36 protein-coding genes (2 of these 36 cut by a window edge) are annotated in these 57671 nt (G+C 32.6%); 25 read left to right on the top strand and 11 right to left on the bottom strand.

Annotation, left to right across the window (positions count from 1 at the left end):
- Window positions 1-564, bottom strand: partial view of a glycosyl hydrolase family 38 gene (locus tag IPK06_02505; GenBank protein ID MBK7978886.1) — the 5' portion only. The gene continues 2820 nt to the left of window position 1, outside the view; 564 of the gene's 3384 nt are visible here — the first part of the coding sequence; its start codon is at window positions 562-564; its stop codon lies beyond the left edge, outside the window.
- A 205-nt stretch (window positions 565-769) separates the two neighbouring features.
- Between IPK06_02505 and IPK06_02510 the strand changes: the two genes are divergently transcribed.
- From IPK06_02510 to IPK06_02615, 22 genes are all read left to right on the top strand, one after another.
- Entirely contained in the window at window positions 770-1204 is a 435-nt protein-coding gene (locus IPK06_02510) for a fucose isomerase (GenBank protein MBK7978887.1), read from the top strand.
- A gap of 84 nt (window positions 1205-1288) precedes the next feature.
- Window positions 1289-1975, top strand: a complete 687-nt coding sequence (locus tag IPK06_02515; GenBank protein ID MBK7978888.1) for a hypothetical protein — start codon at window positions 1289-1291, stop codon at window positions 1973-1975.
- An 18-nt stretch (window positions 1976-1993) separates the two neighbouring features.
- On the top strand, window positions 1994-3409 hold the full coding sequence (locus tag IPK06_02520; protein ID MBK7978889.1) for an aldehyde dehydrogenase: 1416 nt from the start codon (window positions 1994-1996) through the stop codon (window positions 3407-3409).
- Window positions 3410-3432: 23 nt separating this feature from the next.
- Window positions 3433-3711: an ethanolamine utilization microcompartment protein EutM gene (gene eutM, locus IPK06_02525; GenBank protein MBK7978890.1), complete on the top strand. Its 279-nt coding sequence runs from the start codon at window positions 3433-3435 to the stop codon at window positions 3709-3711.
- A gap of 22 nt (window positions 3712-3733) precedes the next feature.
- Window positions 3734-4540, top strand: coding sequence for a class II aldolase/adducin family protein (locus IPK06_02530; GenBank protein ID MBK7978891.1), 807 nt, complete (start codon window positions 3734-3736; stop codon window positions 4538-4540).
- 8 nt (window positions 4541-4548) lie between these two features.
- Window positions 4549-5742, top strand: coding sequence for an acetate/propionate family kinase (locus tag IPK06_02535; protein ID MBK7978892.1), 1194 nt, complete (start codon window positions 4549-4551; stop codon window positions 5740-5742).
- A gap of 33 nt (window positions 5743-5775) precedes the next feature.
- A complete protein-coding gene (locus IPK06_02540; GenBank protein MBK7978893.1) occupies window positions 5776-6504 on the top strand; it encodes a (Fe-S)-binding protein in 729 nt (242 codons plus the stop codon).
- 3 nt (window positions 6505-6507) lie between these two features.
- Window positions 6508-7911, top strand: a complete 1404-nt coding sequence (locus tag IPK06_02545; GenBank protein ID MBK7978894.1) for an iron-sulfur cluster-binding protein — start codon at window positions 6508-6510, stop codon at window positions 7909-7911.
- A complete protein-coding gene (locus IPK06_02550) occupies window positions 7901-8581 on the top strand; it encodes an LUD domain-containing protein (protein ID MBK7978895.1) in 681 nt (226 codons plus the stop codon). Before IPK06_02545 ends, IPK06_02550 begins: the two co-directional genes overlap by 11 nt.
- A 31-nt stretch (window positions 8582-8612) precedes the next feature.
- The gene (locus IPK06_02555) at window positions 8613-10094 is read left to right on the top strand and encodes a rhamnulokinase (protein MBK7978896.1); all 1482 of its coding nucleotides are present in this window, start codon (window positions 8613-8615) and stop codon (window positions 10092-10094) included.
- A gap of 119 nt (window positions 10095-10213) precedes the next feature.
- Entirely contained in the window at window positions 10214-11218 is a 1005-nt protein-coding gene (locus IPK06_02560) for a LacI family DNA-binding transcriptional regulator (protein MBK7978897.1), read from the top strand.
- Between the two features lie 16 nt (window positions 11219-11234).
- Window positions 11235-12554, top strand: a complete 1320-nt coding sequence (fucP, locus tag IPK06_02565) for an L-fucose:H+ symporter permease (GenBank protein ID MBK7978898.1) — start codon at window positions 11235-11237, stop codon at window positions 12552-12554.
- 65 nt (window positions 12555-12619) lie between these two features.
- Complete coding sequence (locus IPK06_02570; protein ID MBK7978899.1) at window positions 12620-15541, top strand: carboxypeptidase-like regulatory domain-containing protein; 2922 nt, start codon at window positions 12620-12622, stop codon at window positions 15539-15541.
- 211 nt (window positions 15542-15752) lie between these two features.
- A complete protein-coding gene (locus IPK06_02575; protein ID MBK7978900.1) occupies window positions 15753-18683 on the top strand; it encodes a TonB-dependent receptor in 2931 nt (976 codons plus the stop codon).
- 71 nt (window positions 18684-18754) lie between these two features.
- Window positions 18755-20584, top strand: a complete 1830-nt coding sequence (locus IPK06_02580; GenBank protein MBK7978901.1) for a T9SS type A sorting domain-containing protein — start codon at window positions 18755-18757, stop codon at window positions 20582-20584.
- Between the two features lie 93 nt (window positions 20585-20677).
- On the top strand, window positions 20678-22282 hold the full coding sequence (locus IPK06_02585; GenBank protein MBK7978902.1) for a hypothetical protein: 1605 nt from the start codon (window positions 20678-20680) through the stop codon (window positions 22280-22282).
- 46 nt (window positions 22283-22328) lie between these two features.
- Window positions 22329-23807 (top strand): C69 family dipeptidase, encoded by a 1479-nt coding sequence (locus tag IPK06_02590; protein MBK7978903.1) that lies wholly within the window; start codon window positions 22329-22331, stop codon window positions 23805-23807.
- 28 nt (window positions 23808-23835) lie between these two features.
- Window positions 23836-25278, top strand: a complete 1443-nt coding sequence (locus IPK06_02595) for a glycoside hydrolase family 125 protein (protein MBK7978904.1) — start codon at window positions 23836-23838, stop codon at window positions 25276-25278.
- 48 nt (window positions 25279-25326) lie between these two features.
- Window positions 25327-28356: a GH92 family glycosyl hydrolase gene (locus IPK06_02600; protein ID MBK7978905.1), complete on the top strand. Its 3030-nt coding sequence runs from the start codon at window positions 25327-25329 to the stop codon at window positions 28354-28356.
- A 29-nt stretch (window positions 28357-28385) separates the two neighbouring features.
- Entirely contained in the window at window positions 28386-29507 is a 1122-nt protein-coding gene (locus tag IPK06_02605) for a carbohydrate-binding family 9-like protein (protein MBK7978906.1), read from the top strand.
- The gene (locus tag IPK06_02610) at window positions 29504-31975 is read left to right on the top strand and encodes a prolyl oligopeptidase family serine peptidase (protein MBK7978907.1); all 2472 of its coding nucleotides are present in this window, start codon (window positions 29504-29506) and stop codon (window positions 31973-31975) included. Before IPK06_02605 ends, IPK06_02610 begins: the two co-directional genes overlap by 4 nt.
- Window positions 31976-32002: 27 nt before the next feature.
- Window positions 32003-34504: a hypothetical protein gene (locus IPK06_02615; GenBank protein MBK7978908.1), complete on the top strand. Its 2502-nt coding sequence runs from the start codon at window positions 32003-32005 to the stop codon at window positions 34502-34504.
- Here the strand turns inward: IPK06_02615 and IPK06_02620 are convergent.
- The 5 genes from IPK06_02620 to IPK06_02640 all read right to left on the bottom strand — a co-directional run bounded on the left by IPK06_02620 (window position 34497) and on the right by IPK06_02640 (window position 44298).
- A complete protein-coding gene (locus tag IPK06_02620) occupies window positions 34497-36899 on the bottom strand; it encodes a glycoside hydrolase family 95 protein (GenBank protein MBK7978909.1) in 2403 nt (800 codons plus the stop codon). The two genes, IPK06_02615 and IPK06_02620, sit on opposite strands and share 8 nt — an antisense overlap.
- 29 nt (window positions 36900-36928) lie before the next feature.
- A complete protein-coding gene (locus IPK06_02625) occupies window positions 36929-38473 on the bottom strand; it encodes an arylsulfatase (GenBank protein ID MBK7978910.1) in 1545 nt (514 codons plus the stop codon).
- Window positions 38474-38532: 59 nt separating this feature from the next.
- Entirely contained in the window at window positions 38533-40176 is a 1644-nt protein-coding gene (locus IPK06_02630) for a DUF4091 domain-containing protein (protein ID MBK7978911.1), read from the bottom strand.
- 12 nt (window positions 40177-40188) lie between these two features.
- Window positions 40189-40842 carry a T9SS type A sorting domain-containing protein gene (locus IPK06_02635; GenBank protein MBK7978912.1) on the bottom strand — a complete coding sequence of 218 codons (654 nt, stop codon included), beginning with the start codon at window positions 40840-40842 and terminating at the stop codon, window positions 40189-40191.
- Between the two features lie 966 nt (window positions 40843-41808).
- The gene (locus IPK06_02640; protein MBK7978913.1) at window positions 41809-44298 is read right to left on the bottom strand and encodes a chitobiase/beta-hexosaminidase C-terminal domain-containing protein; all 2490 of its coding nucleotides are present in this window, start codon (window positions 44296-44298) and stop codon (window positions 41809-41811) included.
- Window positions 44299-44511: 213 nt separating this feature from the next.
- Here IPK06_02640 and IPK06_02645 point away from each other — a divergent pair, with 213 nt between their 5' ends.
- Window positions 44512-46386, top strand: coding sequence for a hypothetical protein (locus tag IPK06_02645; GenBank protein ID MBK7978914.1), 1875 nt, complete (start codon window positions 44512-44514; stop codon window positions 46384-46386).
- Between the two features lie 4 nt (window positions 46387-46390).
- Here IPK06_02645 and IPK06_02650 read toward each other — a convergent pair whose 3' ends face one another.
- Genes IPK06_02650 through IPK06_02670 form a run of 5 tightly spaced genes read right to left on the bottom strand, consistent with a single transcriptional unit; the run spans window position 46391 to window position 55340 of the window.
- Entirely contained in the window at window positions 46391-48664 is a 2274-nt protein-coding gene (locus tag IPK06_02650; protein MBK7978915.1) for a DUF4838 domain-containing protein, read from the bottom strand.
- A 22-nt stretch (window positions 48665-48686) separates the two neighbouring features.
- On the bottom strand, window positions 48687-50012 hold the full coding sequence (locus IPK06_02655; protein MBK7978916.1) for an alpha-L-fucosidase: 1326 nt from the start codon (window positions 50010-50012) through the stop codon (window positions 48687-48689).
- A 15-nt stretch (window positions 50013-50027) separates the two neighbouring features.
- Window positions 50028-51506 (bottom strand): alpha-L-fucosidase, encoded by a 1479-nt coding sequence (locus IPK06_02660; GenBank protein MBK7978917.1) that lies wholly within the window; start codon window positions 51504-51506, stop codon window positions 50028-50030.
- Window positions 51507-51538: 32 nt separating this feature from the next.
- Window positions 51539-53020 (bottom strand): alpha-L-fucosidase, encoded by a 1482-nt coding sequence (locus IPK06_02665; GenBank protein ID MBK7978918.1) that lies wholly within the window; start codon window positions 53018-53020, stop codon window positions 51539-51541.
- Window positions 53021-53045: 25 nt separating this feature from the next.
- A complete protein-coding gene (locus IPK06_02670; GenBank protein ID MBK7978919.1) occupies window positions 53046-55340 on the bottom strand; it encodes a family 20 glycosylhydrolase in 2295 nt (764 codons plus the stop codon).
- A gap of 323 nt (window positions 55341-55663) precedes the next feature.
- On the opposite strand from IPK06_02670, the gene IPK06_02675 reads away from it, so the two are divergent.
- Both IPK06_02675 and IPK06_02680 read left to right on the top strand, forming a co-directional pair.
- Window positions 55664-56851, top strand: coding sequence for a transglutaminase domain-containing protein (locus IPK06_02675; GenBank protein MBK7978920.1), 1188 nt, complete (start codon window positions 55664-55666; stop codon window positions 56849-56851).
- 8 nt (window positions 56852-56859) lie between these two features.
- Window positions 56860-57671, top strand: partial view of a PDZ domain-containing protein gene (locus tag IPK06_02680; protein MBK7978921.1) — the beginning only. It continues 1561 nt past the right edge of the window; only the first 812 of its 2373 coding nucleotides appear in the window; its start codon is at window positions 56860-56862; the stop codon falls past the right edge of the window.

The raw sequence follows: 57671 nt of genomic DNA on the forward strand, positions 1-57671 counted from the left end.
TACTTTGCCTTGAAATGTCATGTACCAGTCGGTACTTTCTGCGTCTTCTCCGGTAATTTTTATATTTGCGGGTTCACCTAATTTTAAGTCATTTTTTTGCACATTAAGGATCGCAATTCCCATAAGATCATTATATCTGTCCGTCATTGTAGCTTTGAATGTTATCTTTGAATCATTGTGACCGTTAACATCCCATGAACCGGTTTTTGACCCAAGTTCATTTTTAAACATTAAATACGGAGTATTATTTATCCATAATTTAAAAGGATGTGTTACCGAATTTTGTGAAATTCCGAAGTACCAAATAAATGATACATATTCATTTTTAACACCCGCGGGAACAGGTTCAGTTTGCCATTCAATGACCGCTTCCTCTTTTTTTGCACGAACGAGAAGCGCTTGAGAAATATCAGGGTGAGGAGAGTGATACGCAAAATTTCCTCTTTGCAATACTTTGTCAAAACCTTGAATAAATTTAGATTGATCTTCTTGAGCAAACAGAAAGACTCCAGAATAAAACGTTAGTAAAATTGCTAGAATTTCATAACAAAATTTTTTATTCATTTTGAGCCTCTTAAATATTAGAAGGATAGTGGAATTAAAAATAATTGAATTTGTTAACTATTTTTATACAAATCATATATAATAATTTAAAATATTTTTGTTTTAACAGATAAAATAATTTTGACAAAAGTGATTAAATTCGTAAGTTAATATATACTACTTACACGAGTAAGTAAAGCTGAATTTTATTTAATGAGGTCATAGTATGTTAAAAAATATTCCTCCGATTATTAGTCCGGATCTGATTAAAATTTTAAGCGAAATGGGACATGGCGATGAAATTGTTATTGCTGACGGAAATTTTCCGGCTGCATCAAAAGCAAAAAGACTTATTAGGATGGATGGTCATAACGCTTGCGAAATTTTAACCGCTATTTTGAAATTTTTCCCTTTAGATAAATATGTTTCGAATCCTGTCAGTTTAATGCAAGTTGTAAAAGGCGACACTGTAGTTCCGACAATTTGGAATGAATTCGAGATCATTATAAAAGAAAGCGGAGAATATTTTAATGGTTTTGAATACTTGGAAAAGCCTGAATTTTATGAAAGATCTGAAAAAGCTTACGCTGTTATTGCATCCAGCGAAAAAGCACTTTATGCAAATATTATTCTCAAAAAAGGCGTAATTGTTATTCAATAATAATTTTATTTAATTAAATTTAACTTGCTCATCTCAATAATTATGGATTGAAATTCACAATTTGCAAATTTTACTTTTATGAACGTGACGAGAGAAGAATTTATTAAAATTATTGTTGATAAAGTTTTGGCAAAGCTTGCCGAAAACAAAGAATTTTTGCAGAAAGATATCTCAGATGAAAACGGAATTTGGAAATTTGATCAGACTTTGTTTACATTTTCCGATGCTCAAAATATTAAAAGTAAGCATTGTAATAAAGTAATTTTTTCGCCCAAAACTATTATTACACCTTTGGCTCATGATTTTCTAATAGGGGAAAACATTCATATAGAAAAATTAACTGTATCATCGAATTTAATGCATGAAGCAATATCGGCAGAAACTTCCAAAAAAATTGCGATTCTCTGTAATGAAAACGATATAGTTTATAAGAATAAAACCAAAGAGATATTGCTTAAATTGGGTATTGAATGTGAATGGAAAAATCCTAAAAATAATTATTTCTATGAATTTGAAAATTGTTTATTGGATTTGGCTAAGAAAACTGAATCTGGAAAATATCATTCGGCAATAATTATAAATAATGAAGCTTTTAAACTTCGTAAAATTTTACAGAATAATAATTCTCTTAACGGTCAAATTTGCTGGGAAATTAATAGCAGTAAAGTTTGCAATATTAAGTCGAAATATTTATTTATAAATAGTGCCTTGTTAGGTTTTAACATGTTGGAAAGTAAAATTGATAGCTGGATTAAATTAAACCAAAATTAAAATTTCCGGAGAAATTAATTGTCGAATATTGACAGAATACATATAAAAAAATTAGTTGCAGAAGTCATAAACGAATTAGAAATAAGCGGTAATTATAATTTAAAAAACTCGTCTGATGGAATTTATGAACATGTCGATGACGCCGTATATCAATCCAAAATAGCGCAAAAAAAATGGGTTAAAGTATCAACGGATGTAAAGAAAAAGATAATTTCCGAATTAAGAAAAACTATGCATGCATTTGCCGAAGATTTTTCTAAGAGAGCCCATGAAGAAACCGGAATGGGCAGAGTTCAAGATAAAATTGCAAAACATCATAATGCAGCCGATTCAACTCCCGGAATGGAAGATTTAGAAACAAGATCATGGACAGGTTCCAAAGGTACCGTTATTGAAGAAAGAGCGCCATACGGAGTAATTGCCGGAATCACTCCTTCAACACATCCAATTCCGGTATTATTAAATAGTATAATAATTACAATCGCAGGCGGAAACAGTGTTATTTTTAGTGTTCATCCAGCAGCAAAAAAAGTATCGGCTTACGCAATACCGATTTTTCACAAAGTAATTGTTGAAAATGGCGGACCTGAAAATTTAATTACTATGATCAAAGAACCGACTTTGGAAAATGTTAACAGATTATTCAATCACAACGATATTGATCTGATAGTTGCTACAGGCGGACCAGCAGTAGTTGAGGCCGCTTTCAAAGCGGGGAAAAAAGTTGTTGCGGCTGGACCGGGAAATCCACCAGTACTGGTTGATAGATCCGCAAATTTGAATAATGCCGCAAAGAGTTTGATAACCGGAGCTTCTTTCGATAACAATATTTTATGTATTGCGGAAAAGGAAACATTTGTTGTAAAAGACGTTTTTGATGATTTTGTTCAAGCTATGAAAAATAACGGCGCGGTTTGTTTAAATTCTGCTCAAATTGAAATGTTGACCAAAAAAGCAATTGTTCAAAATGATAAAGGACATTATCTGGGAACGCGTGAATTTATTGGTAAAAATGCAAGTGTCTTGGCTTCCGCGTGCGGCATAAATTTATCTGAGAATGTAAGATTATTGTTTGGCGAAGTAAATGAAAATCATCCGTTTGTTGTTGCGGAACAAATGATGCCGTTTATGCCGATTGTTAAAGTCAATTCTTTTGAAGACGGAATGATAAAGTGCAAAATAGCCGAACACGGTTTTGGACATACAGCGGTTATTCATTCAAATGATATTCAGAATATTACAAAATTTACTCAAGAAATGGACACAAGTATTGTTATTGTTAACGGTCCTTCTTTAGCGGGAAATGGACCAAATGCAGGTGAAGGCTATTTCTCGCACACAATTGCCAGTCCTACCGGTGAAGGAGTTTGTACTCCCAAAGATTTTACAAGAGTTAGAAGAATAGCAATTTCAAATGCATTAAAAATTGTATAACAAAATAAATAAGGAGAAAAAAAATGAAATTAGAAGCATTAGGCATGATTGAAACAAAAGGATTAGTTGGCGCAATAGAAGCAGCGGACGCCATGGTTAAAGCCGCAAATGTTAGTTTATTGGGAAAAGAAACAATTGGCGGCGGTTACGTAACCGTAATGGTTAGAGGAGATGTAGGCGCAGTAAAAGCTGCTACAGATGCTGGCGCTTCAGCCGCTCAAAGAGTTGGAGAACTTGTTTCAGTCCATGTAATACCAAGACCACATTCTGATGTAGAAACAATTTTGCCAAACACTAAATAGGTAAACTTAAGGAGAAACTGATATGAGTTATAATTTAATTACCCTGAAAAATCAAATTGTTGAAGTGGGTAAGAGGATGTATGACAGAGGTTATGTTGCGTCAAATGATGGAAATATCAGTGCAAAAGTTGATAATGAAAGGGTGGTTATAACTCCAACAGGAGTTAGTAAAGGTTATTTAACTCCCGACATGATGGTAGTTGTAGATATGAATGGAAAAGTAATAAATGGAAACGGAAAAGCTTCGTCTGAAGTTTTTATGCATTTACAAGTTTATAGAGACAGACCTGATGTTGGAAGCGTATGTCATTCACATCCTCCTTATGCTACAGGTTATGCCGTTGCGGGAATTCCACTTGATAAATGCGTACTTCCTGAAGTGATTATTGCTCTAGGAAATATTCCAATTGTTGCTTATGGTACACCCGGAACTGATGAATTTTATAAACCGGTTGTTCCGTTGCTTAAAGACTATGACGCGTTTTTATTGGCAAATCATGGTGCGTTGACAGTAGGCAAAGATGTTTTAAGCGCCTATCATAAAATGGAAACCTTAGAACATTTTGCGCATATCGCTTTTGTAGCTCAACAGGTTGGAAGCATTAATACTTTAAATAAAGATCAAGTTAAAAAGTTGACTGATCAAAGAGAAAAATATGGAGTTAGAACAACTGCCGGATGCGTAACTTGCGAAACCGAAGGTACTTGTGATATTCACGACGGAAAAAGCAATTCATCTAAATTTGAATTTAATAGTTTGTCTTTAAGTGAAAAAGATCAACTTATAAATGAAATTACTGACGCGATTCTGAAAAGATTAAATAAGTAGGAAAATCTATGAAAATTGTTGTTTGCAATGTGGGTTCTACGAGTTTAAAATTCCAACTTCTTCAAATGGAAAATGAACAGCAGCTTGCAAAAGGTTATATTGAAAGAGTAGGTGAAGAAAATGCAATTGTAAATTTTTGGATTGGCGAACAGAAAGTATTCCAGAAAAATTTGAATATACCTTCACTTAAAGACGCTGTCAAATTATCAATTGAATTTTTATCTGATGAAAAAAATAATTTAATAAAAGATTTCAGTGAAATTGACGGAATTGGATTTAAAACAATTCAAGCCGGCGATAAAAACGGCTCGGTAATTTTGGATGATGAAGTTTTAGCCGCAATGAAAAATTATTCGTCATTGGCTCCCGCGCATAATCCTCCGTATTTAGAAGCCATTTATATGTTTAAAGAATTGCTGCCGAATACAAATTTAGTTGGTGTATTTGAACCCGGATTTCATGTCGATATTCCCGATTACGCAAAAGTATACGGAGTTCCCTACGAATGGATTGAAAAATACGGCGTTGTAAAATATGGTTATCATGGAGCTTCGCATAGATTTGTAACATTTGAGACGGTTAAAGTTTTAAATCTTGATCCCAAAAATCATAAAGTAATTTCGGTTCATTTAGGCGGATCCTCATCGCTTTGTGCGTTTAAAAATGGAATATCTATAGATACTTCAATGGGATTTACTCCGCAGACCGGTTTGATCCAAGGAACAAGAATTGGAGATATAGATCCGTTCGTATTTCCTTATATAATGGAAAAGAAAAAAATTACATTAGATGAAGCTTTAAAAGAATGTTCAAAAAACGGCGGACTTAAAGGGCTTTCCGGAATTTCGGCTGATATGAGAGAAATTAAAGACGCGGTAGAAAAAAATGATCCTAAAGCAATTCTTGCCAGAAATAAATTTATTTACGATATTAAAAGATATATTGGCGAGTATATTATTTTAATGGAAGGAATTGACGCCATTACTTTTACAGGCGGAATTGGTCAAAAAGATTGGCAGCTTCGAGAGGAAGTTTTAAATTCATTGCAATTTTTAGGATTTAAGCTAAATCAAGAATCAAACAAAGAAAATAAAACAACTATAAGTGCCGATGATTCAAAATTTTATTCATTAGTTTTGGAAACAAATGAAGAATTAGTAGTTGCGAGAGAAACACAAAAAGTAGTTTTACAAAAATCATAAATAAATAATTTTAAATAAATTTTAGTCTTCTGAATGCAAGTAGCTTTATTTATTCCTTGTTTAAATGAGCACATTTACCCGAGCGCGGCAATTTCAATGGTAAAAGTTTTAAACTATTTTAAAGTTAATACAATTTACGTTGATGATCAAACTTGCTGCGGACAACCGGCTTTCAATTCAGGATACCAAAGTGAAATTATTCCGCTCGCTGAGAGATTCATTAAATTATTTGCTGATTATGATTATGTTATTGCTCCTTCAGGTTCATGCGTAGCCATGGTAAAAAATCATTACAAAGAAATTCCAATTGATAACTCGCTTAACGAAAAATACAATAGCCTCAGAAATAAAATTTATGAATTCACGGAATTTTTAATAAAAGTTTTGAACATCACTTCAATTGATGCTCAGTTTAAACATAAAGTTACTTTTCACGATTCATGCCACGCGTTAAGGGAACTCAAGATTTCAAGTGAACCGAGAAAGATATTAAATATGATTAAAGATTTGGAATTAGTTGAAATGTTGGATTCCGACGTATGCTGCGGATTTGGCGGAACTTTTTCGTATAAATATGAAGATGTTTCCGTTGCAATGGTTGAAAGAAAATGCAGTAATATCCTTAATACAAAAGCAGAATATTGTGTAGGTCTTGATTCAAGCTGTTTAATGAATATTGACGGTTATGTTAAAAAAAATAAACTAAACGTTAAAGTTATTCACATAGCAGATCTATTGTGTCAAAGTTTAGGAATTTTATAAATATTGTCTACAGATAAAATAAATATTAAAGATCATATAATTGAAGCGCTTAGCGATGCCGATTTAAGAAAGGCGGTATATAAAGCAACCGCGTCCACTTCTGTTAGCAGATTAAACACGACTGAGGCAATTCCTTATTGGGAAGAATGCCGAGTTAAAACACATTGTATTAAAAAAGATGTTATTGAAAATCTTGATAAATATTTAGAGCTCTTTGAAAAAAACGCGAAGAATAACGGAATTAACATTCATTGGGCAATAGACGGAAATGATGCTAAAAATATTCTCAGCGAAATAGCGAAAAAAAATAATGTTAAAACTATTGTAAAATCAAAATCATTAACGACAGAAGAAATTCACCTAAATGAATTTTTAATCGGTAATAATATTGATACCGTTGAAACAGATCTTGGTGAATATATTGTTCAGCTTAATGATCAAGTACCCTCACATTTGGTTGCACCTGCTTTGCATCTAAGCAGAACGGACATTGGAAAATTATTTAAGGACAAACTTAACGTTCCTTTTACCGATGTACCGGAAGAACTTTTACTTATTGCCAGAAAAAAATTAAGAGAGAAATTCCTCAGCGCGGAAATGAGTATTACAGGAGTGAACTTCGCGTTTGCCGAAAACGGATCATTTTGTGTGGTTGAAAATGAAGCTAACGCTCATTTGAGTTTAAGTTTGCCGCAAGTTCATGTCGCCGTAATGGGAATTGAAAAATTGCTGCCCAGCATTGATGAACTTCCGTATTTCTTAAAACTTCTTGCGCCAAGCGCTACCGGACAAAAATCATCATCTTATGTAAATTTTATAGGCGGACCAAGTTTGCAAAAGTATAACGAAGGTCCTAAAGAAGTTCACGTAATTTTATTAGATAACGGAAGATCAAAAATTCTTGCTGATCCTAAATTAAGAGAGACATTATATTGCATAAGATGCGGAGCTTGTTTAAATGTATGTCCGGTTTATCAGCAAATTGGCGGTCATGCTTATGATTGGACTTACATGGGTCCAATAGGAATTACACTTATTCCCCAGTATTTAGGTGAAATTGAAGGAAAAGACGCGCCGTTTTTATCGAGTCTTTGCGGCGCTTGCGCCGATGTTTGTCCAGTTAAAATTAAACTCCCTCAACATATTTTGGAATTAAGAAAAAATGTCGTTCAAAAAAATAAATCTAAAATTTTTGAAAAATTTGCGATGAAGACTTGGATCGCGGTTTCAACTCATCCAAAACTTTACAGATTATTTAGTTGGAAAATTAAAAAATTGCAGAGCTTTATACCCGTTGAATATCTCAAATTACCGGGATATCATAAAAAGAGAAGTTTCCCCGGAATTGATAAAAAGGGATTTAGAGAACAATATTATCAAATGAAAAAAAATAATAATGAGCAGTAGAGAAAAAATATTATCGCAAGTTAAATCCGCGTTGCGGACAAAATCTCATGAAGAAGAAAGCAAAATCACTATTGATGAACTGCTGAAATCAAAAATTAATTTAACTGTTAAAACTAATAAAAATGATTTAATCTCTCAATTTCAAACTGAAATAAAAAAAGTAAATGGAGATTCTATTGTTGTTAAAAGTAATTTGGAAGCATCAAATAAAATAAATGAAATATTAATTGAAGCTAAAGAAAATCAAATCGCAATAACCGATCAAAATATTTGCACTGAAGTAAGATTAAATATACAAAAAGGTAATTCCAATCTTCAATTTATAATCGCTAATAACTTGGATTCTAAAGAACGTAAAGAAAAAATCAGTCAATTGAAAACGGCAATTGTGCAAGCCGATTATGCGGTTTCTGAAATTGCACAATTAGTATTTTTATACGACAATTCAAAAACCAGCTATCCGCATTTTCTTTGCGATTTTGTAATTGCGTTGGTTAAAGTTAGTAATTTAATGCCTAATCAATTTACACTATTTGAAAAAATTGACAAAGTAAAAGCATTAAATATGGTACTTGTCACCGGACCAAGCCGCACCGCGGATATTGAAAAAGTTTTGGTACTTGGAGCGCATGGTCCAAGAAAATTGATTGTAATTCTAATTGATGAATAAAAAAAATTTACAATAAAGATTTGAGTAATTGATGAAAGAAAAAAAATTCTTAGCCATTGATTTTGGTGCCGAAAGCGGCAGGGCAATAGTTGGAATTTTAAAGAATAATAAAATAAGTTTAGTAGAGGTACATCGATTCCCGAATAAACCGGTAAATGTTCTTGGCTCACTTAACTGGAACATTTTAGATTTATTCGACGAGTTGAAAAATGGAATTTTAAAAGCTGTTCAAAATGGGCATGATGATATTAAAAGCATTGCGGTCGATACTTGGGGAGTCGATTTTGGTTTATTGTCAAAAGATGATCATTTAATTGGATTTCCTTTTGCTTATCGAGATGCAAGAACCAACGGCATGTTGGAAAAGGCATTTAAACTTATGCCTAAAAATGAAATATATGATTATACCGGGATTCAGTTCATGCAAATAAATTCGGCGTTTCAATTGTTAAGCATGAAATTAAAAAAAGACACACAATTAAAAGCTGCGGATAAACTTTTATTTATGCCGGATCTTTTTAACTTTTTACTTACAGGTAAGAAAAAATCTGAATATACAATTTCTTCAACCTCGCAATTACTGAATGCGAAAAATAGGAATTGGGAAGAAAGAATTTTTAATGAACTAAAAATTCCTAAAAAAATTATGTGTGATATTGTTTATCCTGGGACAAAAATTGGAAATCTACATGAATCAATTTGTGAATTTGCGGGAATAAATAATATTGATGTTGTTGCCGTAGGAAGTCACGATACTGCAAGCGCGGTAGCGGCAGTACCAAATTTAGGCGAAAATTCCGCGTTCATTAGTTCGGGCACTTGGTCATTGATAGGTATTGAATCTGATAAGCCGATTATTAATGATAAATCTTTTAAATATAACTTTACAAATGAAGGCGGAGTTTTCGGAAAAATCCGTTTTCTGCGCAATGTAATGGGAATGTGGATTATTCAAAGATTGAAGAAAGAATGGGAAATTGAAGGTCAATTATATTCGTATTCAGAATTAAATGAAATGGCAAAAAATGCAAAGCCGTTTATTTGTTTTATTGATGTTGACAATTCCGATTTTCTTAATCCGTTAAATATGACGGAAACGATTTTAACTTATTGTAAAAAAACAAATCAAAATAAACCGCAGAATAAAGCTGAATTTATAAGAGCAGTGCTTGAAAGTTTGGCAATAAAATATAGAATAATTCTTGAAAACATTTCGGAAATTTCTCAAAAGAAAATTAATCTATTGAATATTGTAGGCGGCGGTTCACAAAATGAACTGCTAAATCAATTTACATCAGACTGCACCGGCTTAAGAGTTATTGCCGGACCTGTTGAAGCAACTGCCTTTGGAAATATTTTAGTTCAGGCAATAGCAAGCAATGATATTAAAGATATTGAAAGCGGACGAAAAATTATTTCCAGATCAGTCGAGCTGAAAAAATACAAACCGATGAATCGAAAGAATTGGGACAATGCATATTTAAATGTGAAGAAAATTATTAATAATTATTAGTAATTATTTTTACATTTAAAAATTTTAATCTACTATTGCAAAAATGAATAAAATGATATATCTTACACGTGTAAGTAAAACTATTTTATCAAATGTCTATATAATTTAATCAAACATAAATGACAGTTAAACAATCAGATATTGCTGATAAACTAGGAATCTCAAGAGTTACGGTAACAAAGGCGCTGCAGGACAGCCCCGACATTTCTTCCGAAATGAAATCAAAGGTACGAAAAATTGCGGAAGAAATGGATTACATCCCGAATTTAACGGCAAGACATTTAACAGAAAAGAAAACAAGAACTATTGGCGTAATTATTCCCGATATAACCAATATGTATTTTGCGTCCATTGTGCGCGGCATGATGGAAATAGCCGAAAAAGAATCTTACCATATTATTCTAACTGCTTCAAGAGAAGACAGCTTAACCGAAAGAAACAATATTATAAAATTACTTTCAATGAATGTTGATGGAATGCTTGTTTGCCAAACTTTGGAAACTGTTGAACCCGATGTTTTTGAGAAAATTCAAAAAAGAAGAAAACCTTTGGTTTTTTTCGGAAGGCCTGTTGGTTTTGACGGATACAACTCAATTGGTTTTAATGATTTTCTGGCAGCTCAAAAAATCACCGAATACGTTATTGAAAAAGGTTATAAAAAGATCGCTCATATTTCCGGTGATATTAAAAGTGACGGAGGCTATAGATTAGAGGGCTTCATCCAAACAATGAAAAAATATAATTTATCGATAAACGAAAAATGGATTGTTTTCGGTAAATTTTTTCCCGAATATGGATATAACGGTTTTAAGCAAATTTATGAATCGGGCGATTTGCCGGAAGTGATTTTTTGTGGAAACGGAATGATAGCACAAGGTTTATATGAGGCAATAAGAGAAAAAAATCTCAGAATTCCCGAAGATATTGGCGTTGTGGCTGTTGATCATAAAAAATTTGCCGAAATGCTGTATCCCAAATTGACATATGTTGATTACCCTACACGAATATTAGGAAATGAAGCAATGAAACTTCTTATAAAAAAAATGGCTTCAACAAATAAAAAATGCAAAGTGGAAAATATTATACTTGACTCATATTTAATTGAAAATCAATCAATTCGTTAAGCGGAAATTAACATTTATGGAAAAAATTCTAGAAGTAAATAAAACGGATGACAAACCGAAAGTTGTGCCTAAAAAATACCTCGTTCCGTTTATTCTTGTCACTTCTTTATTTGCTTTGTGGGGGTTTGCGAACGATATTACAAATCCAATGGTCGCAGCTTTTCAAACCGTTATGGAAATTTCCGCAGCAAGAGCGGCGCTAATTCAATTCGCGTTTTACGGCGGATATGCAACTATGGCAATTCCCGCGGCATTATTCATTCAAAAATACAGCTATAAAAGTTCAATTCTTCTGGGATTATTTTTATACGCCGTTGGAGCGCTGTTATTTTATCCCGCTGCAAAATATGAAATTTTTGAATTTTTTCTCGTTTCTCTTTATATTTTAACTTTTGGACTCGCATTTTTAGAAACGACGGCAAACCCTTATATTCTTTCTATGGGTGATGAAAAAACGGCTACACGCAGGTTGAATTTTGCTCAGTCGTTTAATCCTGTAGGTTCATTATTGGGTATGTTTGTCGCGTCAAATTTTATACTTACATCGCTTCAGTCTGATAAAAGAGACGCAAATGGAGATTTAATATTCTATTCACTCACCAGCAGTGAAAAAGCCGCTATTAGGACAAATGATTTGGCGATTATCCGCGATCCGTATGTATTTTTAGGATTAGTTGTTATTGTTGTTATGGTAATTATATTTATGTATAAAATGCCCATCACTAAGACAAACGACGGCATTCATCCTATGGTTTCTTTTAGAAGACTCATAAAAAATCCAAAATATAGAGAAGGAGTAATTGCTCAGATTTTTTATGTGGCAGCACAAATAATGTGTTGGACATTTATAATTCAATACGCGGAAAATCTTGGCATTACAAAAGCTCAAGCTCAAAATTATAATATTGTTGCGATGTCTATTTTTCTTCTAAGCCGATTTGTAAGTACTTATCTGATGAAATATCTTAATTCAAGACTATTGTTATTTTTCTTTGCAATTGGTGGAATTCTTACGGCACTTGGGACAATTTTTATTGTTGGAATGGTTGGGTTATATTGCTTAATTGCTACTTCAGCATTTATGTCATTAATGTTCCCTACAATTTACGGCATTGCTTTGGAAGGATTAAAAGAAGATACAACTTTAGGTGCAGCCGGTTTGGTAATGGCAATTGTAGGCGGTGCGCTTATGCCGCCACTGCAAGGTTCAATAATAGATTTGGGAATGGTCGGCAGTTTACCCGCAGTCAATTTTTCATTTATATTGCCGCTTATTAGTTTTGTTGTTATTTCAATTTATGGCTATAGAACTTTAAAAATTCATAAGTTAATTTAATTTTAATATATTAAGTTCCAACGTAAATAAACTATTAATAAAAGACTCAATAAATTGAGGTTAAAATGTTAAAAGTTAGAAATAAGGTAATAAATACAATCATTTTTTTGCTTACAGCTTTTAGTATAATAAATGCGCAAAATTCAAGTTTGCGCGGGGTAGTGGTAGATAGTCAAACTAAAGATCCTTTACCTGGAGCGAACGTAATTTTAGTTGGTACCAGCATTGGCTCCGCTACAGATATAGAAGGAAAATTTTTAATTAGAAATATTTCGAGCGGACAGTATAAACTTAAAGCTACTTATGTAGGATATGACGCAAAAGAAATGAGCGTTAATTTGGTTGCCGGCAAAACAATAGAAATAGAATTTGAATTAAAAGCCGTAAGCGTTGAAGGTGAAACAGTAGTAGTAACCGCACAAGCAAGCGGACAAAAAGAAGCGATTAACCAGCAATTGTCATCAATACAAATAAAGAACGTTGTTTCAATGGCAAGAATACAAGAATTGCCCGACGCGAACGCAGCGGAATCAGTAGCAAGATTACCCGGAGTATCATTGATAAGAGAAGGCGGAGAAGGCTCTAAGGTTGTAATCAGAGGATTGTCGCCCCAATATAATCAGGTAACAATAGACGGAGTTGAATTGCCGGGCAACGTTGTTTCAAATGATCCGGGAGAGCAAACAACACTAATAGGAGACAGAGCGACAAATTTGAGCATGATATCATCCAGTATGCTTGGGGGAATTGAAGTAATAAAAGCGATAACTCCAGATATGGATGCTGCTGTATTAGGTGGCGTTGTAAATTTTGGATTAAGAAAAGCAATCAAAGATGAAAGTGGAAATCCTACATTCGGATTAACAACACAAGGAAGTTATAACGGATTAAAAGAGACATATAATGATTATATGCTGGTTGGCTCCTATGAACAAAGATTTTTCGATCAGAGCTTCGGAGTATTTTTACAGGGATCTACAGAAAGAAGAAACAGAAGCTCAAACAGCTTAGGTGCCGGATATGTATTGGAAGATAAGACACATGGAGACGCGGGCATACCTAACATTAATTCAGTAAATTTAACCGATGCATTCAGTGAGAAGGAACGACAAGGTGCGACTTTGGTTTTGGATTTTGCACATGAAAACGGCGAAATAGGAATGATGAACTTTTTCAGCAGAAGTGTAACACAGACTGATTATAGAAATCAATCTTTAAACTTAACAGGCGACGATATTTTCTATTCGGCATCAGATGTAAATAATGACTTGAATGTAATTACAAACTTGCTAAGTATTAAACAAGAAATACCCATATTCCACGTTGATTTGAAGTTTGCACATACCTATTCTGAAAGTCAAAACCCAGGTGACCTTAACTTCCTCTTTTGGCAAGATGTTGGTGGATTAGCCGGTCTTGGCAATTTGACCAAGTTACATCCAAAAGAATTATCGAAACTGCCGAATTATAATTCTTCATTGTCGAGACTAAATACAATTTCAACAACTGAAAACTTTTCACGTGACAGAGTACTTTCTGCATCGATGGATTTTCAAACCGAGTTTGTGCTTTCTGATTACTTAACCGCAAAAGTTAAATTCGGCGGAACTTATTTACATAGAAATAGATCTTTTGATATTAATACCGGTCATGCCGGAAATATTTTCCTTGGCGGAGGTAACACAGTTGCAAACATTTTAAAGTATTACCCTGATATGGAGATGAACGGAAGCAGTGTTACGGTAACAAACTTTATCGATAAATCTTATTCATTTGATAATTTCTTGGGCGGTGAATATCCAATTCATTATCCGATTGATATAGATTTTATGAAACAAATTTTGAAAATTGTTAAAACAAATAGTCCGGACGGAGAATCATATAAGGAAAATGAAAGTGTTTCAAAAATTCATGATTATCACGGTACTGAAGAAAAAAGTGCGGCATACATAATGGCAACATTTAATATTGGTGAAAATCTTACTGTTCTCCCGGGTGTACGTTACCAAGACCTTACAACTCATTATTTTGCATATAGAGGAAAACAAGTTCCCGGTGGATATCAATACTCTGATACTACTATAAATAGACCAAATGGCTATTTACTTCCGGCATTGCATTTAAGATATAAACCTATAGCTTGGCTTCAATTGCACTTTGCTTATACAAATACTTTAAATTACGCAGATTTTAATACTATTGTACCTAAGTACAATATTGGAACTGGAAGTATTTCTTACAATAATTTTAGGTTGAAACCGGCGACATCAGAAAATTATGATTTAGTTTTATCTGTTTATAATAATGAAATTGGCTTATTTACAATTGATGGATTTAAGAAAAAAATCAAAAATCTAATTTTTGCTTCCAATATGTACTTAACTGATTTAAGCGCATATCCTGATCTTCCCCAAGAAGGGAATAGATTGTTCGCATTCAGTACATTTGTTAACAATCCCATACCAATTGATTTATGGGGAATTGAAACCGACTGGCAAACACATTTTTGGTATTTACCGGAACCGTTTTCCAATATCGTTTTCAATATTAACTATACACATATTTTCTCTGAAGCGAGTTATCCGAGAAGTGTGTTAAATAATGAATACAATGAAAATGGGGAGTTGGTTTCAACCGTTATTGATACATTTTATACAACGAGATTATTAAACCAGCCCAATGATATTTTAAACTTTTCTCTCGGATATGATTATGGCGGTTTCTCGGGAAGAATTTCGTTGCTATACCAAAACAATATATTTAAACGTCCGGCATTTTGGATGCAGGAAAGAATTATTTCCGATGCATATTATAGATGGGATTTATCTTTAAAACAAGAACTACCGTGGTATGGAATACAAGTTTATCTAAATCTTAATAACTTTACCAGTCGGGATGATATTGATATAAACCTTAAGAATAAATATCCCGTATCTGAAGATAGTTATGGTATGACTGGAGATTTGGGATTTAGAATAACACTTTAATTTTTTATTAGAAAAAATGGAAAAAAATTAACGTTGAATTTCAATTTATTTTTATAAAATTTTCATTAAATGATTAAAATAAAATTATTATTGAAAATTGTATTGGAGAAATTAAGGAAATTATTTATTTTGACATTACAAAAACTTACACGAGTAAGTAAAATCCTTTATACTATTAACATTTTAGATTAACCTATTATACGAGGTAAATATGTTTGGTAAAAATCAAGCATTTTATTTAATGGTTATATTTTTATTAATAATCACTGTATCAAATAATTTTTCCCAAAATTCAAGTTTGCGCGGGGTAGTGGTAGATAGTCAAACTAAAGATCCTTTACCCGGAGCGAACGTAATTTTAGTAGGTACCAGCATTGGATCCGCTACAGATATAGAAGGAAAATTTTTAATTAGAAATATTTCGAGCGGACAGTATAAACTTAAAGCTACTTATGTAGGATATGACGCAAAAGAAATGAGCGTTAATTTGGTTGCCGGCAAAACAATAGAAATAGAATTTGAATTAAAAGCCGTAAGCGTTGAAGGTGAAACAGTAGTAGTAACCGCCCAAGCAAGCGGACAAAAAGAAGCGATTAACCAGCAATTGTCATCAATACAAATAAAGAACGTTGTTTCGATGGCAAGAATACAGGAATTGCCCGACGCGAACGCAGCGGAATCAGTAGCAAGATTACCCGGAGTATCATTGATAAGAGAAGGCGGAGAAGGCTCCAAGGTTGTAATTAGAGGTTTATCTCCTCAATATAACCAGGTAACAATAGACGGAGTTGAATTGCCCGGAAATGTTGTTTCAAACGATCCAACTGAACAATCATCAATAGTTGGAGACAGAGCGACAAATTTGAGTATGATATCATCCAGTATGCTTGGGGGAATTGAAGTAATAAAAGCGATAACTCCAGATATGGATGCTGCTGTACTAGGTGGCGTTGTAAATTTTGGATTAAGAAAAGCAATCAAAGATGAAAGTGGAAATCCTACATTCGGATTAACAACACAAGGAAGTTATAACGGATTAAAAGAGACATATAATGATTATATGCTGGTTGGCTCCTATGAACAAAGATTTTTCGATCAGAGCTTCGGAGTATTTTTACAGGGATCCGCAGAGAAAAGAAATAGAAGCTCAAACAGCTTAGGTGCCGGATATATATTGGAAGATAAGACACATGGAGACGCGGGCATACCTAACATTAACTCTGTAAATTTAACAGATGTTTTTAGTGAGAAAGAACGTCAAGGTGCTACTTTGGTTTTAGATTTTGCACATGAAAACGGCGAAATAGGAATGATGAACTTTTTCAGCAGAAGTGATACAAAATCATTATTTAGAAGACAAGATTTATCTCTAATTTCGGATGATTTAAATTATTCAGCAACTGACTCAAGAAATGAATTAAATATAATTACAAACTTACTCAGCATAAAACAAGAAATACCCATATTCCACGTTGATTTAAAATTATCACATACTTATTCAGAGAGTAAAAATCCGCAGGACATGACTTTTTCGTTTTGGCAAGATAATGCGGGCTTATCTGGTCTTGGTAATTTAACAAAACTACATCCGCAAAAATTAGCTTCATTATCGGTTCCAAATTCAGCGAATACTGCTTTTAGCGGAATAAGTACTTCTGAAAATTTTACAACCGACAGAGCATTAGCCGCAGCTGTCGATTTTCAAACGGAATTTATAATCTCAGATTATTTAACTGCAAAAGTTAAATTCGGCGGAAGTTTACAACATAGAAATAGAACTTATGATTTTAATACTGCTAACGGTTCATTCTTATATTCAGGTAGTCAAGCAGGTTTAGATGCGATATTTGATAAATATCCCGATTTAATTTTAACAAGCGGACGAATTGGACTAGAAAACTTTATTGATGAATCGTATGATTACGGTAATTTTTTGGGTGGCGATTATGAAATAGCTTATCCTTTAGGTTTTGATCTAATGTATGATATTTTAGATATCGCAGCGAAGGTTCCTGGTTCAAAGGGTTATGAAGGTTACAAAGTAGATCTGCATGGTTCAAGATTATATGATTACCATGGAACTGAAAATAAAAGCGCCGCATATGTTATGGCAACTTTTAGTATAGGCGAAAATATTACTATTTTACCAGGTGTTCGTTACCAAAATCTTACTACAGATTATTTTGCATATAGAGGAAAAGTAGTTTCAGGCGGAATACAATATACTGATACTACTGTTACAAAACCCCATGGATATTTATTGCCGGCATTGCACATTAGGTATAAACCATTGCCATGGCTCCAATTACATTTTGCTTACACAAATACTCTTAACTATCCGGATTTTAATGCTATTATTCCAAGGTATAATATTGGTACTAGTGCTATTTCGTATAATAACTATAATCTAAAACCGGCAACATCTGAAAATTTTGATTTAGTATTATCGGTTTACAATAATGAAATTGGATTATTAACTTTTAATGGATTTAAGAAGAAAGTTGAAAATTTAATTTTTGCGTCAAATACTTATAAGACTGATCTTAGTGATTATCCTGATTTACCGCAAGAAGGCAATAGACTTTTTGCATTCAGCACATTTATAAATAATCCAATTCCAATTGATGTTTATGGAATTGAAACCGACTGGCAGACTCATTTCTGGTATTTACCAGAACCATTCTCAAATATAGTTTTCAATATCAACTATACTCATATTTTCTCTGAAGCAAGTTATCCTAAGAGTGAATTAATAAATGAATATAACGAGAATGGCGAACTTGTTTCTACAATTGTAGATACATTTTATACGACAAGAATGTTGAACCAGCCGAATGATATTATGAATATTTCAATTGGCTATGATTACAGAGGATTTTCAGGCAGAATTTCGATGTTGTATCAGGACAATATTTTCAAAAGTCCGGCTTTCTGGATGCAGGAAAGAGTAAATTCCGATAAATATACCAGATGGGATTTATCCTTAAAACAAGAATTGCCTTGGTACGGAATTCAATTATTTGTGAATTTAAACAATATTACAAGCGAAGAAGATGTTGATCTTAACTTAAAGAATAAATATCCAGTTTCCCGTGAAAGATATGGCATGACTGGTGATATAGGTTTGAGAATTAATTTATAAAATTAATTCAGGTTTAGAATAATTAAACTGATTATCTAACTAATCTATCTACAACCAAATAGGAGGCATAAATGAAAAAAATGCTTTTGTTTTCCTTTCTTCTAATTGCTGCAGTGATGTTAGCTGTTCCTGCGCAAGTTGCTGCACAAGATATCGTGGACGTAGCTGTACTTCCTCCCGGAAATATTAACACCGTTATTAATGGTGATACTTTAGCCGGTGGAGTAAGAGCTCATCCAGATCGTATCTACAGATTAAAAAGAGGTTCTATCTATCAAGTAACTGAACCTCTAAGAATTAATGGTAACCTTACAATTATTGCTACTGACGTTGACGGTGATCCTAACGCAGCAGCAAACAGACCTCCAGTTCTTGCTCCTGCAATTCTTGCAGATAACTCTTCAGTTGGCGGTTTCTTTGATTTTATTGGTGAAGGTGCCAAAATTGATTTAAGTGATCTTTATCTTCTAGCTATCAGAGCTGACCAAAACTGGTTAGGCTGGGGCGAAGGTATGGTTATCCGCGCTGATCATATTTCTTTGAAAATGCGTCGTGTAATCATGGAAGGTTGGTCAAACGTTGCTATTAATCCAAGTGGACAATGGCATAAAATTGACGTTCAAGACTGTTACTTCAGAAATAACCAACATACCGGTTCTTGGTTTGGCGGTCAAGTTATGAGAGGTCCTGGCGGTGTTGCTTCAGATACAATTATTTTCAAAAACAATACTTTCTTTGCTAACAGCTCTTATATTTTTGACGTAAGAGGTTTTGACAAATTATCTGTATTCGAACATAACACTTGCGTATTCGGAATTGTTAACCCATTCCTAATTCGTCAAGCTTCAAACCTTCATATGAAAAATAATGTGTTCTATTCAATGCATTCATTCGGTGGAAACCCGACACACGTTATTGACGGTTGGTTCTTAAATTATCCTGATACAGCTTCAAGTACAATTTGGAGAGTTAGAGGACGTGATTCAGTTAGTTATTGGTCACAATTATGGGGTTCAACAATTAGCGGTCCTGAAGCATTCGTAAATGATGCTGTTGGAGCAACTGCTGATTTATTCAACCCAGCAAACAGAGTTACAGACGCACAAAACAACGCTTATTATTTCCCACAAGCATTAAACGATTTTATTGATGCTTATAATGATACTACAACTATTGCTGATTCTATCGGAATCCCGGTAATGGGTGGAACATCGAAAAAAGATTTAGTAAGAAGAGTGATCAAAAAATCAGGTTGGATCAGCGAATATGCTCAATGGACACTTGATGAATTATTACCTTCAGTTGGTACTTCAGTAACTCATCAAAATAACGAATCAAATGATCCTGGTTTTGCATCTGATGTTGCAGATCATATCAGCGAAGTAAATAATTATATTCATGAGATCAGCACCGGAACAATCGATGAAGTTACCTGGCATTATTTACCAGCAAGTGGTAATTTATATCCACCAACATGGCCGGTTCCTGAAAACTTAGCATATACAAATGCAGCTATGCAAAGTGCAGGAACAGATGGTTTTGCTCTTGGTGATTTGAACTGGTTCCCATCTCAAAAAGCTGAATGGTTAACTGGAGTTGAAAAAGTTGGTAAAGAAATTCCAAATAATTTTGAATTAGTTCAAAATTATCCTAACCCATTCAACCCAACAACAAACATTGATTTCAAAATTGCAGCTACAAGCTCAGTTAAATTAGTTGTTTATAATATTCTTGGACAAAGAATTAAAACATTAGTTAACGATAAATTGCAAGCTGGTAATTATCAAATAGTTTGGAATGGTACAGATGAATTAGGTAACAAAGTTGCTAGTGGAAATTATTTATTAAGCTTAGAAACAGATAATTTTAGAGCAACAAAGAAAATGGCTCTCTTGAAATAATTTTTGTTTAATTGAGTTTATTTGACAGCCGGTTGTTAATTTGCCGGCTGTTTTTGTTTTATCTTGTGCGACAAATATCTATTAAGGAAAATAATGAAAAAGTATTTTTATCAGAGAGAAAAAATTAAATTAGTATTGATTCTCTTTTTTGTTTTTTATTACAATACCTTATTTGCACAAAAAAAAGAAATCGTTGCTTATTATCATGGCAATTATTCGGATAGACATATCGGACATGAAAAATCTCTACAATCATTTGATATGTTCAAATATGTTACCGTTTTAAATTATGCTTTTGCTGTTCCTTGGCCCGATAGCAATGGGGTTATTTTACCAAAATTAACAAATGAATTTTTTGCCTACCAAAAATCTTATCCCGGTGAAAACAGCGTAGATGGAATTGCCGATGTTGATTCTCAAGCATTAAAAGGTCAATTCAATCAGCTTAAAAAAATTAAAAAACTTAACCCGCACTTAAAAATTGTAATATCATTAGGCGGATGGGGAGGTTCAACTTATTTCTCGGATCTAGCGCTTACTCCAGAATCCCGAGAGATTTTTGTAAATGCATGTATCGATTTATTCATTAAAGGAAATTTACCGCAAAAAAATAATTCCGGCGGAACAAATTCGGCTTTTGGTGTTTTTGACGGGATAGATTTGGATTGGGAATTTCCCATAACCGGCGGACCTGAAGGAACTCACAGTAATCCAAACGATAGAGAAAACCAGACTGCATTATTTAAGTTGTTCAGAGAAAAATTGGATGAAATAAATCCGAATTTTCTCTTAACAGCCGCGGTAACCGGAAGATCAAATGAATTTTGGCTTTATAATTTTAACGAAGATCAAAATTATCTTAACTGGTTTAACTTAATGTCGTACGATCTTCATGGAATAGCTGATTCTTATTCTAGTCACCATACAAATTTGCTTAGTTCTGAAAATGATGTTGATCCTAAAAAAGAATCGTTAGACAGAATGGTTAGATATTTATTGGATTCTGTTAAAGTTATGCCTGAAAAAATTGTACCCGGCGCGGCTTATTACGGAAAAGGCTGGGAAGATATCGATTCTAACAATAACGGATTATATCAAAAAGGAAATTTTTTAAATAAATGGGGTTATATCGGCTTTAAAGATTATCGGGATTTTAAAGAAGTAAATGATCAAGGATTTATTAGCTATTGGGACGATAATACCTTGGCTCCGTATTTGTACAATCCCAAAGAAAAGATCTTTTGGTCATATGATGATCTTAGATCAATTTCATTGAAATCAAGATATGTTGACGCGTTTAATCTTCGCGGTTTAATGTTCTGGCAAATATTTGGAGATGATTCACTTGGTAATTTAACTAAAACTATTTTTTATAAAAATATGCCAGATGTTAAATTTAATGAAACCAACTCCAAAAAATCTGAGATAAGTATAAATTTCGATTCGCCGAAAAATTTGGATGAATTTAAAATTGGAAATAATATTATCTTAAAAGTAAAATACAAAGAGGTAATTGGAAAAATTAAGAAAGCGGAATTTTTTGTTGACGAAAGCTCAATTGGTTACAATACTTTTGAACCCTTTAATTGGGCTTGGTTCAATGCTTCTGAAGGAGAACATACAATCCAATGTATTGCTTACGATCAAAATGGGCATACCATAAATTCGGAAAAAATTAAAATATTAGTTAAGCGGTAAAGTGACCAACTAATAAGAATTGAATTATAAAATGAAATGTGAAAAAATGAAATATAAAATATTTTGTTTGATTTTGCTTAACGCATTTAGTCTGAATATATTATTTGCGCAGCAGAATATTGACCTCAATTGTTTGACAATTATTGTAGGTAAAAATGCTTCTTCTGACGGATCAGTTATCGTTGCTCACAATGAAGATGATTGGGGAAAGCAAATTGTTAATCTTTATAAGTCGCCTCAAAGAATTCATAATGAAGATGAAATAATTACTTTAGATAATGGCGGAAAAATTAATCAAATAAAAAATACCAACGGATTCATTTGGATTGAACTTCCCGGTATGAGTGTTTCAGATACGTACCTAAATGATAAAGGTGTTCTCATTACATCCGACGGTTGTCCATCACGCGAAGATAAACCGGATTCGACCGATGGCGGAATTTTATATTGGATTAGAAGAATTATTGCAGAACGGGCGGAAAGCGCAAAACAAGGCGTTAAATTAGCGGGAAAATTAATTGAACATTATGGATATGCTTCTCCGGGCAGATCATACACAATTGCCGATAAAAATGAAGCTTGGGTATTAGCAGTTGTGCACGGCAAATATTGGGTCGCACAACGAGTGCCGGATAATCAAATCTCGGTTATTCCTAATTATTACACAATTAGAGAAATTAATTTGGCAGATACTAATAATTTTTTGGGCTCAAGCGACATAATTTCATACGCGGAAAAGAGAGGATGGTATAATTCTGAGAACAATGAAAAATTTGATTTTGCCGAAGTTTATACTTCAAAAAATTCAATAAATCATCCAGGTAATATTAATAGAATATGGCGCGGAATTAATTTACTCTCGGAAAATGAATTTAACATAAAAGATAAATTTCCATTTTCGTTTAAACCTTTTAAGAAAGTTGAAGTCACTGATCTAATGAACATTCTTAGAGATCATTATGAAAATAGTGAATTGGATGAATCAAAGTTTTATAAATTCGGTAATCCTCATTATAAAAATTACGCTACAATTTGCAGTGAAGCTACGCAGTATAGTTTTGTCGCTCAGCTTAGAAATAATCTGCCCGTTGAAATTGGCTCAATACTGTGGTTCACATATTATAGACCTTGTTTAAATTTATTTACTCCAATTTATTTGGGAATAAATGATTTCCCAAATGACTTTAATTATACAGATGAACAGCAGGCAATTAAATTTCATTTGCATCCGAAAGAAGAAATATTTGATTCTAATTCGGCGCTTAAATATTGGGATTTTGTAAAGCTTACAAATTATGTTGACAAAGATTTCCTGACTTTTTATCCTAGCGTAAAATCCCAAAAAGATATTTTACAGAATGATTTAATCATTGAAACAAAAAGATTTGAAAATAGAGTAATGGAAATTTATTTAAAGGATCGCGAATCGGCTTTGGATATGGTCAGCGGCTTTTCAAAAGATAAATTAATTCAAATTCATAACACTTCTAAAGAATTTTTAAATTCAATCAAAATAAGAAAATGATATTATAAAACATTTTTAGGAAAATAAAATGGATGGCAAAATAACAAGAAGAAATTTCATTAAAAATACTGCTGCTATTTCAAGCATATCTATGCTGGGATTTTCATCAGTCGATAAATTATTTGCGTCGGATAATTTTATTTCGCAGCGTCCGGCTAAAGATAATAGAAAATTTACAAGCGAAGCCGTAGATAATGCAATAAAGGAAATTAAAAATAAAATTGCGGATGATGAATTAGCCTGGATGTTTGAAAATTGTTTCCCTAATACGTTGGACACGACTGTTCAGTATGAAGAAATTAACGGGAAACCGGATACTTTTGTTATAACCGGCGACATTCACGCAATGTGGTTAAGGGATTCTTCCGCTCAGGTTTGGCCTTATCTTAATTTAATTAATGAAGACCCAAAATTAAAAAAACTTATTGCTGGTGTTATTAACCGCCAGTCAAAATGCATATTGATTGACCCTTACGCAAACGCGTTTAATTACAGCAATGAAGGGAGTTACTGGCAATCGGATTTAACCGACATGAAACTGGAACTTCATGAACGTAAATGGGAAATAGATTCTTTATGCTATCCAATTCGTCTGGCTTATGGATATTGGAGAGAAACAAAGGATACTTCCGTATTTGATGAAAACTGGTTAAAGGCAATGAATTTAGTAGTTAAGACCTTTATTGAACAGCAAAGAAAAGATAATTTGGGTCCTTATAAATTTCAAAGAGTTTCCGCCGTATCAACAGATACTGTTCCATTGAGCGGTTACGGAAATCCAGCTAAACCAAACGGAATGATAAATTCAAGTTTTAGACCATCAGACGATTCATGTATTTTTAATTATTTAGTTCCTTCAAATCTTTTTGCTCTTCAATCCTTAAAACAATTGAAGGAAATTTTAATTAAAGTTGTAAATGACGCGCAGTTAACGGAAGAGTGCAGTAAACTTATCAATGAGTTAGAGGAAAGTATCCATAAATACGCAATAAGTGAACATTTAAAATACGGCAAAGTTTATGCTTTTGAAGTAGATGGATTCGGCAATATGTTATTTATGGATGACGCTAATGTGCCTAGTTTGCTTGCGCTTCCTTATATCGGCGGTGTTGATCAAAATGATGAAGTTTATCAAAATACCCGTAATTTTATTTTTAGCGAAGATAATCCTTATTTCTTCAAAGGTAAATATGGCGAAGGAATCGGCGGACCTCACGTTGGATTAAATATGATTTGGCCATTGGCAATTACAATGAGAGCGTTGACTTCTAATGACGATGAAGAAATTAAAACTTGCCTTTCAACATTAAAGAAAACCCATGCAGGAACCGGATTTATGCATGAAACATTTCACAAAGACGATCCATCGAATTTTACGCGTAAATGGTTTGCCTGGGCTAATACTTTATTCGGAGAATTAATTTTTAATCTGTATAAAACTAAACCTCATCTATTGAAAAATACTTATTGATAAAATTTTTAAATCTAGTGTTACATAAAAATTAAATTGGAAATCTAAATGCGTAAAGTAATTTTTCTCGTGATTATATTTTTACTTAGTTCTTCAATCTCATTCACACAGGTTGATTACACAAAATTTGTAAATCCTTTTATTGGTACAGCCGAACATGGTCATACTTATCCCGGTGCGGCGTTGCCGTTTGGAATGATGCAGTTAAGTCCGGATACCGGAACCGAAGGCTGGGATTGGTGTTCCGGCTATCACTCAAGCGATAATTCCATAATGGGATTTAGTCATACTCATTTAAGCGGAACAGGTGTTGGTGATTATGGCGATATTTTATTTATGCCTTATACCGGAGCAACTAAATTTCTCCCAGGTTCAAAAGAAAATCCAGATGAAGGGTACAGATCAAAATTTAGTCACGAAAATGAAAAAGCTTCACCGGGTTATTATTCAGTATTTCTTGAAGATAATAAAATAAATGTTGAATTAACGGCAACAAAAAGATGCGGCTTTCATAAGTATGATTTTAAAAACAGCGGTACCGGAAGTTTAATAATCGATTTAACTCATGGTATAGAAGATACACCAATAGACGCGTTCATTAGAATTGTTGATGAAAATAAAATTGAAGGCTATAGAACATCAAGCGGATGGGCAAAAAAACATTCGGTTTATTTTTACGCGGAATTTTCTCAAAACATTTCAAATTATTTAATCCAATTGAATAATAGCGAAATAAAAGATAATTCGGTAAAAGGACAATTTGTAAAAGCCGCGTTGAATTTTAATCTCAATTCAACAAATGAATTGATGGTTAGAATTGGAATATCGGCTGTTAGTATTGATGGGGCTAAGAAAAACTTGTTTGAAGAAATACCCGATTGGAATTTTGAGAAAGTTAAAAACACCGCCAATAAAATTTGGAACAATTGGCTAAGCAAAATAGAAGTTGACGGCGGAACAAATGATCAAAAGGTAACTTATTACACTTCAATGTATCACGCGTTTTTATCGCCAAATATTTTTAATGACGTTGACAAAAAATATATTGGCATGGACGGCAAAATCAAAATTGCGAAAGATTTTGATATGTATACTATTTTTTCTTTGTGGGATACGTTCAGAGCATTGCATCCGTTATTAACTATACTTGACGAAAAATTGACCGCTGATTTTATTAAATCATTAATCGCTAAATATGAAGAAAGCGGACTGCTTCCGGTATGGGAATTAGCTTCAAATGAAACAAACACAATGATTGGTTATCATTCAATTCCGGTAATAGTAGATGCATATTTGAAAGGCATTAATAATTTTGATATAGAAAAAGCATATAAAGCTATGACCAACAGCGCGATGAGAGATGAACGAGGTTTAACGTATTATAAAAATATGGGATTTATTCCAATGGATAAAGCGCATGACGCCGTTTCAAGCACATTGGAATATGCATATGATGATTGGTGTATTGCTCAGGTCGCTGAAAAACTCGGTAAGAAAGATGATTACAAATATTTTATGTCTAGAGCAAAAAATTATGAAAATATGTTTGATCCAAAAACAAAATTTATGAGAGGAAGATATAACAGCGGAGAATGGAGCAAAAATTTTGATCCCGTTGCGCCATCATATTTAGGTTCGGGTGAATTTACGGAAGGAAACTCTTGGCAATATACATGGTTTGTTCCGCAAGATATTACTGGTTTAAAAAAATTAATCGGAGGAGATAAATTATTTAAGCAAAAACTTGATTCACTGTTTACTTTGGAAGTTGATCATGAAAAGTACCAGATGCCTTCGGATGTAACCGGATTGTTGGGTCAATACGCTCAAGGAAATGAACCGAGTCATCACATTGCGTATTTGTATAATTTCTGCGGCTATCCTTGGGAAAGTCAAAGTATTTTAAGAAAGATTATGAATGACTTTTTTCACTCCGATAGAAATGGTTTATGCGGAAACGAGGATTGCGGACAAATGTCGGCTTGGTATGTTTTAAGCGCTATTGGTTTTTATCCCGTTCTTCCCGGAAGTAATCAATATGTTATTGGAAGTCCTTTATTTGAAAAGGTTACAATACATCAAGAGAATGGTAAAGACTTTACAATTACTGCTAAAAATAATTCTAATGAAAATAAATATATTAAATCGTCAAAGTTAAACGGAAAAAAATACAATAAGTTATTTTTCACTCATAATGATTTAAGATCGGGGTCCTCATTACTACTAAATATGAGTTCCAAACCAAATAAAGAATTCGGTAATGAAATTTCCTCAAGACCAAGTTCGGCAATTAGTAAAGAATTCAAATCAATAAAATATGATAAATACTTTGCGCCGATCATTTATCCTTCAAGATCGTTGTTTGCAAATAAGATAAATATTGAATTGGAAAATTTCAATGAGAATTCTGTAATCAGGTATACAACAGATGGTTCGGACCCAAATGAAAAGTCTGAAAAATATACTAAACCATTTATAATGAATTCATCATTTACGCTTAAAGCACAAGTGTTTGGTAAAGAATTCAAACCATCCGAAAAAATTCAAAAAACTTTTAATAAGTCTATTGTTAGGGATGAGTTAGATCCATTTTATTCTTTAAATGGAAAGATATATCCGGAAATTACTGAAAACACTAACTTTAACAAAAATTATTCGGGCGGCGGAATAAATGCATTAATCGATGGTAATTTTGGAACTAATGATTATAGAAGTCCATTTTGGCAAGGCTTTGAGGGAACAAATTGCGATGTGATTATTGATCTCGGCAAACAGACTGATATAAATAAAATATCGGCAAATTTTTTAGGTAACCAAGGCTCGTGGATTTTTTTGCCGAAAAAAGTGAGCGTTTCATTTTCTAATGATGGAAAGAATTTTAATAATGAAACAACAATTGCTGAAATAAATGTTAAAGAAAATTCCGAAGTTGAAATTAAAACCCTAGAAAAATCATTTGAAAACATAAACGTTAGATATATTCATTTTATAGCGGAAAGTATCGGCAAGTGTCCTTCATTCCATAAAGGCGCCGGAGCAAATGCGCATTTATTTATTGATGAAATAACTATTGAATAACATTAAATATTTTTAAAGTGGTAATGAATATGAAAATCAAAATTGCTTTACTCATTTTTTTATTTATAAATATATCGGCACAAACAAAAAAATCCGTCCCGCAAAGCAAAATTCCTTTTAATCCCGAAAAATATATTTGTTATAGAACAAACCAGCCAATAATTATCGATGGTAAATTTGATGAGGAAGATTGGAATAAAGCAGAATGGACAAAGGATTTTGTTGATATCGAAGGTGATTTAAAGCCGAAACCGTATTATAACACACGGGTTAAAATGTTATGGGACGATGAAAATTTTTATTTTGCGGCATTAATTGAAGACCCACAAATTTGGGCTACGTTAAGACAAAGAGATACAGTAATATTTTATGATAATGATTTCGAAATATTTATTGATCCCGATGGTGATACACACAAATATTATGAATTTGAAATTAATGCGTTTAATACGCAGTGGGATCTGTTAATCGCGAAACCTTATAGAAACGATGAAAATGTAGCGTTGAATGGATGGAATATTGCGGGCTTAAAAACAGCTGTCAATATAAACGGAACAATAAACAATTCCAATGATAAAGATAAATATTGGACAGTAGAAATCGCGTATCCTTGGAAAGCATTGTGTGAAATGACTTCTATGAAATTTCCGCCTAAAAATAAAGACCAATGGCGAGTTAATTTCTCAAGAGTTGAATGGGATACCGAAATTATTGATGGAAAATACAAAAAGAAAACAAATCCGAAAACCGGAAAAACACTTCCCGAAAACAATTGGGTTTGGTCGCCTCAAGGAATAATAAATATGCACGCGCCGGAAACTTGGGGGTTTGTTCAATTTTCGGAAAACAAAGTCGGTACGGAAATAGCGAAATTTAAAAATAATGACGAAGAAGAAGCCAAATGGGCATTGCGTAAAGTATATTATGCGGAACACGACTATTATTTGAACCACGGCAAATTTACAAATGATTTCAAATTGCTTAATCTTGACGAAGTAATTCTTCCCGAAAAATTTATTTGGCCTCCTGAAATTGAAGTGACTTCAACACAGTTTGAGGCAATTATCAGAATTAAAAATGATAATAGATATTTTATAATTTATCAAGATGGACTGGTCAAAAAGTTACCGGTCGAAAGAGATATAAAATGAAAAAAATAATTTTAGCATTAATTACTATTCTATCAACATTAAGTTTTGCGCAAGAACAAATTATTGTAAACAAAGGATTACTCTTAAAAATTAATCCTCCCGGCAGAAGGTCGCTTTCGCAGGTTGATCCGATAGAATCAAAAATAGTTAATGATAAATGGACAGAGCCAAAGGAAAATGAAAAATTTGAATTTGATACGATAAAAACAAATTGGATTGCCGTAAATGCTGATGATAAAGGATGGTTTTCAAATGAGAATGAGTGGAGCGGTTCCTATCTATATTATAAATACGAATCAAATGTAGATAAGATTATGCTGCTTCAAGGCTTTTCATATTATAATGTTTTTGTTAACGGCGAACCAAGAATAGGTAATGTTTATGGGACAAAAGAAAATTATGAAAGCTGGGAGCCGAATTTTAATAATTCATTTCTACCGGTTAAAATTAAAAAAGGAAAGAACGAATTTTTATTTCAAATGAATTACGGAAGAATGAAAGCGGTTTTAAGGGAAATAAAATCCGAAGCCTTTTTCAATTTAAATGATATTACATTGCCGGATGTTTTTAAAAATGAACCTTATAATGATTTTGGCGGAATAATTGTAATTAATGCTCAAAATAAAACTTTAAAGAATGCCGTAATTAAAGTGACAAATTCTGAAGGAAGAGAAGTTGTAACCGAAGTTCCTGATATCATTCCGGTTTCGCTAAGAAAAGTAAAATTTAATTTTTCAGGAATGGCTAAGAATAATGATTATGAAATTCTTAAACTACAACTTATTGTTAACGGAAAAGTTACGGATGAGCAGGATATAAAATTAAAATGTGCCGCAAAATTCGATGCGTATAAACAAACATTCTTAAGCTCGATCGATGGAAGCGTACAGTATTACGCCGTTAAGCCGTCGACAAATACGGATGGCGGTCAATCATTATTTTTATCGGTACACGGCGCAAGTGTAGAAGCGATAAATCAAGCCGGTTCGTATTCAAATAAGGAATGGGGAAATATTGTTTGTCCTACAAACCGCAGACCTTACGGCTTTAACTGGGAAGATATTGGAAGAATTGACGCAATGGAAGTCTTAAATATTGCGAAACAAAAATTTCATCCCGATGAAAATAGGATTTATTTAACCGGACATTCAATGGGCGGACACGGAACTTGGTATCTCGGGGTGAATTATCCCGATCAATTTGCAGCAATAGGTCCAAGCGCTGGCTGGATTTCCTTATGGAGTTATAGATTTGACGGAATTTCAAAAAACTTTAATTCTAAACAAAAACTTTATACAAAAGCCGCAAAACAAAGCGATACATATTCTCTTGCGCATAACTTTTCAAATTTAGGCATTTATATTTTACATGGTGACGCGGATAGCGTAGTCAGTCCGTTTCAAGCTAGAAGTATGATAAGAACACTGAATGAATTTCATAAAGATTTTGATTATCATTTTGAACCCGGCATGGAACATTGGTGGGATATTGATACAGTTAAGGAAGGTTCTGATTGCGTTGATTGGGCGCCGATGTTTGATTTTTTTGCAAGACATGCTCGTTCGCTCGATAGAGTAAAAAAAATAAACTTTACTACGGCTTCTCCCGGAATATCCTCAAAAAATTATTGGGTTACGGTTGAGCAGCAAAACGAACTTTTTGAGCTTAGTAATGTAGATATTGAGTTTGTACCTTTTGTAAATATTTTTAGAATAAAAACAAAAAACGTCAAAACACTTTCAATAGATTGCAAGGAACTTGGTTTGATCAAAGGAACTGATATTGTTTTTGAAATTAACGATGAAAAATTAAATGGAAAAATTGAAAATAATAAAATTTACTTAACTAACAATGGTAAGAGTTGGGAAATAAAAAATTCAATTGATAAAAATGAAAAATCTCCCGTAAGATATGGGACATTCAAAGATTTATATAGAGACAGTTTAGTCTTTGTGTACGGAACAAAGGGTACCGATGAACAAAATGAACAAATACTTGCTAAAGTAAGATATGATTCGGAAATGTTTTGGTATGTTGGAAACGGCGCTGTTGAGATAATTGCCGATGTTAATTTTAATCCCGATAAATATCAAAAAAACAATATTTTATTATACGGCAACAGTGATCAAAATTCGGCGTTCAAAAAATTATTAAAAGATTCTCCAGTCAAAATTAACAATAGCGGCATTGAAGTTGATAAGAAAAAATTAAACGAAAAGGATTTAGCCTGCTATTTTATTTATCCTAAAAAGGGAAGTGAGAAAAATCTTATTGGCGTTATTGGCGCTACGGGTGATAACGGAATGAAATTATCATATCTGAGACCATTCCTAAAACCAGGTTCATCTTTCCCGGATGTAACAGTTTTTAACAAAGATATTTTAGTGAAAAAAGACGGCGGTTTAAGTTTAGTAGGGCTTTTCGGTTTGGATTGGTCAGTTAAAAATGGTGAATTTATTTTTGAATAATTTTATCATACTTTGTATTAAAAACTAATGATAAGCAAAATATATAAGCTGCTTATAATATTATGCTTTTCTAATGCAAATATTATTTCGCAAAATAATTTTATCACAAATGACTTCAATTGTGATTCTATTCGCGATACTTCCGGAATTAAATCAGAAGAAATTTTCTTCAATCCAAAAAATTTATATCAAAAAAAAGATTGGATAGGAAAGTGGATATGGCTTAATAAAAAGATCTATCCAGATTATCAGAAAACTTATTCTGCATGGATTAATTCGGAGTTAAGCAGTAAAAAAAAATATAGAGCTCTATTTAGGAAAAAAATCAATCTAACTACATTACCCCAAATAGCTGTTTTAAATATTAGCGGTGATGTTTCGTATAGAGCTTACCTAAATAATGAATTAGTATCAGAAGGACCTCCCAATATTGGAAGCGATTATGAAGATAAAAAACCGCCTGAACATTGGTTTTTTACTTCGCATAATATTCAAAATAAATTAAAAAAAGATGAAAATATTCTTGCCGTAGAGGTTTTTTCTTTTGATAAAGTTTTATCTGAAACAACATCCGGTTCAGGAAAATTTATTTGTGATTTAGATACAAATTTTAACAAAGTAATTTTATCAACAGATTCATCGTGGAAATGCATACTTGATACAAGCTATATAAATTTAAAAAATATTTTTTCCTTCAATTCCAATTATGAATTTGAAAATTGGAGAAAGTTAAATTATGACGATAGAAATTGGTATTATGCTTCAACAATAGAGGAAGAAACGAAAAAATATTTAGAACAAAGTAAAATTCCAATACCTTCAAGACAAGAAATCATACCTTTAAAAATTGTTGATGTTACTCATCAAGTATCTTATGAAAATATAAATGACTTAATAGATAAAAAAATATATAAGGCAGAATTAAATTTTGATCTTGGTAAAAACATTTCAGGTTATTATAGTTTTACCGTGAAAGCAAATAAAAATGATACAATAAAATTCTTCCCAATTGAAAAAAATAAAACCAACAGACCATTTATTTATATATGTAAAGAAGGTATAAATAATTATTCTATTCCATATTTAAATGCTTTTAGATATTTGAAAGTTGAAATTAAATCAAATAATGGATTAGAAATTAAATCAATTAATATTGATTATTCTTCATATCCAATAACGAATGCGGGTAACTTTGAATGCTCTGATACAAATTATAGTCAGCTTTGGGATATTGCGCGTAACACAACGCAAATGTGTATGCAAAGCTTGTATTTGGATTCGCCGTTACACCAAGAACCAATTGCGTGTACGGGCGATTATCTAATAGAAACTTTATCAAATTATTACGCATTTGGAGATAAATGGCTGGCTCGTCAGGATTTAATTAAAACTGCCAAAATGCTTAAAAAAAATAATTATGATATGTTTCATACCAGTTATTCTCTGCTTTGGGTTCAATGGTTAGCAGATTATTTCAAATACACTGCGGATACAGCATTAGTTCAAAAGTTAATTGTTGATGTAAATAATTTGAATAAATTATTTGAAACATATCTTGATGAAAATTATTTATTGACTCAAGCCCCAGACTATATGTTTATGGATTGGATAAAAATCGGCAAACATAATGCTCATCATCCACCGGCAGTTATTGGTACCGGATACCTTACTGCGTTTTATTTTAAATCTTTAATTGAAGCTTCAAAATTAAATCAGTTACTTGGAAACGATATAATAAAAAATAAAAATTTGTTATTAGCCGAAAAAATTAAAACGGCTTTTAATTTATTATTATGGGATAAACAAAAAGAACTTTATAAAGACGGAATTCCGTTTCAAAGTAAAGTTAAAAAACATTTTTGGCTTCCTGAAGATGAAGATATAACTACTTATAGTCCTCATGTGAATACTCTTGCAGTTTTGTATGGCATTGCTCCAGTTTCCAAGCAAGAATCAATTATGAAATATGTAATAAATCAAAATGAAATAGAACTTCAGCCTTATTTTACATACTATGTACTTTCAGCAATCGCTCAAATAGATAAATTTAATGCTTATGGATTAAATCTGCTTAATAAATGGACTAACGGAATTGATTTTGAAACATACACTTTAAAAGAAAATTGGCAGAATGAAACCGAATTCGGGTATGTTGGTGATTATAGTCACGCATGGGGCGGTTCACCTTTATTTTTCTTATCTAGTTTAGTGCTTGGAATTGTTCCAAATGAACCCGGGTACAAGACAATACGCTTTACACCTTTCGTAAGCGATAAGATAACTTGGGCGAAAGGGAAAATTCCAATTGATGGAGAAAACAAAGTTGAAGTTAGTTGGAATAAAAATAATAATATATTTAAATACGAAATAAATATTCCTAAAAATTATACTTGTATTTTGGTTCACCCAAAAGAGTTTAAAGATTATTTGTTTATGATAAACAACCTTGAAAAAGGAAATGCTGATGGCGTTTTTAATCTAAGTTCAGGTAAGTTTATAATTGAATATAAAAAACCTAATTTTAATTAAATAATGGAAAATATTCTTTACCTTTTTCAGTTTCAAAATCCAAAATCTTGTCTTTATATTTAACCTTACAAGGATTGCCGATTTTTGAAATAATTTTTGTATAAGTTAGATTTCCATTTTCCCACTTCATATCAACTTCAAATCCGCCTTTTGCACACAAACCTGAAATTTCTCCATTGAGCCATTCTTTAGGAAGAGCGGAGAGAAGATTAATTTCATCGTCACTGCTAATTAGAAGCATTTCTGTTATGCCAGCAGTTGTGCCAAAATTTGCGTCCATTTGAAAAGGCGGATGCTGACCGAATAAATTTGGACTTGTGCTTTTAGACAGTACAACGTCCAAACTTTTTTTCGCGTTTTCGCTGTCATGCAATCTTGCGTAAAGATTAATTAACCAAGCGGCACTCCAGCCGGTATGACCGCCGCCATTCTCTATTCTATAATTTAGAGACTTTCTGGCAGCTTCCGCAAGTTCAGGTGTTTTAGTTAATGATATTTGTGAACCGGGATGTAACGCAAATAAATGCGACATATGGCGGTGGCCTGGTTCTACTTCTTTAAATTCTTCGTTCCATTCCATCAATCTGCCGTCACTTCCAATTTTGGGACCTTGCAATTTTGATTGAGCATAAGCAACTTTTTCTACTAACGCATTTTTTACGCTTAATTCTTTTGAGGCAAAAATAAAATCATTAAATAAATTCCAAATCAATTCCTGATCGTGAGCCGGTCCCATTGAAATTTGACAATTACTTCCATCGGGTGCGATGAACGAATTTTCCGGCGACCCAGCAGGTCCCGAAAGCAATTTACCTGTACTAGGATCTTCAGTAAGCCAATCCAGGTAAAATTCCGCTGAAGATTCTAAAGTTGGATATAATTTTTTAAGAAAATCTTTATCATAAGTAAAATAATAATGCTGCGCTATATGAGAAGATATCCAAGCTCCAGCGCTCATATGCAAACCCCAGCTTGAATTTTCTCCTGGGGAAGTATAACCCCAAACATTTGTAATAGGATGCACAACCCAGCCATTTGAATTGTAATGTACTTTTGCGGTCAATTTGCCGGGCTCAACTAATGATTGAATTAAATTAATTAACGGCATGTGTAATTCACTTAAATTAGTTATTTCAGCGGGCCAATAATTCATTTCAACATTAATATTTGTATGATAATCTCCGTTCCAAGGTGTTTGAATTTTATTGCTCCAAATGCCTTGTAAATTAGCGGGAAGTGTTCCCGGTCTTGAAGAAGAAATAAGCAGATACCTTCCGTATTGGAAAATTAATTCAACTAATTTCAAATCATTTTTACTTTCTTTAAAATCTCTAACTCTAATATCCGTCGGGACTGTATCTTTCATTCCTTCAGAAAGTTTAAAATTAACTCTATTGTAATAAGTTTGATAATCGCTTACATGTCTTTCATACAAATCATTAAAATCTTTTTTAAAAGCATTTATTAAATTATTTTCAGTAATGTTTATGTAATCTCTACCTCTATATTCCGGATATTTTAACATATAATCAGTTGAAGCGGTTAAATATAAAATTACCTCATCGGAATTTTTAATAACAATTGAGGAGTCAGAATAATTTATTTGTCCGTTTTTTATTTTAGCTTTTAAACGAGTCATATATTTTAAACCGCCGCCGCCTTTTCCGTTATCAAGTTCACCGAACATTATTAATTCATTATTTTCGCTCTTGGTATTAAATCTTTCCGGCCTGGTTAATTTACATTCAAAAGAAAGTTGTCCCGGTTTATCTGCCGTAAATTTTGCAATCATTACTTGATCAGGAAAGGATGTGAAAATTTCTCTTTTAAAATTAATTTCATTTTGAATATAAGAAACATTTACAACGGCGTTATTTAAATTCAATTCACGATAATAATTTTTATAGTTGGAATTATTATTAAAATTTATCCATAGATCACCCAAAGTTTGAAATGAACCAAATGGCACAGACGTTCCGTTGCCGTGTCCCGAGCCGCTGCCTTTGCATATTTGTGTTTTTTCAGTCAGTTCTGAAGCTTCTTTATATTTACCTGAAAAAAGTAATTCTCTTATTTTTGAAAGAGCGGGAAATGCATTTGGATTATTATTATCATCGGGGCTGCCCGACCACATGCTTTCTTCATTTAATTGAATTCTTTCAAAATTTACGTCACCGTAGATCATTGCGCCAAGCGAGCCGTTGCCAAGAGGTAAAGCGTTAAGCCATTCTGGATCATCGATCCAAGGATTATCGTTGTCAAGAACACTTGCTTTTGCTGGTTGTTCATACCACAATTTTAATTGGGTTGGTTTATTATTTTCGGATTTCAAAGATGATGTGAAAAGATGTACGAAGATAATTAAACAAAAATAAAATATTATTTTGCTTTTCATTTATTCTCTATTATAATTAGTAATTATTTCTATTTATCGCCTAAAGTTTTCATTTTAAATAGCGGTATAGCAGGAGATGTATGTTCTTTATCTAAAATGATTTTTATTTGATTTATTATATCCGGGTTTTGATCGGCAATATTATTTTCTTCTTTAATATCTTTGTCTAAATCATAGAGTTCAATATTCAAATTCCCATTTTTTATATCTTTTCTAATTGCTTTAAATTTCCCCATTCTCACGGCTTGCTGTCCGCCGTATTCAGGAATTTCAAAATAAATATATTCCGGCTGGTCTTGAGTATTTCCAAGTAAAGTTGGAAGAAAACTATTGCCGTCAATATTTTTTGGAATTGCAACATTATTAATATCACAAAATGTTGGGAGCATATCCCAAAATGCGGATATATGATCGGACTGTGAATTTGCCTTAATTTTACTCGGCCATGAAGCTATGAACGGAACACGAATTCCTCCTTCAAACAAAAAACCTTTTCCTCTTCCTTTTTCACATCTTAATATACCGCCGCTGTTAAAAAAGTTTGGATCAGTTCCGCCGGAAAATGAAGCGCCGTTATCGCTAGTAAAAATAATTATTGTATTGTCGTAAATATTCAGTTTTTTTAATTCACTTACAATTTCACCGACTTGTTCGTCAAGATAAGATATCATTGCTGCATAAGTCGCATGAGGATACCGGCTTGGAAAATAGCCGTCGCTTCCGTCATAAGGTTTTTCATCGCCGAATTTATTCACGTAATAATCAATCCATTTTTGAGGAGCTTGTAAGGCAACGTGTGGAATTGTTGTTGCATAGAATAGAAAGAAAGGGTTTTCTTGATTCTCATTTAAATAATTTAAAACCTCTTTCTGCATAAGTTCAGGTGCGTAGTCTGTTAAACTATAATCAGAATAATTATTTATATCATAAGGATCAGCGCCATCTTTTAATTTTTGATGAGACGGAACTAATTTATTTTGAAGAATTTCTTTTTTATTATTTCTCCATAAATGTTTTGGATAATAAGTATGTGCTTGTCTCTGGCAGTTATAGCCGTAGAAAAAATCAAAACCTCTATTATTGGGATTTCCATTTGAAAGCGGGGCGCCTAAACCCCATTTCCCGATCAATCCGGTTTTGTATCCGTTATTTTGCAGTATCTGACTAAGAAGAGGAATAGAATCCGGAATTGGTCTTTGTCCCTCTAAATTTGGATCTTCTAAAACTTTTTGAAAATTCCAAACATCACCTCTTTCAGACCATTCATCATTTCCTCTAATATAAGTATGACCTGTATGCTGACCTGTTAGCATTGCACAACGAGATGGAGCGCAAACTGCCGAACCAGAATAATATTGAGTAAATTTAATTCCTGATTTTGCAAGCGCATCAATGTTGGGCGTCTCGATTTTTTTTTGTCCATACGTGCCTAATTCACCGTATCCAAGATCATCGGCAACAATTAAAACTATATTAGGTCTATTGTGATCTTTAATCACGCTTTTGGAGGAACAAAATGTTAGCGCAAGAGTTGTTATAAATCCCGCGCTAATATTAACTAATCGCGAATAAATCAATTTGTTTACCAATTAATGTTTGGGCAAATTAATTAATTAAAATTATATGAAGAAAATTATTCCAATGAAGTTAGAAGTTCTTTTCTAACATCCCGATAAATTTTTAAATCTTTGTTATATGAAGTATAATTTTGAAAAAGTCGATTAACTAATTTATCATACAAAATTTTATTTTTAATTTTTAACATTTGTAAAAGCTCGTAATCTTCACAGCCGATTCTATGAGCTTCAAAACGGACTGAAGAAAGTGGACCGTCTTCTCCCGGATAAATTATATGAGTATCTCCCGCCGGTAAATAATTTGTTGGTCCGGCAATAGGGGATGGATGTTTTACGACACTTTGTTCATAAGGGTTTGCGCAATATTGATTTAATCCCCAATGCAAATATCCGCTGGTATTATAAAATGCCGCAGCCCAGCCGAAATAAACTTGTCTAATCCTTTCCATATCAAGAGTTCTGTTTAACCAAGGTCCGCCGGGAATTAAGCAAGTATAAACCAAAACTTTTTCGCCGTACTTTTCACGTTCTCTGAAGAACGATTCATTTTCCTGAAAATCATTTATAAGCGGACACCAAATATCAATAGCTCCCGCAATACTGTCTCGGTCATTTGTAGCTTCCATTATTTTTGCTTCGGGAAAAATACTTTTTACTTGAGCGACAACATCTTTATAGCATTTTGCGTTGGCGCCGGTTGGTTCATCAGAAATATGCTGCAGCCAATTATTTGTGAGATCGTTTTCTTGAGCAAAATTTTTAATTAGATAAACTAATGTTTCAATATCATGACTTCCATTTTCGTTGTAATATCTTTTCTTAGTCAGCAATACTTTTAATTCCGGATCTTCCCAATTATCTTCATCTCCTCTATACATCAAGTGTGGAGCCTCAAAATATTTAAACCCATATTTGCGAAAGACATTTATAAATTTTAATAATTTATTTTCGTCAAGTGTAAGTTCATCATCCTTAATTTGAAAGACTTCATTGGGAATTGTAATTGAATTCTGTCTTCCGTGCGCCATTAATTGCGCATATTTATTAAGCATTTCAAACCACTTATCAGACCACCGTTCAACGTTATGGAAACTTTCCATTTGCTGTAGATTAAACCAATTTGTGTAAAAGAAATTACTATTGTTTATGTTCGGTATTTTGGCGGGATAAACCTTAAAATTGAATGTACATGTTTTAGAAAAATTTTCCCCTTCAATTTTAATTTCAACCGAGTAATTATTTATCTCTTCAATTAAGTTTTCGGGGATTTCCAATCTTAACGCGGTAAATTTATTCTTTGCGAAAAATCTATTTTCTTTTAGAGGTTTAATCGCTTCATAAATTCTAAATGGAGCTCTTCTTATTACATATGGATTTTTTTGATCTGTATAAATTTCAGTTCGGCTGTCTAAACCAGTATTTTGTTCAACGGGAACATCAATTAATTCATAAAAATTACTCTTAAAACCATTTCCATTAAGTGAAGCTGAAATTTTGTATTCATTTCCTAATGGTAATTCAGCCACTAAATGAACATCCGCAATTGTACCGGAAGGGAATTCAGTCGCCCAATTTGCCGAATAATTTGACAAATCATTTGAATCAGGAAAAATAGGCTGCAGCGGATCAACAAGCCAAACTTGCGCAAAATTTAAGTCGCTGAAAAATAAAAATAATCCTAAAAGAAATAATTTTTTCATAATTGATTTATATTATTTAATTAGCGTCATTTTTTTAAATGTTACGTTAGAGTTAACTTGCAGTTTATATAAATAAATTCCGGATGATAAATTATTAGCATTGAATTCTACTGAATAAGAGCCGTTATGTTTAACACCTTCCACCAAAGTTTGAACTTCTCTTCCGAGCACATCAAATACTTTTAGGTTTACAAATGAGTTATTCTCCGGAATTGTAAACTTAATAGTTGTTGACGGATTGAAAGGATTTGGATAATTCTGGTATAAAGTTAATTTTGCCGTAAGCAGTTTATTGTCATTAATGCCTACCAATTCTTCATAAACATAATTTTGCTGCGCTAAATGATAAAGGTATAAATGACCCAGAGTAACATACCATAAATTACTCTTGTTGCTGATATACTCCAAATGTTCCCATGGATAAGCCTTGTCCCATTCCATAACATTTGGATGGCACATTAAATGATAAACTCCGCTGTTTGAAGTAACTTCATCAAACTTACCATTTAAATCATTTATATCATTTGTTCCGATTCCCCAGCCGAGTTGAGAAGCGGGCGGATCAAAAGCTCTTGTTACTGTAAAGGGAACATAAGTGCCGGATTTGTCATTCCATTCGGCAAAACCGTCAAAAAAATCATTATGATAAAGTCTGTTCACCAGCATTTTATTTTGCCCGACAAGCGAATCTATTATCTCGTCAAAATATCCGTTCGGCGCAATAAAACTATAAACATACTCTTTATCTCCGTTTCTATAAAGTTCTGGTAATTCCAAATTATTTATTATATCGTTTTTACAGCCAGTTATTTCAGAATCATAATCATCGTAAGCTGCCCAACCGGGATGCGTTCTTGTATGAACCCCCGCTTCAATAAATCCGGTATTTAATTTATCCTGTACAAAATTATATGTTTCTTTACTCATTCCTGATGTATTCATTGCCAAGGTTAAATACAAATTATACTGTAAAAAATTTGCGATTGTCGCGTTAAATTTATTTTGACTCCAGCTTGCCATATCATCTGCGCTGGCGGTAACGGCTGCGTCTCGGTTATCATAAAATTTTGTAATTTCTTTGAATTCAAGATTAATTGTTTCGCCTAAATTATTTTCAGCTTTTAAATAAACCGTATCGGAAACATTTGTAAATCCAATTGACATATAAATCAAACTGTTAACTGTATCTATTCTGTAAGTTTCATGATGATTGTAAAAATTCACATTTAGTTTATTTATATTGATCCATTCATTGCTTTCTAAATATTTTTTCTTAACAACTATATCAGAAAAATTTTGCTCTATTGAAAATTTATACGTTATTGGAAATGAAAAACCATAGTCAATGTGAGCTTGAGTATTAACTGAAATAATATATTCATTTTTGGGATTTTTGTGGATTGTAACAATATGATCTGGCAGTGCGTTTACAATTGTTGTTAATGTTGTTAAAAAAAATAAAATTAAAAATCGTTTGAAATTCATTTAACCCCCGGGAACAATATTTAGAAAAAATAAAAAAATTATTTATTCGACAATTTTTATATGCCAAATAACTACTTTACTTACACGTGTAAGTAAAATACAAAATATTTCTATAAATATAAATTGGTTTAGTATCTGCAATAATTATTATTTAAGAAATTCTACTTCATCAATAAATAACCATGACTTTTCGCCAGAACCTTTATGCCAAACGGGGCATACTTTTATATTAACGGCTTCAATTCTAACGATTGTAAAGTCTACGTTTTTCATATCAAAAGATATACTTTTAATTGACGCGTCGCGGTAATCTGCAGGCTGATCAATTTTAATTGATTTAAGTAAAGTATAATTTTTCCCATCATTAGAATATTTCAAATTTACTTCTGATGGAAAGAAAATCCACTTATCTAAATCTTCCAGAAAGTTAATTTTAATTTCTTTAATATTTTTTGAATCAAGTCCGCTAAAAATAATTTCGAAATTATTCCCGTCAAATCCTTGCCATTTGCCGTCACTGTATATTTCCGAACCTTTAACTCCATCTATTAACGCAAATGCGCCGCCGGCTTGAAATCTTTCGCTAAAGGGGAAAATATATTCAGGCTGATTCATTTCCGTAATTTTAAAATCTTCCGATATTGTTCTGCTTTCATTATTATCAATTATTACTTTTGTTTTTAACACAGAATTAGAATTAATTATAATTGGCGAAGAATAAAGTGCGGAACTCATACTTGGTTCAGTACCATCCAATGTGTAAAAAATTGATTGCGGTTGATCAGAGAAAATTTCTACTTTTTGCCCTTTGTTAATTAGTCCGCCCGTTGGTTTAATTTTTGGCGCTTTAACATAATTGTTTGTGTTGATTTTACGTAAAGCGGTTTTGTTTAATTTTATAATTTCTCTGTCATAACTGAGCAATCCGTTCACCTCGGTTTCAACATCGGTTGTTTGTGTGTAAACAACCGCGCTTAGAGCAGAATCTTTGACAAATTCCCAAATATTCGAATAATATTTTTCATAGTCGGATAATAATTTTTCTGGATCGGTAAATGATACATAACCCCAATTTTCATTAGTCCAAACGTGTTTGTCAATTCTCAATCCCAAACCGCCAAATTCGCCTATGACAATCGCTCTTTCTTTCTGAGCTTCCGGCATTCTCGGTGCGGGATAACTGTGAATATCATAAATATCGCCGACATTCCTGTCGCTCCATCCGCTTGTATTGTTTACCAATCGCGAAGGATCCAACATTTTTATTTTTTTCGTAATTCTTTCAGTATCAAATTGACCCCAGCCTTCATTGAAAGGAACCCAAATTATTATGCTTGGATTATTGAAGCGTGTTGAAATCAATCTGCTTAATTCAAATTCATATTGCTCTGCAGATTCTTTTGAACGAACAATATCTTTTTCATCTGGGGCAATTTTCGCGTCACCTGAAGGCATATCCTGCCAAACAAGAATACCAAGTTTATCACACCAGTAATAAAATCTTCTCGGCTCAACCTTTACATGTTTACGCATCATATTAAAGCCAAGTTCTTTGGTAATTTCTATATCTGATTTTAAAGCTTCATCGGTTGGCGCTGTATAAATTCCATCAGGCCAAAATCCTTGGTCAAGCGGTCCGTTTTGAAAAACAAATTTATTGTTCAAAAATATTTTTAGTCTGCCAAATGAATCTTTATCTAAAGAAATTTTTCTCATTCCAAAGTAACCGGTTATCTTATCTGTTGCTTTATCCTCATTAAACAGTGTAATTTCCAATCCGTATAAAAATGGATTTTCCGGGGTCCATAAAATTGGATTTGCAATTTGAAGTTTTAACGTATCATTATAGTTTCCCGAATAAGTCTTAACTTCTTTATTATTTTCTTTAATTACAATTTTTATTTTGGATGCTGAGTTATTATCTGATGAATTTACTTTTAATTTAATCAAATGTTTATCAATATCCGGAATGACAAAATATTCTTGAATATAATTTTCATTAACCGGTTCCAACCAAACCGTTTGCCAAATGCCAGTTGTTGACGTATAAAAAATTCCACCCGGATCTTGAACCTGCTTACCGCAAGGCTGAGTTCCTTTATCTGTCGGATCCCACACAGAGATTATTAATGATTGATCTTCTCCGTCTTTTAAAAATTCAGTAATATCAAAACTAAATGGATCATATCCGCCTTTATGTTCTCCGGCAAAATTATCATTTATCCAAACTTTTGTCTGCCAATCTACTGCTTCGAAATGAAGAATGATTTTCTTTCCGCTCCAATCTTCAGGTATTGTGAAATTTCTATTATACCAAAGCAAAGTTGAATCATTTACCGATTTTTTTACGCCCGATAATGATGATTCGATAGGAAAGGGGACAAGAATTTTCTCACTAAAATATTTTGGTTTACTATTTAGATCTGTCAATTCGTAATTCCACAAACCGTTTAGATTTTTCCAAGCATCTCTTACCAAATTAGGCCGCGGATATTCATGATGCGGATTGTTTGGATCAACATCTTTTGCCCACCTTGTTTTAATATTTCCATCAACCGGTTTCCAGTTGTCTTGTGCTGAGGTACTAATTGCAGTAAATAATAATACTGCGGCTAAAGTTCTAATTAAATTGTACATATCTTAGATTCTTGTTTTAGTTTTTTAATAAGTTCTTTCTTAATTAATTCGCCAATGATTTGTAAGAATATTTTGAATTCATAATTAAAGGATATTCATATCAAAATTATGCTAAACAATAAATTAAAAATAGCATATTTTATATTAGAATTTATTTCAAAATTATTACTTGCAAAAAATATTTTCACAATTTAAAATAGTTTGGAAAAAATTATGCGCTTTTTCTTTTCTTCAATTATATCATTACTTACATTTATTATTCCCTTCATCAATAAAGCCAATATGGTAAATGAGAAAAATTATTTATTTAAGAGCGAGAGAATTATTTCTAAGAATGATATAACTTACTTTATTGATCCTAATATTGGCGATGATGAGAATATTGGTACGGATAAAAGTTCGCCATGGAAAACTTTTAAGAATGTTAATCAATACTTTCTTACAGAAGGTAATCGAATTGAAATATTATCAAGCGGAAAATTTTACGAAACACTATTTATAATTGGAGTCGGATCAAAAGAAAAACCGATTGAGATTGAATTTACTCCCGGCAAATATGAGCTTTTTCCTCAAGAATCATTTAAGGAAAAATTCAATTTAAGTAATACCAATGACGCTCCCGATTCGTTAAAATCAATTGCCGTTTATTTTTTGGATTCGAAAAATATTAATGTTAAAGCTTATGGCGCTGATGTTATTTTAAGGGGCAAGGCAATTGATGTTTGCGTAAATAACTGTGAAAACATCGACATAAAAGGGTTTAGTTTTGACTATAAAAGACCGACAGTTTCCGAATTCATAGTTGAAAATATTTCAAAAAATTACGCTGATGTAAAAATTCATAAAGATTCAGATTTTAAGATTATGAATAAAAAATTAATTTGGATTGGTGAAGGTTGGAGCTGTCAGCCAAATTCGTTGTGGCAAATATTTAATCCTTCAAGCAATGAAATTTTCCGCGTCAGCATTCCTACCGAAGATTTGCGTTTTAAAAATCATGGCAATAATAAAGTAAGAATTTATTTCAGTAAAAATCCCGGATTTGAAAAAGGATTGATTTATCAAAATAGAGATACTTTTAGAGATTATGCCGCGTTTTTTATAAATGAAAGTAAAAATATAAAATGGAGCGGAACGAAAATTTATTTTATGCATGGTTTGGGATTTGTCCATCAGTTTTGTGAAAATATATATTTTGATTCGCTTTGTGTTGCGCCTAGAATAGAATCCGAAAGAACCTCATCCGCTTGGGCTGATATACTACATTTCTCAAGTTGTAAAGGTGAAATTGAAGTAGATAATTCTTATCTATCTTCCGCAAATGATGACGCGGTAAATGTACATGGAACACATTTAATAATTGTCGGTTTTACAGGAGATAAAAAAATTAAAGTAAAATATATGCATCCGCAGACATATGGCTTTAATGCTTTTAAAGCAGGTGACAGCATTGAATTTATAAATCATAAAAGTTTGCTGCCTTACGGAAAAAATAAAATAATTGATTCACAAATGTTAAATGAAAAAGAAATGATAATTACATTAAGCGAAAAACTTAATTATGAAATTGATATAAATGACGCAGTTGAAAATATTACTTGGACACCAGATTTCAAATTTATCAATTCTTCGGTTACAAAAATTCCGACAAGAGGAATTCTTGTAACAACTAGAGGAAAAGTAATAATCGAAAATAATGATTTTAATAAAACATATATGAACGCGATTTTAATTGCCGATGACGCGAGCAGCTGGTATGAGTCAGGTTATGTTACTAATGTAAATATTAGCAACAATAGATTTATTGATTGCGGAGAGCCGGTTATAAACATTCATCCGGAAAACATAGAAACATTTGAGGATAAACCGATTCATACAAATATAAACGTGCGGAATAATATTTTTAAACTAAAATACAATTCTGCATTTTCAGCAAAAAGCGGCGGCAGAATATTTTTTGAGAATAATAATATTCAAACCAACAAGAAAATAAATGCCAGTAAATTAATTGAATTGATCAACTGCTCAAATACAAAGATTACCGATAATTATTTAAATGGCGTAAAAATTATAATAAATGAAAACTAATTAATTAGTCTACTATAATTTCATCCACAAAAATAAATGCTTTGCCTTTGCCGTTATTATATCCAATATGCCAGCGAGGACAATTTATTAAGCTGTGTGTTTTTACTTTAATGTACCGTGCTTTTATATTATTTACATTTAATGTAAACGGTTCAGTAAATATGCCGTCTTTATGTTCGTCAATTTTATTTTTTACTTCACCGATTTTAACATAATTAACATCATCACCTGAAACAAAATATTCAATCGATTTTGGAAGCCAAATCCATGATTTTATTTCCTGCAGAAAATTTGTTCTTACTAAATTGATGTCGGTCATTTCTTCCAGATCAACAACAGCTTCAAATTCAGTTGCTTCAAAACCAAGCCAATTGAAAAAATAATTTGCTTCGCCTATTGTTCCATCGGTTAATGTTTGCGGTCCTTTAACCAAATAATTCGGGTGAATTTGACTAATAACTTTTACATTCTTTTTATAAGCTTTATGTATTGTAAATCCTTCATTAAAATACTTTTGCATTGATGAATAATATTCGTCGGGTGACAATCCTCTTTCGTGCAATGATTTAATTCCCGCTTCTTTGGCTCCGTTAACAAAATTATAAAGTTTTTCCTTCATACCATCTTTTACGGAAACCTTGTTATCATCAATATTGAAAATTGAGTATTTTGCAGAAACATTTAATTTGGAAAGTTCTAAAATTGCGTATTCAAGGGGCAATCTAACTTCCTTAACTCTTTTAAGATACTTCACGTCATCTTTTACAACTTTTTCGGCTTCATCAAAAATCTCAGAATATTTATCAAGTAATTCCGGCTTAAGATAACTGTCTTTTCCAGTTGATGGATAGCCGTAAATTATAAGTTTATCTCCTGATTTAACCAATGAACTATCAATTAAATCAAAGTACTCTTTAACTTTCGGTGCGGCTTTACCAAAGTAGCCGTTAAAATATTCGTTCTTAACCGCATTAATATCTTCATCCGGATTCCACATTAATTTTGCCAAAACATATGCTTTCAATTCATGAAAGTCGCTCCACGAATCTCCGCTGCCTTGTTCAAATAAATACTTCACTCCATGATCTACAAACATTTTTAAATTGGGTTGAAGAACATGAAAATTTGGGAATGGATCCGTATAACTTGAAAACTGAACAACATAATCCCAAATTTTAATATTGTTGGTTAAATTACTCCATTCACTTATATCTCTGTTAAATAGATCATCTTTATTTTCAGAAATTGGTTTACTTCTGTCGCATTCAATCGTACAAAGCACAACCATTACATTCGGTTCGGGTTTTATTCCTACCGGCGCTTTTCTTGTGTATTGATATGCCAAAGTAGAAATTGTTTTGTTAGGAAATTCTCTTGCGACTTTGTTAACAAAATCAATTATGGTTCCGGCTGGACTTTGGAATATCGAATCACTTCTTGAACATGATTCGCACATACAAACACCAAAGTTATCGTTTTGCGAAACATCCCAAACTTCCGCTTCGGGTTTTTCAGCCATTTTTCTTTTTAACTCATCAATTACAATTTTAAGTACATCCGGATTTGTTAAGCACAATTGCTGATGAGGAATTCTAATTCCGTTTATCTCCGAAAAATATTCCGGATGAGTTTTAAAATATTTATCAGATGGAACTAAGCTTTCGAATGTATGAACAAAAGAACCGTAATATTTTTCACGTTCGGAATAATGGTGCAGTTTATGCCAATCGCAAAAATACTGTGAAGATCTTGCAGAAGGCAAGTGAAGTTCACGATAAATTACTTGAGGAACTTCAGTTATTGAAAATTCGGGAATCGTAATTTTATTTTTACGCGGAACTTCAATTGCATCCGGTGAATACATTTTACATCCGAGAATATTATCTAAAAATGTATATACTCCGTACAAAGTTCCTTTTTTATTTCCCCCGGCAATCACAATTTTTTTATCAATAGTTTTAATTGTGAAACCATCAAGACCAAGCGAATCCAATCCTTTAATATTCAGGTTTTTAATTCTATTGTTTCTGCCAATTAAAATTTCATCATCTGATTCTGAAGTATTGTCTTTTACAATTTTTAACTCGGTGCCGGATATTTCCTTAATATATTTTTGAAGTTCTTCGGCTGAATATTTTTCAACGTCATTTGCGTTTTCAGGAATTACAATTTTATAATTTGTTGAATTATTATCAACGATTGTAATTTCAGATTTACACGCCGAAAAAATCGCAATAATAACAATTGAACATAATACAATTATAATTTTCTTTGTCATTTTAAGCCTTTAATAATTTTATCTAATTACTTTCAATTGCTCCAACTACTTTTCGGTAAAGGTCTATTTCACCGTCCAGCAGAACTCCTATTACAGTATAATATTTATCTAAAACGTTTTCCGGAAGATCAATAAAAGTAATTCCGGGGTAATCATTCCAATAAACTTTACTAACGGTTTTACTGTTTAGGGCAGTACCATTACCAACTACCCAAATTGAATTTATTTTATTTTTTACGCCTTTTAAAGCAATTTGTCCGTTTGAATTTCCTTTAACAAAAAGATATAGAATTTTTTTATCTTTAGATAAAGCGGTTGGACCGTAAAAATGATCGTATGGAATTCCTTGACGAGTTCCATAAATAGCGTCTTTATGTTTTGATGTCCAATTTGCAAATTCTTTTAGAATATGAACTTGTTCATCGGCAATTGTTCCGTCTGCTTTAGGACCAATATCTAAAAGCAGATTTCCGCCTTGGCTGATGCAATCTACAAATACGTCTAATAATTGTTGAGGAGTTTTATAATCTTTATCATTTTGCTGATAACCCCATGAATCATTCATTGTATAGCATAATTCCCAATATTTGGCTTCAGGTCGTATAACCGGCGGACCTTGTTCGGGTGTATCATAATCGCCGTGGCCTTGCAATCGCGAATTAATAATAACGTTTGGGTTTTTATCTAGAAGCATTTTACGCACTTTTTCAGCTTGCCATTCATCGGCATTATGTTCCCAGTCACCATCAAACCACCACAAATCAGGATTATATTTATCGGCTAATTCTATTAACTGTCCTTGATAGTAATCTAAAAATTTATTCCATCGCTTTGGGTCGTCATTAATTTTATATCTCTTAATTTCTCTGGTAAAATCAGTATAATCGTTATAAGACCAATCGGGAAGGGAATAATATAAACCAACTTTCAAATTATTTTTTCTTAATGCTTTAACAAAAGGAGTAAGCACATCTCTTTTTGCCGCAGAATTTACAGCATTTAAATTTCCGTATTTTGTATCCCATAATGAAAAGCCATCGTGATGACGCGAGGTAATAACAGCGTATTTAGCTCCGCTGTCTTTTATTAACTTAACCCATAAATCAGGATCATATTTTTCCGCTGTAAAACCGTTGACTTGCTTTAAATAATCTTCGTGTGAAATTCTACCGTTAAAAAAGGACCAAGATTCGGATATTCCATTAACGGCATAAATTCCCCAATGAATAAAAATACCAAGCTTGGCATCTTTAAACCATTCCATTTTTGCTTGATGAAGTGAATCAAGATTTTGAGCGTTATGATTTACAATTATTAAACTGAAAAAAATAATTAGAAATTTTTTCATTTAAATACCTATTATTTATTTTTCTATTTCGTTAATCTTAAATGTCCATGCAAAATTACATGTAGGTTTATTTTGTAATTCTTTAGGAACCGAAATTAAAACACCATTTCCAATTTTATTCCATTTTAATTCTGTATTTGATCCCAATAAATTTACTTTGCTTCCCGGTTTAGGCGCGAATGAAGATACAAAAATTTCAGAAGGAATATTTTTTTCATCTTTATCAGCCATATAGATAGCATAAACTGTATTTGTATTTTTTTTATTTGTAAAACATATTTTTGATTCTTTGAACGGCGCAATTGCTCTTGTACCATAAATAGCTTCATTGTTAACTTTCATCCAATCGCCGATATCTTTTAATCTATCGTATGCCGCATCCGGCCAAATTCCTTCGGGACTAGGTCCAATATTTAAAAGCAGATTTCCGCCTTTGCATACAATATCTACAAGCATGTGCACTAATTCATATGATGGTTTATACTGCGGATTAAAAACCCAACCCCAACCACCGCCGGCAATAATGCAAGATTCCCAAGGATAGGGAAGCGATTTATCAGGAACAGTGTTTTCAGGTGTTAAGTAATTTTGGTTTTTTCCTTTTACTGCTCTATCAACAACAATTAATCCAGGCTGAAGTTTTCTAGCTTTTTCAACCAACTCATCCATTTTAATATCTTGATTAACAATTTTACTTTTTAAAAATCCGCTTGGCGTATTTTTAACGCTTCTTTCATACCAATCTTGAATATCATTTTTTTGTTTGGCTACCCAACCGCCGTCTAACCAAAGAATATCTACTTTTCCATAATCAGTTAGCAATTCCAAAATTTGATTATGAGTGAAGTCAACATATTTCTGCCATTTTTCGGGATAAAGTTCAGGATCATAATTTACATTTCTATCAAGCGGCGGGAAATACGGATCCCAATAATATTCGCAGTGCCAATCGGGTTTTGAAAAGTAAGCGCCAGCCCAAAGTCCTTGCTTACGAAAAGAATTAAAAATTTCTTTTGTTACGTTTGCCTTTGGATTTGTATGAAACGGAACTTCCTTTGAAGTGATCTTATAATCGGTATATTTTGTATCAAACATGCTGAATCCATCATGATGTTTTGTGGTGAATACAACATATTTCATACCCGCATCTTTTGCGGCTTTAGCCCATTTATCCGGATCAAATTTTGTGGGGTTAAAAGTAGTTTTTAAATTTTCATATTCTTTTTTATATTCAAAATAATTTTGCGGATTACTGCCTTTTTTTCTTTCACACCATCCGTAATCTTCGGGACAGATGGACCATGATTCAACAATTCCCCATTGACTGTATGTTCCCCAATGCATCAACAGTCCAAATTTAAGATCCTGCCATTGTTCAAGTTTTTCTAAAACCAAAGGATCGGTTTCCGGGACATAATCGGTAATTTCGTGTTCCAGCTGTGCAAATAAATTTATACTTAAGGCAAAGAAAATAAGGTTTATTAGTACTCTCATAAATAATAACTCCTTTTACTTTTTATGAATAATTAATTATAAAACTTTTCGACGTCGTTTATCTTAAATGTCCACGCGTATTTACAAGTCGGATTATTTTGAATTTCTTTAGGAACCGAAATTAAAATGCCATTGCCTACTTTTTTCCAATCAAGGTTTTGAGAATAACCCAATAAATTTATTTTACTGTTGTTTTTTGGAACAAAAGAAGAAATAAAAATTTCCGATGGAATGTTATTCTCTTTTTCATCAGCCATATAAATTGCATATACTGTATAGGAATTCTTTTTATTTGTGAAACATATTTTAGATTCTTTATAGGGTTTTAACGCTCTGGTTTCATAAATTGCTTCGCTGTTTATTTTCATCCATTCACCAATTTCCGAAAGTCTATCATATGCCGCGTCATCCCAAGTTCCATCCGGTCCCGGACCTATGTTAAGAAGTAAATTACCTCCTTTACAAACAATGTCAATCAGCATGTGTACAAGTTCGTATGACGATTTATAAGTCGCGTTGAAAACCCAGGACCAGCCGCCGCCGGAAGTTATACACGATTCCCAAGGATATAGAAGAGCATTTTCGGGGACAGTATTTTCCGGTGTTAGATAATTTTGATTTTTTCCTTTAACCGCTCTGTCAACAACTATCAATCCCGGTTGAAGTTTTCTTGCTTGTACAACCAATTCATCCATTTTAATATCTTGATTAACAATCTTACTTTTTAAAAACCCGCTTGGTGAATTTTTGAGACTATTTTTATACCAATTCGCAACTTCGTCTTTTTGCTTTGCTACCCATCCGCCGTCCAACCATAATATATCTATTTGTCCGTAATCTGTTAATAATTCACTAATTTGATTATGAGTAAAATCCACAAATTTTTGCCACTTTTCAGGATAAAGTTCCGGGTCATAATTTACGTTTCTATCCAAGGGAGGAAAGTAGGGATCCCAATAATATTCGTTGTGCCAATCGGGCTTGGAGAAATAAATTCCAGCCATAAAATTTTGTTGGGTGAATGAATTTAAAATTTCTTTCAAAACATTTGATCTTGGATTACTGTTGAAAGGACATGTTTTATCGGTAATTTTATAATCTGTTGTCTTTGTGTCAAACATGCAGAATCCGTCATGATGTTTTGCCATTGCGACAACATATTTCATACCCGCATCTTTTGCGGCTTTAGCCCATTTATCCGGATCAAATTTAGTTGGATTAAAAGTTGTTTTTAAATTTTCATATTCTTTTTTATATTGGTAGTAATTATCCGAATGACTGCCTTCAGTTCTCATGCACCATCCGTAGTCTTCGGGACAAAGAGACCAAGATTCAACAATGCCCCATTGGCTGTATGGTCCCCAAGTCATAAGTAGTCCAAATTTAAGATCCTGCCATTTTTCAATTTTATTTAAGGCAAGGAGATCAGTTTCCGGAACGTAATCAGTAATTTCATGTTCTAATTGAGCAAAGGAATTTGTAAACCAAAATATTAGAATTATAAAAAAGAATATTCTATTCACTTTGTTTCCTCAAACTTTATTTTACAGTTACTTCATCGATAAATATCCATGCTTTACCGCCGGCTCCGGTATGCCATTCAGGACAAACCCCAATATTTTTTGCATGAATTTTTACATATTTTGCGTCAGCATTTTCAAACTGAGCGGCAAAATTTTTATTTATTGATCCGGCATCTTTGGGATTAACATCATTAATAATTTTAACTGGTTCGTTATAATTCTTACCATCTGTAGATAATGAAACTTCAACAAACTCAGGCAGAAATACCCAAGAATGATTACTTTGAATGAAGTTCATTTCAACTGAATTAATTTTGTCAATATTTCCCAAATCAATAACTGCATCGAAATCATCACCCTCAAATCCTTGCCAAAATGAATCAGCAAAAGAATTAGAACCGTATAAACCGTCGACCAATCCAAAGTTGCCGCCGCCGTTATACTTTTCGGAATATGGAAATTTTAAAGTAATATTTTTCCCGAATGCCTTATGAATATTTATATCTTTTTCGGTTGTCTTACTCATAAGTTTTCCATTTTTGTAAGTAACGGCTTTAATTTTTGAACTGCCTTCAATTTTAAATGGTGAACTGTATTTCGTTGATTTTTCAGTTGGCTCACTTCCGTCAACAGTATAAAAAATTTCTACATTTGATAATTCGGTACTCATTGCGATCATCAATGTTTTTGTTGCATCGTCAAAATCGGTACCAATTGTAACATTATACGCGCTCTTTGCATAATTTACCTGCATAGCTTCATATCTTTCAAATTGCTGATCCATCTTTCTAATAAAATTATTCAGATCTTTTTTCTCTTTTTTCGTCCAAAGAACTTCTGAAAGCGCAGAAATTCTCGGCATTAACATATATTCCACATCTTTAAATTCGGGAAGCTGCTCGGTCCACATATTTGCTTGCGCGCCTAAAATAAATTCAGCTTCATCGGTATTTAATTCAGCAGGAACGGGTTCATATGAATATACTTTGGTTAATGTTAATTTAGAACCCGATGAATGAGGTTCATTCGCAGCGTCACCTTGAGCTTGATCAAAATAACAGTGAGAGCCGGGTGTCATTATTACATTATGATTTTGTTTTGCCGCGGCAATTCCGCCTTCAATTCCTCGCCAAGACATTACAGTTGCCTGAGGCGCTAAACCGCCTTCTAGAATTTCATCCCAGCCTATTATTTTTCTGTCTTTTGTGAGTAAAAAGTCTTCTATTCTTTTGATAAAATAACTTTGTAATTCATGCTCATCTTTAAGATTTTCTTTTTTAATTCTTGCCTGACATTTTTTACATACGTGCCATCTGTCTTTAGGACATTCATCACCGCCAATATGAATATACTTGCTCGGAAATAATTCAATAACTTCTGTTAAAACGTCTTCAAGAAATTCAAATGTTTTTTCATTGCCAGCACAGTATACATCTTTCATTACGCCCCATTCGGTTCCTACTTCAAATGGTCCGCCAGTGCATGATAGTTCAGGATAAGAAGCTAACGCGGCTTGTGAATGACCGGGCATTTCAATTTCGGGAATAACCGTAATAAATCTATCTTCAGCATATTTAACTATTTCTTTTACATCTTCTTGAGTATAAAAACCGCCGTAAGGTTTGCCATCGCTCGTTGATCCTTTTCTCCACGCGCCGATTTCTGTAAGCTTTGGATATTTTTTAATTTCAATTCTCCAGCCTTGGTCTTCGGTTAAATGCCAATGGAATTTGTTCATTTTATGCATTGCCAAATAATCAATATATTTTTTTACGTCTTCCTTACTAAAAAAATGTCTTCCAACGTCAAGATGAACTCCTCTGTAACTGAAACTCGGCTCATCGGTAATTTGAACGTACGGAACAGTAAGTTTTATATCTTTCTTTGTTAATGAATAAATATCAACGGGAAGTAACTGAAAAATTGTTTGAATTCCATAAAAAATTCCTGCCGAATTGGATGCTGAAATTGTTACGCCTTTTTCATTTACACTAAGCTGATATCCTTCTGAATTTTTAATTGACTCATCATACTTAATATAAATATAGTTGCTTTCCGGCTGATTTTCCTTTTGCTGTGTTAACTCCATTCCTGAACTTCTTTTTAAAACAATATTTAATTGACTAATTAATTTATTGGCATCGTTAAATTGATTATCCGCAAATACTTTTGTTTCCGCTGAAATAATAAATTCACCATTTTCTATCATAGTTGACCGAGGCTCGGGAATAATACTAATTTCTTTTTTCTGATTTGTTGAACATGATAAAAAAATTATCATTATTAAAAATGTGAGTAATTTGATTTTCATAAAAATAATTCTCCAAAATTCTTAAGTAAGTATAAATTAGAAATGTGCTCAATATATTAATTTGTGTAAACAAAATTTCTGTCAGTTTAGTTGGAATGTTTTTAATTGTATATCATATTAAGTTAAAATTGTCGAACACAGTCTCGTTGTTTTTCGAACAATGGATATACAGAAAATTCAAAAAAGTTATGCAATTTTATATCATTTTAAAATAATATTATATAACTTTACTTACACGTGTAAGTAAGATAACTAAAAAATTTAAATATAAAAATATTTTCTTATTTGCGAACTGATATTTATAAGACAAAAGAGACTTTATAATGAAAAAAATAAAATCAAAAGTAAGTATAAGTTTTATAATTATTATAATATCTCTATTTATTCTAAAATGTTCCACTCCTGATCCAAACGAAAATAATGACAAAAATTTCCTTAGTAATTCTAAAATTGAAGAAGCTGTAAAATTATCGGGTAGCAATTCCAATCAAATAGTTTCCGCGCTTCAAAAATGTGAACCAGGCTATAAAGAAGGACTTAATTTTTTAATTGAAAATATGCCCGAAAGAGATTTAAAAAAATTATCGTCAGAATATATTTTAACAAATGTGGAATATGCTTATAAAGTTATGGATTCCGTAAAATGGAAAGACGAAATTCCAAAAGAAATTTTCCTTAATTACATTTTGCCATATTCAAATATTAATGAACGGCGAGACAATTGGAGAAAGGATTTTTATAATAGATTTTTTTCAATGGTTAAGAACTATAGTACAGTTTCTGAAGCCGTTCTAAAACTGAATAAAGAAATTTGGGATCTTGTAAATGTGCATTATTCAACAAAGAGACCAAAAGCTGATCAAAGCCCTTATGAGTCCATTGATGCCGGCATAGCCTCCTGTACCGGATTATCAATTCTTCTAATTGATGTCTGTAGGGCTGTTGGAATACCGGCAAGGTTTGTCGGTGTTCCACTTTGGAAAGATCAATCCGGAAATCATTCATGGGTTGAAATTTGGGATAACGGCTGGCATTTCATAGGCGCCGCGGAAGAAAGTCCGCTTGATAAAACCTGGTTTGGTGAAAGAGCTTTAACTTCCGATGATACGGATTGGAAATACAGCATTTATGCTGCGTCATTTAAAAAAACGGATGTAATTTTTCCGCCGTTGTTTGACAGCACAGCGACGTATATTTATGCGGATATTGTGACAGATAGATACAGTAAAACAGTTGCTGAGGATGGTAAAGTAACTCTCGCGATTCGATTATTCGATAGACCTAACGGTAAAAGAATTACTGGAAATATTAAAATCCAATTGAAAAATAAAACTGTTTTTGAAGGAACAACTAAGGACGAGCTTCACGATTTTAATGATTTCTTAACTTTTAACTTATTGCCGAATACTCAGTATAAAATTATTGCACAAATTAACGGTGAAAGCATAGAGAAACAAATTACGCTTGATGGTTCAAAATACCAGTTTGTTAATTTATCATTTAATAATTAGTATATCAGATGATAACAAATTTAAAAGCTTTTGTTTTTATTTTAATATCATTTTTAATTTTCAGCTGCAATTCAAAACAGATAATAATTTATGTTGATTCAAATAAGGAAACAAAGAATTTAGGATCCGAAAGCGAACCTTTTTCTAACCTTGAAAGCGCTTTCGATTATGTTTTTACGAAATTATCAAAAGATCAAACCAACAATGATATTATTATTAAGTTGCTTCCCGGCGAATATTATTTAAGCAAAACAATAAAAATTTTACCTCGTTTCAAATCAATAAACTTACAAGGTTCAGGTTCAAATAATACCTATATCAAAGGTTCAGAACTTCTTGATCTAAAATGGAAAAAGTTAGACAATAATATTTGGGAAGCAGATTTAAATAACTCAGTTGATTTTGACCAGTTATATTTAAATGATGAAGAGCAAATACTTGCCAGGTATCCGAATTTTAATGAAAACGGTGGTCATTGGAATGGTTATGCCGAAGACGTTATCTCTAAAGAAAGAATAAAAAAATGGAAGAATCCGATTGGTGCGTTTGTTCATATTACACATAAAGCAGAATGGGGCGACTTTCATTATAAGATTATTGGAATTGATAAAAACGGTGAAGCAATACTTGAAGGAGGACATCAAAACAATAGACCCGAAAATGGTCTGCATCCCAAATTTAGAATGGTAGAGAATGTTTTTGAAGAGCTGGATACGGCTAAAGAATATTTTCATGACAAAGCCGCTAATAAAATTTATTTATTTCCTTCCAATGGCATTGATCCTAACAAATGCAAAATTGAAGTTTCTGTACTTAAAAA

The organism is Ignavibacteriota bacterium (assembly GCA_016713565.1).
GTDB lineage: Bacteria > Bacteroidota > Ignavibacteria > Ignavibacteriales > Melioribacteraceae.

What these genes read in the sequence shown, in the direction of transcription:
- IPK06_02530 (MBK7978891.1), top strand. Translation starts at nt 3,734, where the DNA reads ATGAGTTATAATTTAATTACCCTGAAAAATCAAATTGTTGAAGTGGGT.
- IPK06_02660 (MBK7978917.1), bottom strand. Translation starts at nt 51,506, where the DNA reads ATGAGAGTACTAATAAACCTTATTTTCTTTGCCTTAAGTATAAATTTA.
- IPK06_02535 (MBK7978892.1), top strand. Translation starts at nt 4,549, where the DNA reads ATGAAAATTGTTGTTTGCAATGTGGGTTCTACGAGTTTAAAATTCCAA.
- IPK06_02670 (MBK7978919.1), bottom strand. Translation starts at nt 55,340, where the DNA reads ATGAAAATCAAATTACTCACATTTTTAATAATGATAATTTTTTTATCA.
- IPK06_02575 (MBK7978900.1), top strand. Translation starts at nt 15,753, where the DNA reads ATGTTTGGTAAAAATCAAGCATTTTATTTAATGGTTATATTTTTATTA.
- IPK06_02620 (MBK7978909.1), bottom strand. Translation starts at nt 36,899, where the DNA reads ATGAAAAGCAAAATAATATTTTATTTTTGTTTAATTATCTTCGTACAT.
- IPK06_02555 (MBK7978896.1), top strand. Translation starts at nt 8,613, where the DNA reads ATGAAAGAAAAAAAATTCTTAGCCATTGATTTTGGTGCCGAAAGCGGC.
- IPK06_02590 (MBK7978903.1), top strand. Translation starts at nt 22,329, where the DNA reads ATGAAATATAAAATATTTTGTTTGATTTTGCTTAACGCATTTAGTCTG.
- IPK06_02675 (MBK7978920.1), top strand. Translation starts at nt 55,664, where the DNA reads ATGAAAAAAATAAAATCAAAAGTAAGTATAAGTTTTATAATTATTATA.
- IPK06_02655 (MBK7978916.1), bottom strand. Translation starts at nt 50,012, where the DNA reads ATGAAAAAATTTCTAATTATTTTTTTCAGTTTAATAATTGTAAATCAT.
- IPK06_02635 (MBK7978912.1), bottom strand. Translation starts at nt 40,842, where the DNA reads ATGCTGGTGAACAGACTTTATCATAATGATTTTTTTGACGGTTTTGCC.
- IPK06_02550 (MBK7978895.1), top strand. Translation starts at nt 7,901, where the DNA reads ATGAGCAGTAGAGAAAAAATATTATCGCAAGTTAAATCCGCGTTGCGG.
- IPK06_02540 (MBK7978893.1), top strand. Translation starts at nt 5,776, where the DNA reads ATGCAAGTAGCTTTATTTATTCCTTGTTTAAATGAGCACATTTACCCG.
- IPK06_02570 (MBK7978899.1), top strand. Translation starts at nt 12,620, where the DNA reads ATGTTAAAAGTTAGAAATAAGGTAATAAATACAATCATTTTTTTGCTT.
- IPK06_02510 (MBK7978887.1), top strand. Translation starts at nt 770, where the DNA reads ATGTTAAAAAATATTCCTCCGATTATTAGTCCGGATCTGATTAAAATT.
- IPK06_02610 (MBK7978907.1), top strand. Translation starts at nt 29,504, where the DNA reads ATGAAAAAAATAATTTTAGCATTAATTACTATTCTATCAACATTAAGT.
- IPK06_02580 (MBK7978901.1), top strand. Translation starts at nt 18,755, where the DNA reads ATGAAAAAAATGCTTTTGTTTTCCTTTCTTCTAATTGCTGCAGTGATG.
- IPK06_02640 (MBK7978913.1), bottom strand. Translation starts at nt 44,298, where the DNA reads ATGTACAATTTAATTAGAACTTTAGCCGCAGTATTATTATTTACTGCA.
- IPK06_02645 (MBK7978914.1), top strand. Translation starts at nt 44,512, where the DNA reads ATGCGCTTTTTCTTTTCTTCAATTATATCATTACTTACATTTATTATT.
- IPK06_02630 (MBK7978911.1), bottom strand. Translation starts at nt 40,176, where the DNA reads ATGAAAAAATTATTTCTTTTAGGATTATTTTTATTTTTCAGCGACTTA.
- IPK06_02615 (MBK7978908.1), top strand. Translation starts at nt 32,003, where the DNA reads ATGATAAGCAAAATATATAAGCTGCTTATAATATTATGCTTTTCTAAT.
- IPK06_02650 (MBK7978915.1), bottom strand. Translation starts at nt 48,664, where the DNA reads ATGACAAAGAAAATTATAATTGTATTATGTTCAATTGTTATTATTGCG.
- IPK06_02600 (MBK7978905.1), top strand. Translation starts at nt 25,327, where the DNA reads ATGCGTAAAGTAATTTTTCTCGTGATTATATTTTTACTTAGTTCTTCA.
- IPK06_02585 (MBK7978902.1), top strand. Translation starts at nt 20,678, where the DNA reads ATGAAAAAGTATTTTTATCAGAGAGAAAAAATTAAATTAGTATTGATT.
- fucP (MBK7978898.1), top strand. Translation starts at nt 11,235, where the DNA reads ATGGAAAAAATTCTAGAAGTAAATAAAACGGATGACAAACCGAAAGTT.
- eutM (MBK7978890.1), top strand. Translation starts at nt 3,433, where the DNA reads ATGAAATTAGAAGCATTAGGCATGATTGAAACAAAAGGATTAGTTGGC.
- IPK06_02605 (MBK7978906.1), top strand. Translation starts at nt 28,386, where the DNA reads ATGAAAATCAAAATTGCTTTACTCATTTTTTTATTTATAAATATATCG.
- IPK06_02595 (MBK7978904.1), top strand. Translation starts at nt 23,836, where the DNA reads ATGGATGGCAAAATAACAAGAAGAAATTTCATTAAAAATACTGCTGCT.
- IPK06_02560 (MBK7978897.1), top strand. Translation starts at nt 10,214, where the DNA reads ATGACAGTTAAACAATCAGATATTGCTGATAAACTAGGAATCTCAAGA.